Source organism: Streptomyces sp. VTCC 41912 (assembly GCF_045799175.1).
In the GTDB taxonomy this organism is placed as follows: domain Bacteria; phylum Actinomycetota; class Actinomycetes; order Streptomycetales; family Streptomycetaceae; genus Streptomyces; species Streptomyces albulus_C.
The window spans coordinates 1-46,595 of record NZ_JBJMAB010000055.1 but is presented as its reverse complement, the minus strand read 5'-3'; the positions used below and the strand labels follow the sequence as shown (position 1 = coordinate 46,595).

Here is a 46,595-nt window from a genome sequence, read left to right as displayed (position 1 = left end):
TCCGCTTGCCCACACCCAAGCAACCGACACATCCGTCCGGAGGACACGGCTACCAGTGTTGCGTTAGGAGCTCTAAGTGGTGCCTGGCACTCGCGATGCTCGACAAGCTCGCAGGAATTGGCCTGCGGCCAGCCATACTGGTCGCAGAAACCCGATACGACGCGAACGCCGACTTCCGTCACGATCTGGAAGCCTGCGGGCTTGGCTACGTACTGCAGGTCAAGGCGAGATGAATGCCCATGTCCAGGGTGTCGAACCGCATCAGTCCGCTTACGGCGCGCTCGAACCCAGGCTGCTACCGCGTTACCGCACCCGCCCGCTATCCCTCCATGAACATGCGTTGGCAGCCGACCGTTCTCGGGGCGGGGTCTGTCCTGAAGTCGGAGCTCCAGGCCGCAATGAGATCGCGCTTCGGACAACGTGGCCAACGTATTTTTCGCTATGCTCCGTGAACGGCACCTCCACGAACCCCAACCTGCCCCCACCGGCTGACGAAACCTATGGGCTATCGCCTTTGATGGCCAACATCGTCCTGACTATGTTGGACGAGTACGTGACCAATTGGCCGCATGGGGCGAACACCACTCCGGATCAACCCAGTGGGCGACTGTGGCGAGGCATTGGCGCAGTCGGTGAGTTACACGCTCTCGCCTATTACGCCATGCCCTTGCCTCGACGCTGCCAGGATAGGATAGGGGCTGGGTGTGAGGGCAATGAACTTGAGGCCTTCCCCCCCACGCTCCGGCTTGAAGCTGCAATCTGCACCGGAAACCAGGGGGGGAAGATAGGGAAACCCAGTTAACCGGCCGCACATCTTTGGGGAAGACAGTGCTGTCCGACTCAATATCCCCGGGGTTTGCGGAGCTCAGCGACCTCTCTCGAGAGTTCCGTCACGCGCTTCTCCAAAGCCTGGATCGCGACCAGAGCCACGCCGTTGGCGTCAACGCAATGGATGGCTTTGTCAGTCTCCCCCAGCCCGAAGGCTGCTGCCCAGTCTTGGGACATGGGGCCCAGATGACGTACTCCTTCCGGCTGCCCATGGTAGCGCCAAGTGCTGATGGGAAGTTCGGCGACCTTGCGGAGAATATCGAATCCGTTGACCGGTTCGGCTGGGCACCCTGGAATGTAGGCGGGAGCCGAAACACTCGACGAGCTGGAAGATGTCATCTTATTGCCACACTACAGGAGTGACATTGGACTTAATGTTCCGGTCGCTAGGGTTGTTCCCTCCAGGCCTAAGACGGCACATGGCGTCGAGTTCTCTCGAAATGCGATCCGTGCCGTCGAATACCTGATTATCGCACGTTCCCTTGCGTTTCGTGGGAAGTTCCGACATCACTTGCTGTATGTCCCAGAGGTGTGTTCCTGGTTCACGTTCTGCGGAACGGGGAATCGTGATTAGCTCTGCACCATCTCCAGCACTATTGCTAGGGACCGCAAGGGACTCGTTTGTGGCTGCGTTTTTAATTTGGAAGGCTCCCACCTCCTGCTTATAGGTTATATTCCATGCCTGCTCGAGCTTCGTGCTGCAGGATTCGCCCTTTACGGGGAGCCCACTCGTGCCCCGTGACACAGAAAGGCACTGGTTGTGCTCCACGTTCCTGATTTTCGCGAGACCGCCGCCAAACGACTCGATTTTCCAATCTTGCCACTTCCCTGAGTGCTCGCTCCACTGTACGATATTTCTATCGCTACCCTGCGTGGCATCTGCCGCCTTGCCAGTTCCCTGATTGAGCAACTTGACAGTGCTCCCGATGGGCGAGTCGGGGCTGTATTCATATGTGCTCGGGTCGGCTCCATTCCGGGCGATTTCGTTCTTGCAGCGGAGCCCACCAAAGTCGGTGAAGAGCGCTAGAGACTTCGGGCTCTTCTTTCCGTCCGGGGTTTCGAAGTGGACCGTATACTCAATAGACGAAGTAAAGGCAGGGCCGTTGCGATCCTTCCGCCATCCGCCCCCCGAATCCGTCCCGCCTGTGTAGGCGTCATGCTTGACTTGCTCCCCTCCCTTGGTTTGATCAAGGGCTCCGTCAGGGATTCGGCCGCCGGGCAACGCTGGAATGTCGAGTGGCCTATTTCCTGAAGTAATGACTACCTTCGTTCCGTCAGGAAGTCCCTTGGGGGCTTTCCAGGAGATTTCCCTCCACTTCGTGGCAGCAGCCCTGCCGAAGTCCCCTGAGTAGCAATTGTTCTGAATGTGCGGCTGCGGGAGAAAAGGAATTGAAGACTTGGGGGCTGCCTGTGCTGTTCCGGCAATCAAGGGGAGTGTCAGCGAGATCATTCCCGTGGTAATGAACGTTCCCCTGGCTAGGCTCTGCATTTTCTGTCCTTTGGTTGACATGGAGTTACCCTTCGGTACGTCTCTTCCTTCTCTTCGGGCACCTCTGCTGCGTGTGAGTCTTCTGTCGGATCGGCCCCGCCTAATGGAGTCATGATCAACGAGGCGCTCTCTGCCGCCTGGGGTGCCCTTGCGAGAGACCAACCCTCTATTTGCTGACTTTAACATCAGTTTCGCTGTGCGGCAAACCGGGCGAGAGCGGTCGCCTGCTCGCCCAGCAGTGCGAGGGGGCAATGGAAGCTTCTGCTCTCAAGGGGTACGGCCCTGAGGGCCCTCGCCACCTTCAGGCTCCATGCGTTCCGCCTACCTGCCGAACCGAGTTGACCGAACGCTGCGTCATCTGGAGCAGCGTCAACTCGCAAGTGGTGATGTGGGGTTGTCTCAGCGAGTGCGAGGGAAGTCGGTGCATCGGTGGGGGCTGTTGGAGGTCCCGTCGTGGGTGAGGGTGACTGGGGCACGTGTCGAAGCGGTGCACACGAGTTGGCCGAGGCCCAGGCGGGGCAGGCCGGCGGGGTTGAAGGGCAAGCGCACGATGAGGTCGTCGCCGCGGCGCTGGACGGTGACGAACTTCATGGGGTCCGTGGCGCCGCTGAGTGTGGCGTGGGGGAGCAGGGAGGTCAGGCCGCTTTGGCGTTCCCTGGGCGCGGGGCCGAGCAAGAGCAGACGGAGGGCCTCGGCGGCGGCACGGGTGGGCTCGGTTTCAGCGCTGGTGTCACGGCGGACGGGGTGGAGGCGCCCTTCGCGGACAAGGTAAATGGTGGCGCGGGGGTGGACGCCGTGAGCGGCCTCTCCCGCGTCCTGGGGACCAGTTGGCCCAAGGCCGGGGCCGGTGCCGCAGCCGGTGGCCAGAGTGAGGAGCATGAGGATGAGGAGTGCGAGCGGGGGAGTGGCCGGTGTCCCCTTCACTGGGGGCCTCCCGTTGTGTGAGGCAGTTCGATGGTGAAGACAGCGCCGCCTTGTGGGCTGTTGCCGGCGGTGAGGCTACCGCCGTGCAGTCGGACGTTCTCCAGGGCGATGGCGAGGCCGAGGCCGCTGCCGGCGGTGCTGGAGCGGGCGGGGTTGCCTTTGGCGAACCGTTCGAAGAGTTGATCGGGGTCGGGGCCAAGGCCGGGGCCCTGGTCGACGACCTGGATACGGAGGCGGTTGCTGGGAGGGCTCTCCGGCTCAGTGCTCGTGGGCGTAGCGGTGACGGTAACGGTGACGGGCGGGGCGCCGTGGCGCAGGGCGTTGCCGACGAGGTTCGTGATGATGACATCGAGGCGGCGAGGGTCGAGGACGGTGTGCATGTTTGCAGGGCATTCCAGGTGTACTTCGTCGTGCCAGCCGCGAGCGTCAAGGGAGGCCTGTAGCGCCGCGGCGAGGTCGATCTCATAGACGACCAGGGTGTTGGCGCCGGCGTCGAATCGGGAGATCTCCATGAGGTCCTCGACGAGTCGGGCGAGTCGGTCGGCTTCGGTGGAGACCAACTGGGCGGCTGTGCCCAGGTCTTCGTCGAGTCGGTCTGCGCCGTCAGCGAGCAGGTCGCTGACGGCGCTCATGGTGGCGACGGGGGTGCGTAGTTCGTGGGAGACGTCTGCGGCGAAGCGCCGGGCTGCGGCTTCCATACGGCGCAATTCAGTGACAGACACTTCCAGAGCGGCAGCGGATTCGTTGAAAGTGCGTGTCAGATCGGCGAGTTCGTCTGTGCCGGTGACCGGTAGGCGGTTGGTGAAGTCGCCGTGGGCGAGTTGGCGGGCACCGCGCTGCAGTCGCCGGACCGGGCGCAGCACGCTGCGCGCGGCCAGCAGCGCGGGCGGCACTGCAAGGACCAGGGCCGGAATAGAGCCGCGCTGGGCGGCCTGCCAGACGGCGCTGACTTCCCCTTGGACAGCGGCGAGCGGGGTAAGGCCATAGACCTCGAGGCCTGAGAGGCGCCGCATGTCGCGATCAGCGGCCGTGATTGGGGTGCCGGCGGCCAACCACGGCTCATCGTCGACGGAGATGCGTTGGACGATGAGCCTTTCGTGGTGAGCGACAGCTCGGCGCAGCGGCCCTGGGATGGGCACATCACCGGGGGACCGGCCGTCGGGTGCTGCGGAGGCCGATAGGTCCCCGTAGTGGATTGTGAGGTGAGCGAATCGTGTGACGTTGGCCAACTGCTGCGCGTAGGCGTTCAGGTCGTGGCTGGTGGGCGGGTAGGGCAGGTCTGCAGCGAGTGTGCCGGCATGACCGCGCAGGCTCTGTGCGAGAGATTCCTGGCCGCGCTCGATCAGGGAGGAGCGGGCCTGCTGATAGGTGAGGCCAGCGGTCGCCAGTGCGCTCACGGTAGCGACGAGCACGTAGCCGGCGACCAGACGGCTGCGCAGGGTGAGCCAGGGGCGTGCGCTCCACCGGGCGCGGATAGCTGTCATGTGGCGCTTCACAGTGGGCCGAACCGATAGCCGAACCCGCGTACGGTCTGGATGTACAGGGGCCGGGTGGGGTCGTCCTCGATCTTCGTTCGGAGCCGGGTGACGCAGTAGTCGACGAGCCGCGGGTCAGCCGTCGCTGCGTGTCCCCAGACCTGTTGGAGTAGGTCTGCGCGGGAGTGGACGTGGCCGGGTGCAGCTGAGAGTTGGAGAAGCAGCCGCAGCTCCAGGGGCGTGAGCGTGAGGGCCTGCCCGTGCTTGACGACGGTGAGGGCCGAGCGGTCCAGCGTGAGGCCGGCATGGGTCTCGGCCAGACGCTCGGTGCGGGGCGTTGCGCGTACGCCACGCAGCACGGCGCGGATGCGCGCGTCCAGGACACGCGCCCGCACCGGCTTTACCACGTAGTCGTCCGCTCCCATCGCTAGTCCGCGCACGATGTCGTCGTCGGCTCCGCACGCCGTCAGCATGATCACGGGCACCGGGCAGCCGTTGCGGATCCGGCGGCACACCTCCAGCCCATCCAGATCGGGGAGCATCAGATCGAGGATGACCGCGTCAGTGCTGCGGTCCCATAGCAGGTCAAGGCCGGCTTGCCCGGTGGCGGCCGGGAGCACTTCGTGTCCCTGTGCAGCCAGGCCGAGTCTCAGGCCGTTCCGCAGGGAGTCGTCATCCTCAATCAGGAGAATCCGGGGCATAAGGAAAGTATGCCGATGTGGCGACGATGATGCGGCCGGCCCAGACCAAGGTTGCCAGCCTTCGGTGATTTGTTGCCGTTCTGCCACATCCGTACCACTGGACGGGAAGACACGCAGGGCACTGTGTCGGTGTGGCCAGTCAGCGAAGGACCGAAACCTCACGTTCCCGGCTCTTGCCGCGGACCCATGTACCACGGTGCATGCATTGCCGTGGGTGGTCAGACGCTGTCCCGGGTGCTCGGCGCCGGCGCAGTTGATACGCCAGGTCCGCATGCGCATCTCGATGGCGATGACCTCGACTGCCCGCGGCGTAGCGCCTAAACCGACCCGCCATGCCCAACCGACTGCTTACCGACAGCTCACACCTTCGGCAGAGGAATCTCCCTGGCCAGAGAGAGCAGCGAGTGGGGGATGCAGCCAGAACGATACGGAGCACAAGCAGTGAAGCACGACAGTACGCAGCCCTTTTCCCAGCAGGCGAGCCAGGGCGGCCCGCCCGAGATGCCGGGGAAGCGCGAGGACGAAGCGCCGCGTGGTTCTCGCCGCCGGGCGGTGTTGGTGGGGTCGTGCGTGGTCCTCGTCCTGGCGGGGACAGCGGGGGCAGTGGCCTACACCTGGCTGCCGAAGCAGGCAGCTACACACCAGGCCGAGGCCCCAGCGGCGGCGAAGTCAGCAGAGGTGATCAAGACAGACCTCGCAGAGCGCAAGACCTTTGCCGGGACCCTGGGGTACGGCAAGGAGCGGCCGGTGATCGGCGCCCGGGAGGGGACGGTGACGTGGGTGCCCAAACCCGGGACCGTGATCGACCGGGGGGACCAGGTGTTGGAGATCAATGTCCGGCCGGTGCACGCCTTCTTCGGAGAAACACCACTGTTCCGCACGCTTGGTCCCAAATCGCCGACGCCCGCCAAGGGCGATGCAGCCCCCGGTACGGACGGGCGAGCCACGCCATCGCCGGGTTCCAAGGACGCGCCGAAGGATGCCCAGGACGGCCCGCCCGAGCGGGCTTCGGGTGCACAGGCAGAGGAGGGTGAGGTTGCGGGGCCGGGCACGGTGGGGCGGGATGTTCGGGTGCTGGAAGAGAACCTGTATGCCCTGGGCTACCGGGATTTCGGGCGGCCCGATGACCGGTTCACCCAAGCCACCGTCGAGGCGGTGAAGAAGTGGCAGCGGGCCACCGGGTTGAAGCCGACCGGCACGGTGAGCCCCGGTGACGTCACGGTGGTCCCAGGCGCCTCCCGCATCGCCCAGGTTCAAGCCCAGCTCGGGGGCAAGGCCGAGGTCGGGGCCGAATTGCTGACTGTTTCCGGCACCAGCCGCACAGTGTCCGTCCCGATGAGTGTGACGGACAAGGCGCTGGCCAAGAAGGGAGCCAAGGTCACCGTGTCGCTGCCGGGCGGCAAGAAGGAGGAGCTCGGCAAGGTGACCGAGGTCGGCACAGCAGCCCGTCCTGCCGAGGAGGCCAAGGAAGACGCGAGCGGCGGAGGTCGTCCATCCGGTACGAGTGGTGAGGCAAAGGTCACTGTCACCGTCACTCTCGATACTCCCCAGGCAGCAGGTGACCTGGATGGCGCGCCCGTGAGTGTGCATTTCGCGAGTGAAACCAGACGAGGGGTACTGGCTGTTCCGGTCGGGGCCCTGGTGGCGCTGCGCGAAGGCGGCTATGCGGTACGCGTCCTCGAAGCCGGCGCGTCCCGGCTCATCCCAGTGAAGACCGGCATGTTCGCCAAGGGCCTGGTTGAGGTCTCCTCCGATCAGCTCTCCGCTGGCCAGCAGGTGGTGACGACCGCATGACTTCGCCCTCTTCCGTGCCCGTGCTGGAACTTGAAGACGTCACTCGCAGCTACCCCGGGGGCGTGCAGGCACTGCGCCATGTTTCACTGACCCTCCACGAGGGCGAACTGGTGGGCATTGTGGGCCCGTCCGGCTCGGGGAAGTCGACCCTGCTGCATCTGATGGGCACGCTGGACCGGCCGACCGCCGGACGGATCACCATCAGTGGGCACGATGTCGCGAAGCTCTCCGACCGCCAGTTGTCCGCTCTCCGCGGCCGCGCCATCGGATTCGTCTTCCAGCACTTCCACCTGGCCGAGGGGCTCACCGCCACAGAGAACGTTGCCACCGGCCTGCTGTATGCAGGGCTTCCCCGACATCGGCGACGCGTGGCGGCCCGGGAGGCTTTGGACCGCGTCGGCCTGGCTGACCGAGCTGAACATCTGCCACACCAGCTGTCCGGTGGGCAGAAGCAGCGCGTGGCCATCGCCCGCGCCTTGGTCAACAACCCCGCACTCGTCCTGGCCGACGAACCGACCGGCGCCCTGGACAGCTTCACCGGCCACTCAGTCATCTCCCTCCTCGAGGACCTTCACGCCCAGGGAACCACCATCGCGATCATCACCCACGATCAAGAGGTAGCCGCCCGGCTTCCCCGCCGCATCGAGATCCTCGACGGTGCCGTCTGGAATGACACCGGAACCCCGCAGGGGTGGGCCCAGTGACACTACGCCAGATCCGTCCCGTCCGGCTGCCCCCCCGCGACCTGGTCTCCCTCGGCCTGCTGCGGCTGCGTACCCGGCCCCTGCGCGCAATGCTCTCCGCCTTGGGCATCTGCATCGGAGTGGCCACGATGGTCATCGTGGTCGGCATCCCCTCCTCGAGCAAGCAGGCCCTGGAGGAGGACATGGCCCGCCTAGGAACCAACCTGCTCCGGGTACAGAAAGACGAGAACGCCAGCGGGGGCCAGGCAACCCCACTACCGGAAAAGGCAGACGCCCTGGCCGCAGGCATCGGCCCAGTCACCTCCACCGCCGCCGTCGGCACACTGCCTGGCGTCACCGTGCGGCGCTCGGACAAGGTCCCGGAACTTGAGAACCTTGGCCTGTCCGTAACAGCTGTGCGCGGCCAGCTGCTGCAGACATTGGACGGCCAGCTGCATGCCGGCCAACTCCCCGACACCACCGGGCCCCACCCCACCGTGCTCCTTGGCGTCACCGCAGCCGAACGCCTTGGCATCACCAGCCTCACCCCCGAAGACGGCCAGACAGGCCCCCAGGTATGGATCGGCGACCGCTGGTTCACCGTCACCGGAATCCTCAAATCCAGCCCCCTCCTGCCGGAGATCAACCACTCGGCCCTCGTCGGCTGGCAAACCGCGAAGCAACACCTTGACTTTGACGGCCACCCCACCACCGTCTACCTACGCGCCGCCGAACACACCTTGGACGATGTCCGCACAGTCCTCCCCGCGACCGTCAACCCGCAGCACCCAGGCGCCGTCGCCGTCAGCCGCCCCTCCGACGCCCTGCAGGCCAAGGAGCTGACCGAGACTGCTTTCTCCTCGCTCTTCCTCGGGCTGGCCGCCGTCGCTCTCCTGGTCGGCGGAGTCGGCGTCGCCAACACCATGATCATCTCTGTACTGGAGCGCCGCAAGGAAATCGGCCTGCGTCGGGCATTGGGCGCCAACCAGCGGCAAATCCGCACCCAGTTCCTCACCGAGTCGGTAGTGCTCTGCCTCCTGGGTGGCCTCGCCGGCGTCCTCCTAGGCGCAGCCGGAACCGCCGGATACGCCGCAACCCAACAATGGCCGACCGTCCTACCCCCTGCGGCAATCCTCGGCGGGCTCGGCGCAGCCGTTCTGGTCGGCATCCTCGCTGGCCTCTACCCCGCCCACCGCGCCTCCCGGCTTCCCCCATCTCAGGCCCTGGCCGCCGACTGACCCCGTTAACCCCCTGCTCTCACACCCCGAACGAACGGAGAACACCACACCATGACCAGCACGTCCACGACGCTGCGCCGCCTTCGTCTAGCACTGGGGGCGACTGCGGCCGCCGTCGTACTGACCGCCTGCACCAGCGGCCCGACCACCTCGGCATCCGGCACCGACAAGGCCTCGGACGAGATCGCCTCCCTGGCCTCCTCCAGCGCGGAAGGCGGCGCCGACGGCTCCAACAAGAAGCTCAAGCCAGGCACCAAGGAATACGACGACGCCAACAGCAACCATCACCGCAAGCGTTACGACTGCCAGCGCAACAAGGCTGAGAGTCTGGGCATCGAACTCGTCGACGATGGCAACGGCGGCCTCACCCCGAAAACTGACGAACACTTCGGGATGAAATCTGACGGAACGTATCTCAATGATTTCTCAAAGCGATACATCGAGGGTGTAATTCAAGCCTGCGACAAGGAATTCCCCATCCCCAAGGAACTGGAGGACTCTTCGCAAGAGAAGGAGGAACAGTTGAAGAAGAGCCAGAAGATTGCCGCCTGCATGCGGAAGGAGGGTATTGACGTCAAGGATCCCACCCTCAATGACCCAACAGTGGCCCTCGACCCCGACGACCCCCGAAGTGAAGCCGCCCACGCGAAGTGTGAAAAGGGATAAGAATGCCGCGCGAAATACCCTGTCACTGCGCCCAGTACGGCCTCCAGCAGGCCGCTGCCAGACATTGTCCGAGGTCAGACCGACATGACCGGCCTGCACATCCAAACCCCGTGAGGCAAAGTCGAGTCAACCTGCATAGCCACTCCGACAGCAGACCTGCGCCTGCGGGCCACTCCGCAGCCAGCGCTGGAGCCCGCCGAGCTGCTATAGAACGAAATTTGAGCTGAAGTCATCCCAAGTACCGTGGCTGAACGAGCTCCAGTACGAGAAGCCTTGCGACTCGGAACCGCGGAACCGGACCCGAAAAGACACGGGCTCGACTACCGCACCGGCCTGACCGCAGAGCTGCCTCCGCGAAGCCTGAATCCAGTGATCACTTGCTCCTTGATGCATTCTTCCCCTCGCGCGATGGTCAAGTCAGGCCGCTCCACCAAATATAGGTTTGCCTGCAGAGGAGGCTCATGCACCCCATGTCAGATTCCGGCACGCCTGAGAAGCGCGGCCCCACGGGAGGTAGCCGCCGCATATACCCCGCCCTGCTCGCCGCAGGTGCTGTAGCCCTCGGTGCGGGTGGACTCTATCTCGCCGGAGTGTTGGCGGGGAGCGAGGAAATATCCTCTGGAACTCGGGTGCAAGGCATCAATATCGGAGGACTGAGCAAGCCTGAGGCGCAAAAAGCACTGGAAGTGAAACTCGCCAAGGTCGCATCCGCACCACTGGCAGTGAAGATCGGCGACCAAGAGAAGAAGCTCGACCCGAGTGCGATCGGGCTCTCCCTGGACGTCGCCGGCACCACCGCACGTGCGGCTCAGACGGGTTGGGACCCAGTGACCGTAATTAGCCGGCTGTTCTCCTCCGGCGGCGGCGATGTCGATCCGGTGATCCGCATGGACGAAGACAAGGCGCGCGCGGCCCTGCAGAAGCTAGCCGACACCACGGATCGGAAGGTGCGCGAAGCCTCGATCACCTTTGAGAAGGGAAAGCCGAAGAACACACCGTCGCACTCGGGGAAATCGCTCGATGTTGATGAGGCACTCGGCGCGCTGCGAAGTGGCTATCTGGCATCCGCGGAAGGTCCAATCAAGCTTCCCGTCACAGTGACCCAGCCTCAGATCGACCTGAACGAGATCGAGCGGGCCATGAAGGAGTTCGCGCACCCAGCCATGTCCGCTCCTATCACGCTCACCACAGGAGATAAGCACGTTCAGATCAGCCCTTCTGTATTCGGTAAGCACCTGACACTCAAGGCAGGCGATGGCAAACGGCTAGCGCCGAGACTGAACGGCGCGGCCCTGCTGAACGATCCCGCTGTGGCCCGCCCCCTGGGTGAAGCCGTCGACGGCGCCACCGAGGCCAAACTGCGCCTGGACGGCAACCGCGTCGCCGTGGCAGCAGACGGCAAGGCAGGCCGCGGCGTCACGGAGAAGACCCTCACCGAGGCCGCGCTGCCCCTACTGACCATGCCGAAAAACGAGCGCAGCGCCGAAGTTGCCACCGAGACGATCGAACCCAAGGTCACCAGCAAGAACCTCGAAAAGCTAGGTATCACGGAGCAAGTGTCCAGCTTCACGGTGAACTTCGAGCCCGCCGCCTACCGCAAGACAAATATCGGCCGGGCCGTGGAACTGATCAACGGGTCGGTCGTCCTCCCGGACGAGACGTGGAGCTTCAACCGCACTGTCGGGGAACGCACCAAGGAGAACGGGTTTGTTGACGGAACGATCATCAACAACGGTCAATATCAGAAGGCGTCTGGTGGCGGCGTCTCTGCCGTGGCGACCACGGTGTTCAACGCGGTCTTCTTCGCTGGCCTGAAACCAGTCGAACATGGTGCCCACTCCTTCTACATCGAACGCTACCCTGAGGGCCGGGAAGCGACAGTCGCCTGGGACAGCCTCGACCTGAAGTTCCTCAACGACTCCGGAAAAGCCCTTTACATCCAGGCCAAGGCCACGGACACATCCGTCACCGTCACGTTTCTTGGCACGAAGAAGTACGACAACATCAGCGCCGAGGCTGGGCCGCGTACCAATGTGAAGCCGCCAGGGAGCCGCCCGGGGTCCGGCGCCTCGTGCGAGCCGCAGTCTCCGATGGAAGGGTTCGATATCAAGGTAGACCGCGTATTCCATCAGGACGGCAAGGTAGTCAAGCGGGAAACCTTCACCACCCGATACAGTCCCCGTGACACCGTAACCTGCAGCTGATGCGCCCCAACGGGCCTCGTTTGGCGCTGGGCATCGGATTTCGAGACGAGTACTCGGCACAGCCCAACCAGCACGACGATCGGGGTGCGTGAGGAGTTCTCCCGCTCTGATCGTTTGGTGAATGCACGCACAGTTGACATCGCAGCGTCGTCGTAAGGGAATGGCGTGTTCTTGGCGGAGAACATTGCATACAAAGTTTGTCGTTTATCAGGCGAGATCGAAACGTGCCTCGAACGAGGTCGCTCACCTGGGCATTCGCCGGACGCGCGGGCGGCCTCGGCTTGATCATGTGCTCCGACCAAGGACGCACCTGACCAAACCGAGGCCGTGGAGAAGAGTGTGTTGCAACAAGGGGACCGGCAGGAGGCGTTCGCGACGCTGTCACGCTTCCGGGGTGATTTCTACGACTGCCTGAACGGACGCGGAGATGCTCTGTTCGAGCTCGCCGATGCTCTGCTGTGTACGGACGGGCCAGTCAAGACGCTGGTGGACCTGGCACTCGCGCCGGAACACCGCCGTGGCCACGGCGGCTTGAACAAAGGCCGTGTGGACGTCGCCCGGCTCCGGCGGGCGATCGCCGGGCTGCCGCTGCCGAAGGCGGCCGACGGCCGTCTGGTCCTGGCGGTCGACGTCTCGCCGTGGCTGCGCCCGGATGCCGCGACCTGCCCGGACCGCTCGTTCTGCCACACCTATGGCCGGGGCGAGGCCAAGCACCAGATGATCCCGGGCTGGCCGTACTCGGTCGTTGCCGCACTGGAAACCGGCCGCACCTCCTGGACGGCGGTGCTGGACGCGATCCGCCTTCAGCCCGGCGCCGACCTCGCTGCCGTGACCACCGCCCAGGTGCGCGAGGTCGTCGCGCGGCTCATCGCTGCCGGCCAGTGGCACGAGGGCGACCCGCAGATCTTGCTGGTCCTCGACTCCGGGTTCGACGTCCCGCGCATCGCCCACCTGCTGGCCGGCCTGCCCGTCGAGATCCTGGGCCGTCTGCGTTCGGACCGGGTGATGCGCCGGCCAACACCGCCGAGCGTCTACAACCCCAAGGGCGGCCGACCAGCCAAGCACGGCGGCGAGTTCGTCTTCGGTCAGCCCGACCCCTGGGGCACCGAGCATGCAGTGACAGCCACCGACACCCGGCTCTACGGGAAGGCGACCGCGCAGGCGTGAGACCGGCTGCACCCGCAGTTGACCCGCCGGGCGGCCTGGACCGACCACGAGGGAACGCTGCCGATCATCGAGGGCACAGTCATCCGCCTGACCGTCGAGAAGCTGCCTTCCGGCGGGGTGAACAAGCCGGTGTGGTTGTGGTGGTCTGGCACCGGCGCCACCGAGGCGGACGTCGACCGCTGCTGGCAGTTGTTCCTGCGGAGATTCGACATCGAGCACACCTTCCGGATGCTGAAGCAGACGCTTGGATGGACGAAGCCGCGGCTTCGCAGCCCCCCGAGGCGGCCGACCGCTGGACGTGGCTGGTGATCGCCGCCCACACTCAGCTCAGGCTCGCCCGTCCGCTCGCCGTTGACTTGCGCAGACCGTGGTAGAGGGAGGCCGAGCCGAACAGGCTCACCCCGGCCCGAGTCCGCCGGGGGGTCCGGAACCTCCGCGCGAAGACACTGTCTCGTGTGCACCGCAACCTGCCCGCCCCGGCCCTGGGCACCCTCCCGGCTCGAAGAACCACCGCACCGCATCGCGTTACGACGTGGGCCGTGTCCTCGCCACCGGCGAGGCATGCACACGACCCGCCCACCACAAGAAAGGCACAAAACCCCGCCGCACCGGATAAACGACAAGCTAAGGGCTTGCAGATCATCAAGGTGTTGCTTCCCGTCCCAAGGTTCGTTGATGTGGTATGCGCATCCCGAACGAGATCAGTACCCAACTCAGTGTGAAGTTCACGGTGTTGTTCCCGCACCTGGATGAGCGGCAGCGACGGCTACTGATGGCTGCAGAGGCCCGTGTCCTGGGACACGGTGGTGTTCGGACCGTCGCGCGGTCGGCCTCGGTGAGTGAGACCACGGTCCGAAAGGGCGTGTTCGAGTTGGAGGCCGGTGAGGAGCCTCTGGGGCGGGTGCGGCGACCGGGCGGAGGCCGCAAGAGAGCCGCAGATCTCGATCCGGGGCTGCGGCCGGCGCTGCTGGCGTTGGTCGAGCCGGACGAGCGTGGTGATCCGATGTCGCCACTGCGGTGGACGGTCAAGTCGACCCGCACCCTCGCGCGGGAACTGACCCGGACCGGGCACAAAGTCAGTGCGGGCACCGTCGCCGACCTGTTGCGGGAAGAAGGCTTCAGCCTGCAGGCCAACGCCAAGACCATCGAGGGCAGTCAGCATCCGGACCGGGATGCCCAGTTCCGCTATCTCAACGAGCGGGCCCGCGATCACCGGGACGCCGGACAGCCGGTGATCAGCGTGGACACCAAGAAGAAGGAGCTCGTCGGCGAGTTCAAGAACAACGGCCGCCAGTGGCGGCCTGCGGCTGATCCGGTGCCGGTGAACGTCCATGACTTCGCCGACCCGCAGCTGGGCAAGGCTGTCCCGTACGGGATCTACGATCTCGCGGCGGACACCGGCTGGGTCAACGTGGGCACCGATCACGACACCGCCGCGTTCGCAGTGGAATCGATCCGTCGCTGGTGGTCCGGCCAGGGTCGGGCCGCCTACCCGCAGGCGACACGACTGCTCATCACCGCGGATGCGGGCGGCTCGAACGGCTACCGGACCCGGGCCTGGAAGCTCGAACTCGCCCGGCTCGCTGCCGAAACAGGACTGACGATCACCGTTTGCCACCTGCCGCCGGGCACACAATGCCGTTGTTTGAGTTAGTGAAGCATCACCGGGTTCAAGGTGATGACCTTGGCCGGGACCCGGCGGGTTGGTCCGTGCTGCTGTTTCTTGACCGACGGCGAGTACTTCGAATCCGGGCGCTTGAGGACCCGCGGTGCACAGCGGCTGCGACGGGGACCGCTGTCGAGCTTGCGCCGGACCTTCGCCTCCAGCATCGCCAGGAACGAACTGATGGCCAACACCGCGTCCTTGGCCTGCTTGACCACACTGCGCCGGACATGCTTGAGGATCTTCACAAAGGAGATCCGGTCCGGATCGATCCGTTCGCCGCCGGCAACCCTCATCATGATCCGGTTCAGACAGTGGTGGACCACGAGATGCGCCCAGACCTCCTGGCGCACCAGGGCCGGGGCCGTCGAGCGCAGCACCTGCGTGGGGCCGCGTTGGAACGTCTTGAGCTGGCGGTATGCCGACTCCGCCTCCCAGCGCTCGTGATAGAGGGCCGCCAACTCCGCGGCGGGGTAGGCCTCGACATCGATCAGATCGGTCAGCAGTCTGATCACCTCGCCGCCGTCGACCTGGTACTTGATCACCCGGACCGTCACCCCGCCCGGGTGCGAGGCCCGCTGACCGGCCAGGCTCATTCGCCCCAGGTAGCTCCCGTCCGGCAGCACCTCGACCGGCCGGGACGCGACCGTCGACCGGGCCCGGAGCAACAGATGCGCCCCGGCGGATGTGAACGCCTTCCACAGCTCCACTCCCGGGAAGCCCCGGTCCATGATGACCAGCATGCCTGCCGCCGAACCGGCCATCTGTACCGCCAGCTCCCGCTCGCGGCCGTTGAAGCCACCGATGCGGGCATCGATCGAGGCGTGCGTGCCGGTCTCCGCCAGTGTCACCACCCGGACCTGCGGAAACCCCGCCGCGGCTTTGCGGGCGTCGGTCGGGCCACCGAATCAGACAACCCCACCCACGGATGCATGGCCTGGCCAACGAGCACAGTGGCGACCGGTCACCGATCAGCGAGCACTACTTGACCACGCAAACAACGGCATTGGCCGGGCACATTGAAGTGGAACAAGATCGAGCATCGGCTCTTCTCGCACATCACCATGAACTGGCGCGGCCGCCCGCTGACCAGCCACGAAGTCATCGTCCAGTCCATCGCCGCGACCACCACCCGCACCGGACTGCGCGTCATGGCCGAGCTGGACACCAACACCTACCCCACCGGAGTCCAGATCTGCGACGCGGAGATGGCGGCCCTGTCAACGACCCGACACCCCTTCCACGGCGACTGGAACTATGCCGTGCACCCCCACCCGTGCCCCGCCATCCCCGCACCCCGGGCTCCGCAGAAGCCGGCTCCGGAATGGGACCATGCTCTACTGTCCGATCCCTCCCTGACCGGCATGTCCCGGCAGCAACTGAGCGACCTCACAGGCGCTTTGGCTGTCGATCGCGACGTCAAGCGTGGACGCCGGCCCCGACTCACCTTTCCCGACCAGGTCCTGGCGACCGTCATTCACCTGCGGGTCGCCCTGGCCGCGGAACCCCTCGCCGTGCTGTTCGGCAGCAGTCGCACCGCTATGCACCGCACCCTGCTGAAGATCAGGACACTCCTCAAGACGCACAGCATCGTCATCTCGCCGGCAGCCACTCCGCCCAAGTCTCTCTTAGGTCAGTATATCTCGACAAATCGATAGATTGCAATTTAGGTATTCCTCCACACGTTGCGGACTGGATGGCTAAACAGAGGAAGCTGATGTTAAGGTCAGTGCATGAGCTTAAGGGATTACCGTTAAGCCCTCTGATTTGCAGTGTGATTCGAGAAGGAAAATTCGATGGCGTATCATGAGCGTGATCTGCGGGAAGTAATGAAAAACTTGCGTCTCGGACGACGGGGCGGTGTGCCTATTAAGTCTGGTGCGGCGACTGTGCTGCTAGTAATCGGTTCACTGCTCTCGTCCATTTCTCCGGCTGCGGCTACCACTTCGAAAACAAAGGATGGGATCTGGCTCCCGTATGAGATGCCAGATAAGACTGTGGTTGACGGGCTTCCCTACAGTGTTAAATGGACTGGCACACGCTCGGAAGTGAATAGCGTATTCCCTGAAACGGAGGTGAATGAGATCCTCCGCAAGGAATATCCGGAGCTGAAGCAAAAGGAAAAGGATAAGGGGCTATCTCCGGTCGATCAAATGTATTTGCATGGCAAGTCAGGGGCCTGGCTGATGAAGGAGGAGACACGTGACTGGTTCGGAACGGGTATGCAGAGAATGTGTGCCGAATATGGTAATTGCAAGTTCATAGGAAAGCTGGCGGAGGCGGGTCCGGTAGCCTGGGAGTCTCCTCCCACTAACGCGGATGTGACCTCGACTTACAAGTTCTCCGCGCAATCCACGCGAACCAATACAACAACATCTGGCTGGTCAATCGGAGGAGAGATCGGGGCCACTATTGGAGATAGTAAAAAGGGGGGAAGTGGGAAGGCCAGTTTTACATATTCAACTTCGACCACGGATAGCGTGGCGAACATGACAGGATACGAGCAAAGCCATACGGTTAAATATGAAGCAGGTTCCTACAAGAGCCTTCAAATGCGGGCGCACGGCGGCAAGTATGTCGGATATCTGGCCTATCGGATCCCAGACACGACTCGTGGAGGAGCCTACGCGCTCATGCCTGTTAGCGTATTCATCAAGTCACCGGACTCGCCCGCCGCGGTGACGATCAACGAGAAGAAGATTAATCTTTCGGGACTTTCCGGGAAGCTGAGGGAGCTGGCTGACGGCATTGCGAGTCGCGAATCCGAAATCCGCAACCTGAATGCGCAACTGGGCCGACCTGGCTCGGCTCCCGTATCGGGCAAGTTGTTCACAAATGGTGCGGGCGGGAAGCGGTTGGAAACTCGCCTCGCTCATCTGAAGAAGCAGGTGGAGCGAGATGAGAAGAAGCTCTTCGCTGCGGCTCCGGCTACTTTCACGCAAATCGAAACGAAAAGTCCAGCGCTCGAAAAATAATTCAACAGGAGTAATTGCTGCGAAGTGATTACTTCATTCGAAATCGCCCCCTTGGTGTAACGTGTCAATCATCGATATGGCACACGCGAGGGGGCGATGCGTTCTTTCTATCCATTTGGTTCGGGCTAGAATTCATGGACGGCGCGACTGGGGGCGCTCGTGACGACGCTGAAGAGCTGGGCGAGCAGTTCGCGAATGCCGACCTTGCGGAGGCGGAGTGCGGTGGCCAGGATCCGGTCGCTCTCGGGGAATTTCAGCAAGGAATCCAGGTTTCTTAAGGGGGTATCTGATCTGTGTGAGAGGTCCGGATGCAAGCAAGTCGCACAGTTGCGCTATCAACAGCCCTGCCGGGCCTGGCATCCGACTGAAGCCACCGTCTAAGTCAAGGCGGGGTCACGGCAAAGACCCAGGGGTGGCCTTTCCGGCCGCTGAGAGATGGCAGTTGATGGGACATCGATAGCTGCCGCCCAGGATTTTCTCCAACTGAGGCTTGTTCGGGGCCCGTTGTCGAGAGCGAGGGCGACGCTCTGAAGTTCGTCGATGCCCCATCGCGACAGGTCAGTGCTCTTCGGGAAGTACCGGTGGAGCAGTCCGTTCCTCCATTGTGTGATCGAGGCCCGGGAGCTGCGGTGCGCGCTGCGTGTGGCGGCGTTGCGCCGCAGTTCCTGCGAGGAAGTCGTCGGCTACTGCTCAGCGGGCCGGCAATCTCGCGTACTCCCACTTTCTGGGCTTGAGCAGCGCGATCTCCTCACGTTCGGCGAAGGAGGAAATCTGCCCGGCGGCGAGCTGAGTTGGATTGGTCGCATGCCGCCACGTTCACGGACGCACCGTGGGCCAACCGGCGCCGACGCGATCACGGCTCCTCGCCGGTCACGCTCTCGGCGACCTTCACCGAGAAGTCCCGTTCACGTCCCAACGGATCGGAAGCCTGCCCGGCGAACGCATCGCTGGACGCCACATCAGCATCGTCATCCAAGCCGGTGGTCTTCCCTCGCAACACTTCGCCATCAGGTGCCGCGACGACCACTTGGATCCACCGGGCCCTCGATCGGCCCCTCACCGACGCCGAGAAGGACTGCAACCGGGTCCACTTCCCGGGCTGGTTCCGCGGTCGAGCGCTGCATCACGGCCACCTCAAGCACTGGAAGGCGCCCTCCGGGAACTCTCACGGTCCCCTCGCCTTCTTCACCGGGCCCCTCGACACCGCAGTCCAGCTCGATGCCTGCGCTGATGCCCTTGTGGGTGATTTGGTCACTTCTGAGGTAGACATCCCTCACGGCCTGACGTTAAAGTCAGCCGTGAGGGTGGTCTTCCACCCTCCGGCCCAGGAGCAGCAGGCAAACCTGCTGTGACAACGCCCCCCATCCGCTGGCGGCCGGAACCTTCGCACAACTGCGTGGGATTGCCGCTGGGGGCAGGCGCCACAGCAGAGCAAAAGACGAGCAACCATCAGCACTCAGAGAAGTGCCGCATCGGACCACGCATCCACGAGACGTCCAGGGAGTTGCCCATGCCCGAGCTTTCTTCGATAGAGATCGACGTTTCCTTCAACAACCAGCAAATCGCGTTCATCGACACCTTCGTCAAGAAGAATCACGCCCACTTCCTTGAGGGCGATGGTTGTCCTGAAGCCTGGCAGGCACTTCTTGCGCACGCTCTCACCGGTGACGTACTGCCGATCGGCGCCCCCACTTTCCGCGACCCTAAACCGACAGAGACCTCGTCGGATGATGCAGTGCGGACACTGGTGGCCGAGCATGTCATTCAGCCAGGCCACGGAAAGGCGATTGAAGTTCCGGTTGGCCACATCCTGCGGATCGAGCAAATGGTTGGCGCTCAGTGCGTGGACTTCAACTGTTTCAATCTGCACGACTACAAGGAACGTCTGCATGTAGGACGGACCCGATCCATCCATGGATTCCACCCGACCCGAGGACACTTCTTGTGGTCCTCGGTGCCGCGGGAGCGCCCCATGCTCTACTTCCTCACTGACACAGCGAACTGCCACGACACGCTGTATCCCTACTGCAGCGCGGGGCTGTACCGGAACTTCTTCGGCATCGAGAAACACACCAACTGCCACGAGATCCAGGCAGAGGCACAGCGCGAGTACGGGCTGACCCCCGATGACGTCCACGAGTCGTTCAACCTGTTCATGCCCACCGACATCGACACGAACGGCAATCCCTACATCAAGCGGGGTACCGCGGTCGCCGGCGACCACGTCGAGTTCTACGCGCTGTTCGACGTTCTAGCGGTACCCAACGTCTGCGGCGACGACCTGGCGCACTACAACAACTTCTCGCTCAAGCCCGTCAAGGCATCAGTCCTGGCGCCAGGGGGCGCAGAAGCGGCACACCTGCGCTCCCTGGAAGGCGAAGCCCGGACCTACAGCTCCCCCCACCTGGTCGGCCAGCCCCTCAAGTCCGATCGAGCCCTCAGCAAGGACCCCGATTACCAGCCGGGCTTCCCCCACCTCCCGCTGACGCACACCACGGTGACCTTCACCCTCAGCCCGACGCAGTACGACCGATACCTGCGCCAACGGCAGGTCACCTTCGGTAACAACCACAGTGCTGCCCTGCGGTACTTCCTCATGGACTGGATCTCCCGGCACCTGTCCTGGTAACAACGCCGCCTTGAAACGTGAGTGCGCGCCCAGCACCGGCTCTGGGGCAGTCCACGACGACATCGAGGTTTGTGTAGGGCGAAGCTCCTTGCCGGCGCGGATGTCGAGTCGCGTGCGAAGCAAGGAGCTTCGTCAACCCCTTGTGTGTATGGTCTCGTCATTGAGGGGGAACTGCGTTCCAGCAGCCAAGTCACGGCCTGATGGCCGAGGCGCGGCCCGAGCACGCGTTCCAGGCTGGGGTGGAATTGGGTGAGCAGGCCGCGTATCCGGTTGGAGGTGCGGGTGGCCTCGGCTGCGAGGTCCTGGTCGACCCCGACCAGAACGGTCAGTCCGGCGGTGATCTCATGCGCAGGAGGGTATGCGGCATCGTCCGGGCGGCGTCTGCGACGACCGCGGTGTCCTTCGCGTCGGTCTTGGCCTCGCCCGGATATAGGTCTGCGATCCGCCACATGGCAAGTCCCGGCAGGTAGGCGACCTTGCAGCCCGCGTCCCGGGCGACGGTGAGGGGGAGGGCGCCGCTGGAGGCGGGCTGGTCCAGGATCACCAGGACGGTGCTGAACTTCGCCGCGAGTTTGTCGATTACGGCCCGCAGCTTCGGTTTGCTGTTGGGCAGCTGCTTGTAGAAGACCTTTTTGCCGGCCGGCGTCAGTGCGTGCCCGTGATGGGCGCTCTTGCCGACGTCCAGGCCGAGGAAGACGTCCACGTCGTCGATGTCGTACAACCCGTCCTCCTGAACGAGGTTCGTGCGGTGCTGGCCAGGGCGATGGCGCCGTATGCGCGCATCCACGTTATGCAGACCTGCCGCCCGCGCGGTGCCGGGCATCGCGCCAGGCCGGGCGGTAGTCGGACCCCTCATCAGCGTCTCCCGCGGCACTCACGGGCCCGGTGACACCACCTCCCAGGTCATCCCTTCGACAGGGGACACAGTCATACCGGGCCTGAAGGCGGCCAACGGCCCTCTTTGCAGGACCACGAAGAACATAACGGGGCACCGTCTGGTGCGGGTGGGCGGATTCATCTGCCTGTTCCACGACGATGAAGTCCAAGCCCCGGTCGGACAGTGATTGCCGGAAGGCAGTGTTCTGTCCATACCCGGCATCGGCCACGATCACCTAGGGACAAGGGCCTCGAGAGATGCCCTTGTTGATCAGCTCCAGTACCACTTTTCCCGGTGACCGGCCCGGCCGGGCATGCCGGCCTTGGCTCGCCGCTCGACGTCGTGATCCCACTGGGTCGGTACGAACGACCGCCAGGAGTTCGGCACCGACGCAGCATCACGGTCGGCGTGCAAACTGACCGCCCCCTGGCAGATGAACTGGGGAAGTTGGTGTACACGTGGCACCCCAAGGAGGCGGAGAACACCGCAGGAACTATTCAGATATGCGCAAAGACCTCGAGAAGTTCTTACACGGGACTCGCTGATCCCCTCCGGGCGCAGCTCGGAGATATCCGTCGCTCACCAGGTCCGTCTGTGCGCGAAAATATGCGCATCCGCCTACGTCGATCCAAAGAAGAAGAGGGGGGCTATCACCAAGAGGGCAAGAAGTGCTCCTATGGCAGCAGCTGCCACTATGCAACACGACGATTCTTGTTTCTGCATTTGCATTCTCGATCCGTGGATGAACTTTAACTAAATATTCCGGCACTCGCGACGCTTGGTCGGCGGGAGAGATGCCTCGGTCGCGGATCAGGGCGGGCGTCGGAAGCAGGCACAGGCGGAGGTGGATTGGTCTTGGGCTTCCTTGACACTGGAGATCCTGCCTCTGGACAGTTCGTCCGGCTGTGGGCGTCGATACAGGTTCGTAAGCCGTCGGCTCCGACTCGCCCCACCGGCGCCTGCCTGTAGCCCGACGCTACGCGCGCGGACACCCTGGGTTCGCGCCTGGCGCGTGGCGACAAAGGCTGATCCTGATGTTAACATCAGTTTAGGGAGTGGCTACCTAGGTTGTCTCGGATGAGGTTCCTCCCGGTGTCCGCCTGATGGCATGTTGGCCATTCGACTGAGGCGTCGACATCTCGCATGAAGTGCTCGCGCGCCAAAAGGTGTTACATGTCTTCCGCCAACATCAATCACGACTCTTGCCAAATCCAAGCGCAGCGGCTGGATCCCCGACGCTGGATCGTTCTCGCGATTCTTTCGGGAAGCCTGCTGCTGATCGCGATGGACACGACAATTCTCAACGTCGCGTTCCCCTCCCTCGTCTCGGACCTCCAGCCAGGCGCGGTTGAGCAGTTGTGGATCATTGACGTCTATCCCCTTGCTCTCTCCGGTCTCCTCGTCACGGCCGGCGCGATGGGCGACCGGCTGGGGCGCAAGCGCATGCTTCTCATCGGCTTCGGGATCTTCGCCGTAGCCTCACTGCTGGCCGTTTTCTCTGCGGCGGCGTGGCACGTGATTGCGGCTCGCACTCTGCTTGGCATCGGCGGCGCGGCGATCATGCCGTCAACGCTATCGATCCTGCGGCACGTCTTCATCGATGCTCGCGAGCGGGCCTTCGCCTTCGCAGTGTGGGCGGGTGTATTTGGCGGTGGCATGGCTCTGGGCCCTGTCGTCGGGGGACTGCTGGTCCAAAACTTCGGATGGCAGTCGGCCTTTCTTGTCAACATACCTGTCGCTGCGCTGGTGGTGGCTTTCGGTGCCTGGTTTCTCCCTGAGTCCTCCTCGCCACGCAGCGGTCGCTGGGACTGGTGGGGTGTGGCGCTGTCCATCGTCGGAATGCTCGCGCTGGCAGGCGGTATCAAGCAGCTCGGTAAGAGTGGCGTTGCCACGCCTCTGCCATGGGTTCTCTTGCTGGTGGCCGTTGTCACGCTGACGGTGTTCGTGCGGCGCCAGCTCGCGCTGGAGAGTCCGTTGCTCCAGGTCCGTCTGTTCGCGAACCGGTCGTTCAGCATCGCCGCCGCAGCCATTCTTCTCTGTATGGTCGGCATGGGCGCGGTGCTGTTCCTGGCCACGCAGTGGTTCCAGTACGGCCAGGGCTACTCCCCGTTGGAGGCAGGCATCCGGCTGCTTCCCGCCTCGCTCGGTCTGATCGTCACCTCGATGATCGCTCCCTCGCTGATGCAGCGTTTCCCGATCCGGCACGTCCTTGGCCTCGGCCTGGTCGTCGTGGCGTCCGGGCTCGCCCTGCCGTGGATCACCCAGCAGTTCACGGAGATCGGCTATCTGACAGTGGCTGTGGCCCTCGCCATCCTGGGACTAGGGGTCGGCATCTCCACCACGGTGGCGTCGGTGACGCTGATGGCCGCTTCTCCCGCCCACGAGGTGGGCGGTGCCGCAGCCATCGAGGAGACCTGTTACGAACTGGGCGCCGCGCTCGGCGTCGCCATCCTGGGCAGTCTCGCCACCGCGCTCTACCGGGCCAACCTTCCTGCTCTTGGCCTCGACGCCACGGCCTTGCGCGCCGTACGGAACTCAGTTGGCGAAGCCGCGGAGGTGGCCCATGGCATCGGCGGGAGTGCTGGCCATACCTTGTTGAATGCGATCTCGGGGGCTTACACGGCAGCCATCACTCCAGCGTTCCTCATCGGAGCCGTACTGGTTGTGTCGGCAGCGGTCATGACGTGGGCGTGGATCCCTCGAGACCTGTCTCCCACAAAGAACGCACATTGACGCCGGGCCCCACATGGTCGGTAGATGGTTGGGCTGGCCATGGGGATGGCGTCGGGCCGGACGAGTTGCGCGTCGACCATATCGACGATGCCGGCGATGAACCTCTCGGCAGTGCGAGGCGCCCGGGCGCGCAGCACCGATACCGATGACCGCCAGGCGGTGTTCCTTAACTGGGCTGATGAACCGGGCGTTCGTTCCCCCAACTGGCCGACCAACATCTCCACTCTGGCCGCTCTGCGGGCAGAGTGGTACTCCACCGCGCCCGAACCACAGCCCAGGTCACGACCAAGCCCGCGGTCCCGCCCTAGATGTCGGCAAGCACAGAGCACTCCACAGGGAAGGATGAAGGTGATGTCTGCCCAGACTCCGGCGGATTTGGGGTTCCGCATGCCCGCCGAATGGGACCCGCACGAGCGGACCTGGATGGTCTTCCCCGGGACACGTAGCATCGGCCCGAACCCGAAGGACCAGCAGGACCCCGAGCTGCGGCGCTGCCGGGAGATTTGGGTAAGGATCGCGAACACGATCGCCCGCTATGAGCCGGTGACCATGCTGGCGGACCCCGTCGACGCATCACTGGCCCGATCACTTCTCTCGGAGCGGGTCTCCATCGAGGAGCGGCCCGTCGACGACGCATGGATGCGGGATGTCGGCCCGACCTTCCTGACCGATGGGAACGGGGAGCTGGCAGCCACCGGTTGGACGTTCAACGGTTGGGGGCAGCGTCCTTGGGCGTCTGCGCACCACAGCCGGCACCACGCCCAGCAGGTCGCCGAACTGGCGCGGGCGCATTTCTTCACCTCACCCCTCGTGAACGAGGGAGGTGCCATCCATGTGGACGGAGAGGGCACGGTGCTGCTCACCACCACCGTGCAGCTGGACCCGCACCGCAATCCTGGCTGGACGAAGGAACTGGTCGAGCAGGAGGTGCACGCCCATCTGGGCACGCGCAAGGCGATTTGGGTGCCACGGGGGCTGACCGCTGACTATGCGGGGTATTCCACTCGCGGCCATATCGATCTGCTTGCTGCCTTCGTCGCCCCTGGTGTGGTTGTCGTGCACGATCAGGACGACCCCACCCACCCTGACCACACGGTCAGTCAGGAAACCCTCAGGCTGCTGCAGGCAGCAACAGATGCCCAAGGCCGCCCCCTGCGTGTCATCCCGTTGCCGGCACCCCATGTGCAGTATCACAGCGATGGGGAACTGGCTGACTTCACCTACCTCAACCACTACCTGGCCAACGGTGCGGTCATTCTCTGCGCCTTCGACGACCCTCGCGACGAGGAAGCCGCACAGGTCTTCCAGGATCTATTCCCCGAGCGGACCGTGGAACTGGTCGACTGCCGGGGTATCTTCCCCTACGGTGGCGCCATCCACTGCATCACCCAACAGCAACCCACCCCCTGAGCCCGCCCGCGGCACTGCTGCTCGAGCACTCTGGAGGAAGTGCTGCCGCGGGTCGGTCTGCGGCGCAGGTTGCATGACGATGTGCGGGGCCTGCTGGGACTGGCGTGACGTCCGGGACCCGCTGGAAACCGTATCCGGTGCGAACAGGTCTGAAGTGGCCCCTGTGGGCAGACTCGGCGCTTCGGGACCGACACAGCTCTCCCAGCGGGATGGGCATACCGGTCATACCTGAGAGCTATCCCTCAGCTGGGCTCTGCGGCGTGATGCCGACTACAACGCGTGATCCGTAACTTTCTCTTCACCAGGCCGGTGAGATCCACCGACCTGGTGCGAGCGGAAGGGCACGGCGTCATGCGGAGCAGAGGAATGAGTGGGCGACTGCGGCGTGGGCTATTGGCCCTGCTGGTGGCCGGGTCGGTGGTCGTGCCTGTCTCGGCCGTTGCGCCCGCGAGCACCCCGGCGCCCGCTCCTGCCGCCGTGCCTGCTCTCTCACTCGCATCGCTGGATGCGCGCTATACGACCCAGCGTCGCGCTATCGGCGAGGCCGCTGAACTGGCGGGACAGTATGGAGATGGTCGACGGGCGGCGAAACTCAAGGCGTTGGGCACCCCAGAGCGACAGTTCCTGTCGTTCGACGGGCGGGGCTCCGGTCGCGCTGTGGAGGTGCTGGGGGATCTGCGGACCGCCGACCGGGTCGCGGTACTGGTTCCCGGCTCCGATACGAGCCTGGACACCTTCGGCCCAAGCGGCACCGCGTACAAGACGCTCCGCGGCTCGGCCCAGGCGGTGCACGAGGAGATGCGGCGGAGCGCGCCGCGCGGGCACAGCGCCGTGGTGGCCTGGCTCGGCTACCAGCCTCCGCGGACAGTAAGCACCGACGTGCTGACCACCGGCCGCGCCGACGAGGGCGCAACCGAACTGCGACGCCTCGTCAGCGAGTTGCGCGCCGCTACCCCCTCCGCCCAGGTCTCACTGCTGTGCCATTCGTACGGCTCTGTGGTGTGCGGGCGGGCAGCGAACCAAGCCGGCGGGCTACAGGTCGCGAACATCGTCCTGTACGGCAGCCCGGGCACCAGCGTGGACAGCGCCGCCCAGCTGCACACCACGGCCCGCATATGGGCGGCCCGCGGAGCGCAAGACTGGATCAAGAACGTCCCCAACATGCTGCTGGGTGTCCTCGGGACGACGGTGGGGTTCGGCCCCGACCCGGTCTCGCGCGGCTTCGGGGCCCAGACCTTCGACGCGGGCGACGCCCGGCACAGCGATTACCACCGCCCCGGCTCCCGATCCCTGCACAACCTCGCGCTCATCGCGCTCGGCCGTACCCCAAAGGTGCCCCATGGCTAACCTCAACCGACTCCGAGCCCTGACACGACAGATCGACGCCGCGACCCCGGCCGGACGGGACCGGGCCGTCGACGCGCTCCGGGCCTGCGCCATCCTGGGAGTAGTACTCGGCCACTGGCTGGTCACCGCCCTGGTGGCCAAGCCCGGCGGGGCCGGAGCAGTCGGGACACTCACAGGCGACAGCCCCCTTCGGCACATCCCGTGGCTCGCGCCCATCTCCTGGATCTTCCAAACCCTGGCCGTCTTCTTCCTGGTCGGCGGCCATGTCGCCGCCAAGAGCTACGCCTCGGCGGCTAAACGCGGCATGGGATACGGCGCCTGGGTGCGGCAGCGGCTGATCCGGCTGGCCAGGCCCGTCGCCGCGGTGCTGGGACTATGGACGGTGATCGGCGGCACGTTGCTGATCTTCGGGGCACCGCCGGAAACCGTGCGCGCCCTGACCAAACTGGTGCTCTCGCCGCTGTGGTTCCTTTTGGTGTTCGCCGGGCTCACCGTCGTGACACCGCTGGTAGCCCGTCTCCACTGGCTGTGGCCGCTCGCTGCGGTGATGCAGGTGGACCTGATCCGCTTCGGGTTCGGCGGGCCAGCCTGGACCGGCTGGATCAACGTAATAGCAGGCTGGCTGGTGCCGTACTGCCTCGGCACCGCCTGGACACGCGGGGAATACGCCCGGCCAACCTCCGGACTGGGCCTGCTGATCGGCGGAGCAGCTGCCACCACCGGGCTCGTCCAGTGGGGCGGATACCCCGCCAGCATGGTCGGCGTCCCGGGCGCCGAGATATCGAACCTCAACCCGCCCACCCTGGCCGCCGTCACCTTCGGCCTGGCCCAAGCCGGACTGGCGCTGCTACTACGAGAACCGCTGCGCCGGGCCATGCGACGCCCCTGCGCCTGGACCGCGATACTGCTGGCGAATCTCTCCGCCATGACGATCTTCCTGTGGCACCAGACCGCAATGATGGCTGTGACCAGCATTTTCCTTCCGCTCGGCACAGTCCCGGGGCTGCACACCGCACCCGACAGCCTGGGCTGGGCGCTAGCCCGTCTGGCCTGGGTACCCGTGTTCGCCGGCGCGCTGGCCATGTGCTGGGCCGCGTTCCGAATGGCCGAGCAGCCCGCGCGGGCAGGCCTGGCTCGCGGACGCCCTGCGCCAAAGGAGAAAGCGGCACTCGGGGCATCCGCGGCTGCGCCGAGGGGCGAAATGTCTAAGGTTGATCCTATGAGCACGGCAGGTGAAGCGGGATGAAGGCCGAACGCAAGAACTTCGCGGAACGCATCGTCTGGACCGCACGGTCCGCCCTGCGCACCCTCAGCGAGGACCTGTTCTCCCTTGCCCCGCAGCCCCTGCCACCGCTGTCCCGGCCCCGCTGGCTGCGCCGACTGCCGCACGTCGCCCTCTGCATCGCCGCCGTGGTCCTCACCGGCCTTGGCTGGGAACTCGCCCACACCTACCCCTCCGGGGTCTCCACCGAATTCATCTGGCTCCTCGCCGCCGGCCACGCCGCAGCCCTCGTCGTCGCCCTGAGCCGCCCGATGGCGGGCTGGTGGATCTCCGTCACCGCCGCAGTGGTGACCGCCCAGACGGTGTTCCCGCCCGAAAACAGCCATGGGCTCTGGCCGTGGACGTATCCCGGCGTGGTGATCCACTCACTCGTGCTGTTCCTGGTGGTACTGCGTTCCCGGCCCCGGGTCTCGGCCGAAGTGCTGCTGCTGTCCGTGCTGGTCACCGTGGCGCAGACTGCCGGGACGTCTGATTACGCCCAGTACATGCCGGGCGCGGGGCAGGCGGTGCTGCTCTTCACCATGGTCGTGATGGTCGCTGCCGCGCTGCGCGGGCGCCGAGTGGCTCGAGCACAACTCGCCGAACAGGAGACGCTCACGGCCGAGGAACGGGCTCGGCGCACGCTGCTGGAGGAGCGCAGCCGAATTGCCCGTGAACTGCACGATGTGGTGGCCCACCACATGTCCGTGATCTCCATCCAGGCAGACGCCGCACCACACCGCGTCCCAGACCCGCCCCAGGAACTCACCGCCTCCTTCGCCGTCATCCGCGAGAACGCCCTGGAAGCCCTGACCGAACTCCGGCGCATCCTGGGCGTGCTGAGATCCGAAGACCCCGAGGCAAAGGCGCCTCAAGCCCCCCAACCCACCCTCGCCCGACTGGAGGACTTGTTGAACAACGTCCGCACAGCAGGGCTGACCGTGGCCTCCAAGGTGACCGGCCCAGCCCGCCAGCTCCCACCCGGCGTCGCGTTGACCGGATACCGCATCGTGCAGGAGGCCCTGAGCAACGCGATACGTTACGCACCCGGATCCGACGTACGCGTGGAAGTGCACTACACACCGCAGGGCGCGTACGTCCGGGTCGTCAACAGCCCGCCGGACGGCGAGCCGCGACCCTCCGCGGGCGCTGGGCATGGCCTGTTGGGCATGCACGAGCGGACGACGATGCTCGGCGGCGACCTGGCCGCCGGCCCCACCCCCGAGGGCGGCTACGAAGTGGCCGCCTTCCTCCCGGCCCCAGCCGCCATCGGCGCCGCCGCCGGTATGAGCGAGAGCACTCCGACATGACCAGCACGACCATCCGCGTACTGATCGCCGACGACCAGGCCCTGGTCCGCGAGGGATTCACGGTTCTGCTCAACACCCAGCCGGACATCGAAGTGGTCGGCACCGCTGTGGACGGCCGGGACGCCGTCACCAAGACCGCAGCACTACACCCCGACGTCGTACTGATGGACGTCCGGATGCCTGAGCTCAACGGCATCGAGGCAACCCGGAGCATCACCGAGAATCCGTCCACCCCCAGCAAGATCCTCATCCTGACCACCTTCGACTTGGACGAATACGTCTACGAGGCGCTCCGCTCAGGCGCCAGCGGCTTCCTCCTCAAGGACACCTCGGGCTCCCAACTCGCCGAGGCCGTCAGGGTGGTGGCGGCCGGCGACGCATTGCTGGCACCCAACGTCACCAAGCGACTGATCGGCGAATTCTCACGCATGGGCGCCCCGCGGTCGCCGAAGCGGGACCACATCGACGAGCTGAGCAAACGGGAGACGGAAGTGCTCGCCCTGATCGCCCAGGGGTTGTCCAATGCGGAGATCGGCGCCCATCTAGTCGTCGCCGAACAGACGGTGAAGACCCATGTCGGCCGCATCCTTGGCAAGCTTGGGTTGCGGGACCGTACCCAGGCAGCAGTATTCGCGTACGAGTCGGGGCTGGTGACGCCACGGACATGAGGGCGCGGCGGCACGATGGCCTGCGGGGGCCAAGATCAGCTGCCCTCGGCCGCCGGTGGCGACCAGCGTACTTCTGCGGTTGAAGTGGCTGGGACTGCAAGCGGTGCATCCGTTGCACCAATCCCAGACGTTACTTGACATTGACTCACCCGAACTGTCAGGGAGGCCAGTTCGAACGCTACGCGGACGTTGCAGCAGTGCACTGTGCCAGCCGACGCCGGCCTTCTTGTCCGGCGCTCGATCGGCAGGTGGTCAACAAGAAGGTTTGGGTCGTTGGCGAGAGGAACGGCTCGTCTACGCGGTTTAGGCGATGATCTCGTCCTGTTTGTCGAGATAACGTACTGATGTTAAAGTCAGTCCGTGAAGGTGATTCTTCCCCTTTCGGTCACCCCAGCCGCCAGACGGAGACGGTTTGGCCCCGTCCCATGCAAGGCAGTGGGGTACAAGAAGGAGCGTCGGATAGCCGGGTACATCACACGACAGGGAAGAGACACTGCAACTCCCTCTAGGACGGCACGAGATGGCAGCATCAGCGATGCGTACAGCGGCCCCCGCCGCACTGCGCGGTGTGCTGCTGCTTCTCATGCTGGTTGTGGGAGTGCTGTGCCTGGCGGGGCCCATTGACCATCCCCGGGCTGTCGCAAACAACGATCGCACCGTCGTCGCGACAGGGACGACGGCATCAGTCAGCCACCAGGACGGTACGAAGCCGTGCGGCCACAAGGCGGTGGCGGACTCAACCGCGTACCGGGCTGAGAGCCGGCACTGCTCACCGTCCCCCGACGTGTCCGCCCCAGCCTGCCCCCACGTCGAGTTCACTACGTGGCTCTCCCACGCCTCATCAGGACGTGGAGGGCCCACGCCACCACCCATACCCCCTTCACCCCCTGAGACGCTCCACTCCGTTCTGCGGATCTAGACCGATCCCCTGCGTGATCGTGTCCCTTCCCTACCGGAACCGGAGCTCTTCAGCATGCCCAACTCCCGGCGCTCTCTGAGCCGGGCGATCACGGCGTTGCGCTCGTGGCAGAGCCGTCAGCGGATCGTTGCCGCCGGCGGCGCCCTGACCACCACGCTCGCAGTCGGCGTGCCCACCGCCGTCGTGCCCACCCCGCTGTTCGCTCGCACGGTGCCCGTGCAGTGGTGGAACTACCCCACCCTCGCTGTGACGGCGGTACTCGCCGGCATCGTCCTGAGTACCTATGTGCGTCTTGGCACAGCAGAATCACAGCCGCGTAAAGACCGCGAGAAGCGACTCGGAGCCATCGGCGGAGTACTCTCCTTCCTCGCCGTCGGCTGCCCCATCTGCAACAAGCTCGTGCTCATCCTCCTGGGCACCTCAGGGGCCCTCAGCTACTGGGCCCCCCTGCAACCGTTGCTTGCGTTGGTCTCCATCGGGCTGCTCATGGAAGCGGCCCTGAGCCGCTTGTCCATGCAGACGCAGTGCCCTCTCCAGGCCCGGCGTTGACCCAACTCACCTTTCCTTTACCAGCCATCTTCTTCCGCTCAAGACCAAAGGCTTCCCATGACCAAGTCGACTTCTCCTGCTCGCCGCACCCGCATACGGGCCGCCGCGGCCATCGCAGTCCTGGCGGCTGCCGCCACCACTGCGGTGTTCGCCCTCACGATGAACGACTCCGCCGACCACAACAGCGCAACTGAACGCGTCCAATCCGGCCCCTCTGCTCCACCCAACCAAGAACTGCTGGCCCTGGCTCGCCGCGACGGCGCCGACCCCATGGCACTCGGCCGCGCCGATGCCCCGGTAGTCATGATCGAGTACTCCGACTTCCAGTGCCCGTTCTGCGGGAAGTTCGCCAGGGACACCAAGCCTGAGCTCCTGCGCTCGTACGTGGACAAGGGCGTCCTGCGCATCGAGTGGCGCAGCTTCCCCATCTTCGGCAAGGAGTCGGAGCGGGCTGCACTGGCCAGCTGGGCAGCCGGTCAGCAGAAGAAATTCTGGGAGTTCCACGACGTTGCCTACAGCAAGGAACGCAAGCGCAACACCGGTGAGTTCAGCGACGAGAAACTCGTTGACATGGCGCGCAAGGCCGGCGTCAAAGACCTGGAACGCTTCAAAGCGGACTTGAACTCCAACAAGGCCCGAGAAGCCCTGCGCACCGACAAGAACGAGGCGCACGACCTTGGGGTAACAAGTACCCCCGCCTTTTTGATCAACGGCCAGCCGATCCTAGGGGCCCAGCCGACGTCTACCTTCAAGGACGTCATCGAGGCAGCGGCGAAGGAGGCCGCCAAGTGAATGACGTCAGCTTGGTCATGGCGTTCTTGGGCGGGCTGCTGGCTTTGCTCAGTCCGTGCAGCGCACTCCTCCTGCCCGCCTTCTTCGCGTACTCCTTCACCAATTACACCAAGCTCGTCGCCCGCACCGGCCTCTTCTACGCGGGTCTTTGCGTCACTCTTGTTCCACTTGGCGTGGCCGGATCATTCGCGAGCAAGCTGTTCTACGGCCACCGAGACACACTCATCACCGTCGGCGGCTGGACGGTCATCGCCCTCGGCATCGCACAGATCGCAGGGCTCGGTTTCGGCTCCCGCAGGATGGCAGAAGCGGCGGGACGTCGCCGCACAGGGTCGTCGCTGTCGGTATTCGCCCTCGGCGCGGTGTACGGACTTGCCGGATTCTGCGCGGGGCCGATCCTCGGCGCCATCCTCACGGTCGCAGCCATGGGAGGCGACCCTGCTTACGGCGGAGTCCTCTTGGCCGTGTACGCCCTCGGGATGGCGGTACCCATGTTCGTCTTGGCCCTGCTCTGGGACCGCTTCGACTTGGGCCGCAGGCGCTGGCTACGCGGAAGAGCCTTCCAGATAGGCCCCCTGCCCCTGCACAGCACTTCACTGATCAGCGGCTTGCTGTTCATCACACTCGGCACAGTCTTCCTGCTATTCGAAGGGACCTCGGCACTGCCGGCCTTGATTGGCACGGACACGGAATTCGCCTTGGAGGAGTGGCTCACCAGCATCGGTAGTGCTGTGTCCAACAAGCTGGTGTTGCTCTCTTTCGCTGCCCTGGCCGGGACCCTTTCGGTCGTTGCCTTGGCGCGAAGCCTCCGACGTGGCAAGACTCTCGCTAAGCCAACGGTCGACGACCAAGAGCCCTGAAATTCCGGCCAGAGTCATGATCACTACTTCGGCGGACGCTGGTGGGGAGTCGAGGTGTGATGTGAGCTGGGCTGTCGCGGATCGGCCCACAACTGGTATCCGTGGTGCGGGGGTGCCTCAACGGCGTTGGCCCGGCCGACCAGCAGGCCCTCGTCACCGCTCTCAGGCCCGTCGACCAGTTCAGCCGAACACCCTGGACGACCTCGTACAGGTACGTCACCAGTTCACATCAGAGCCCAGAGGCAAGGCTGCCCCGAGCGCTCGGCGCAAGCACAGCGACAGCGCCAGCACCCTCCTCTGCTCAGACGACGCTGACGGCGGTGATTAGAAGGCGGCTCTGTGCGCCGGTTCGCGGTCCTGAACAGCCAGCACGCGGGCAGGGCAGCCACCGTCATGACCGGCTCGAGGAGTAGCGACGACGAACGCGAGAAGCTGACCGACCGGCCCGCCGGCGTACGAGGCGCTGGTCCCGGACCCTGGTACGCGGGCCAGCAGCGCGACGTGCTGGATGCGGATTAGCTGCGCGCCGCCACCGACGAGGAACGGGTGCTGGGTGAGGTTCCCCCGGCGTTCGGCAGGTGCTGGTCAGCTGCTCAGGGCGGGTTGACGGAGTTTCAGGTCCGTTCGCTCGGCCGTTGCCTGCTTGGTGTAGTGCTTCTCTTCGAACTCGATCGGGCTGAGCCAGCCGAGTCGCTCCTGGATGCGCCGACTGTTATAGAAGCCGTCGATGTACTCGAAGAGTGCGAGGTTCCCCTCGGCCCGCGTGGCGAAGGCTCGCCTGAGCAGGCCCTCGGTCTTGATCAGCATCCACAGGTTCTCGGCGAGGGCGTTATCGTAGGAGTCCCCGACCGACCCCATGGACGCCTCAATTCCCGCTCGCATCAAGCGGGTTGTGAGCTTGATGGATGTGTATTGACAGCCGTGGTCGGCGTGATGAATGAGCGTTCCGGGTTCGATCTCTCGGCTGGCGAGCGCGTACTCCAGCGTGGTCAGCACCAGGCCGGCGTCCGCGTGGGCGGAGGTCTCCCAGGCTACGACGCGGCGGGAGAACGCGTCGCAGATCGCGGAGAGCCACAACGCCCTCGCCGGTGGAGATCATCGTCAGGTCGGTGACCCACAGCCGGTTCGGGCCCTCGGCTGTGAAGTCCCGTTGCACCAGGTCCGGGGCGAGGGTGGCCTTCGGGGCACGGCGCGTGAAACCGCTCTTGCGACGCGGGCTGATACCTGCCAGGCCGTCCTCGCGCATCAGCCGTTCGACCCGCTTGCGCCCGACGTGAACACCCTCGCGCTTGAGCGCGGCGTGCACCCACGGCGAGCCGTAGATCCCGCGGAATTCGGCGTGGATCTCCTTGCTCCGCTCGGTCAGCTCGACGTCGCGGCGCCGCCGTTGGCACGGTTCGCGCACGGCCTGGCGCCAGCGGTAGTAGGTGGAGGAGGCGATGTGCAGTTCCCGGAGTACGGGCTCGACCCCCAGGTTGGGGTGCTCGTCGAGGAGCGCGGTCACCTGGGCCGGGTCGGGTCGAACTCGGCCGCGAAAAAGTGGAGGCCGTCCGCAGCACCTCGTTCGCCCGCTTGAGCTGGGCGTTCTCCTTGCGTAGCTCGGCGAGCTCGGCGAGCTCGCCGCGCTCGTCGGTGGTGAGCCGGTCGTCACGCTCGCCGGCATCCGCCTCGGCCTGTCGGATCCAGCCGCGCAGGGCCTCAGGGTGCACTCCGAGGTCGACGGCGAGCTTCTTGATCTGGGGCTTCGGATCGGCGGTGAGATACATCCGTACCGCACGCTCACGCAACTCCAGCGAGTACTTTCTGGGGGCGGCCATGGTCGATGTTCTCCTCATAAATCCCATCTGACTCTCTGTCAACACCCTCCGCATCTCGGGGGAACCTCAGGGACACACGTAGTCGATGGGCATTTAGGCCACCTTCGACTCTCCATGGCAGGCGTGTGAGCGCTGGGGCGTCACGATGGTGTGGTGGCACCGGCAGGAGCGGCAACGTAAGGACCACTGAAGACATCGGACTCATTCATCTAGTAGTGCTTCGTTAGGTTGGGTTGGTCGTGTGGCGGCCTATTCGGGGTCGGTCCGGTAGATCGCGATGGCAGGTGGGGCATGCGCCGGCCCAGCACAGCAGCAGGTCCTGCATGGTCTGGAGGACTTGGTAGAAGGTCAGGCCGGCGCTTGAGCTTTTGGGTCCAGGCGCCGGAGGGTGAGAAAGGCGTGGGCGGCGGTGACGAGGGTGACGTGGTGGTGCCAGCCGCGCCAGGTGCGGCCCTCGAAGTGGTCCAGGCCCAGCCCGTGCTTCATCTCTCGGTAGTCGTGCTCGATCCGCCAACGGACATTCGCCATCCGCACCAGGTGCCGCAGTGCGGTGTCGACGGGCAGGCTGGTCAACCAGTAGTCAGTGGGTTCGTCGTGGTGGGGCGGCCATTCGGCGATCAGGGTCTCGACTGGGAGGACGCCGTCCCAGCTGGCGCGCCCGCCTGCCTTACCCAGCGCGGCCTTCTTCGCCGCGACGCCTGCCGGGCGGACCTCCATTGCCATGAATCGGCTGGTCATCGCGCCTGTGCTGCCCTGCCGCCAGGTGCAGTGTCGCAGCCGACGTCGACCAGCCTGCGTGACCAGGTTTTTGAGCGATCGCACCGGATCGCGGTACCGGGGCAGCCGCGGGGCTCCCATCCGCCCGATGCGTTCCGGCACTGTTGGCACCGCCTCGCCGGGATGGGCGCTGGTGTCCGGGCGGACGGCGACCACGTAGTCCAGCCCGCGCTCGGCCAGACCGGTTCGGAAGGCGTGCATCTGGCCGTATCCAGCGTCGGCCACGACAACCTGGCCAGCTAGCCCCCACCCCAGTGCCTCATCGATCGCGTCCAGTGCCAGCCGCCACTTCTCCCGGTGCCTCACCTCTTCGGGTATCCCGGCCTTCGTTCGGCGTTCATCATCGGGGTCCGCCCACTCCTCGGGCAGGAACAACCGCCACGTCAGCGGCACCGATGCCGCATCGGTGACCGCATGCAGACTCATGCCCACCTGGCACAGCGACTTCTTGCCCAGGGCCCCACACCACTGTCGGGCTGCTCCGGCCGACTGATCTCCCGCCTTGGGGAAGGAGGTGTCGTCGATCACCCACGCTTCGGGAACGACGGCTTCACACAACTTCGTCGCGATGGCCCGCAGCACCGGGGTGTGGTCCCACGGCGACTGGCTGACGAACTGCTGCAATGCCTGCATGTTGCCGTCCGGAAGTCGCTCGGCCATCGGCTGGATGGACTTGCGTCGCCCGTCCAGCATCAGCCCGCGCAGGTAGCAGTTCCCCCATCCGCGCTGGTCCTTGCGCTTGAGCGGCGAGAACACCTCAGCCACGAACTCGCCGATAGAGTCCCCGCAGTTGCTCGACCTCCCCGAGATCCACGAGCGGCAGCATGCACCACCATGGACCGTGCGATCAAATCAACCTAACGAAGCACTACTAGGCCGTGCGGGGCACGCTCGCACTGGGCGAAGTGAAATTCCACTGCACCCCGTTGGGGTAGCCAACTCGCGCTATGCCCATGGCCGTTACAGGGTCGTGTCCAGGCGAGTCATGCCGCCCAGCAGGACCAGGGTAGGCAGGCGAAATACGCCATGGAGGTCGGCGTCGAAAAGGGCACGAACCGCCAGGCCCTCACCGGCAGCCGCCGCGTCCGGTGCCGATGGGCTCAACCGCATTCCGGTGGGGCACATTGGCACCGGGCCCCCGCGGGAGTTGGAGTGGCCAAGGCTTGGGCGGTCTTGTGGTCTTCGAGGCGCTGGACGGTCTCCCCGGTGCCCAGGATCGCGGCGACTAGGGCGAGGATGATTTCGCTGGGTAGCCCGGGTACGTAGTGGGCGAGTAGGGCGATGGCGGCGGTGACGATGGAGTATAGACGGGCGTTGTGGGTGCGGATGAAGGTGGACATGTGGATTCCAGTGTTGGTCGGGGGCTTGGTGCGGGGGCATGACCGAACGAAGGGCAGCGAGCGAGCGAGCGAGGGAGCCGGTGCCACCGGTCACGGGCTGCCGCCGTCGATGGGGGAGCGGCGTGACGAGTTTCTGTATGCCAGAGATGATGAAACGGCAGTAACGCGTGTCCGCACGGATGTCCGGAGGCGCGTCGATTCCCCCGATGTGGTTTGGAAGTCAGTTAGCGTATGCGCCTGGCACCCTTGACGGTGTACTCCGTCGCGTGCCACTCGGCGAATTCCCGGATCAGGCACTGCGAAAGGGAGTTCGGGCGAGTCTGCAGCAGCCGCGTCAGGTCGGGGCTGATCGCTTCCATGCAATGCCGGACGGTCCCGTAAGAGTGTCCTGCAGTGCTGGCGGGCCACTCGCGCTGCCACTTGCCGACGAAGGTGCGGAAGGCAACTTGCCCTTGAGGGTCAAAGTGCAGCTGTCGTCATCCGGACTGCGGATGATGGGCGCGGCCAAGGCATCGAACTCCCAGCCCCGATGGAAAGTCTTCCGTGTCGTACGTATACGCGAACTCTAGGACTCGACACCGAGGCAAGCGCGTACAGGAGCCTTCTTTCGGCACGGCAAGTGCTGTCGCAGTCGATCGACGGACCATTGCGACGGAGGGGATCGAGCCCCTCACGCTGGAGCGTACGGAACATCCTGATCTCATGCAAGGCATCTTTTTCCCAGTCGAGTTGGCCAGGGCTCGCCAAGAGAGTCGTCATCGCTCTCGCGAGGAGATGCGAGGCCACAAGAAGACCCCAACGCCAATTGGCGGGCCAGGGTGTTCAACGAGCCGCTGCCGGCGCAGAACTCCACGAGACGATGTGGGCTTCGCCATAGGCCCGAACCTGGCTTAAAAGTCAGTCATATGCCAGCATCGATCACATGGCGCCGAGGGGCATTCCGGTGCACCTCTTGAGCTGATGAGGCGTCAGTTCGCCTCGTTCGCTCACCTCTTTCCCGCTTTTCCTCATCTACCCTCAGCAGCCTTCTTGGGGGAAGTCCGTGAAACTTGTTACTCGCCCTACATGGGGTGCACGCACCCGTATGCAGCACCCCGGAACTCTCACAACGGCCCGGGGGGTGAAGGTCCATTACCTAGGTACCTTTCACAGTTCCCGCCCGCACGATAAATGCGCGTCCGCGGTCCGCGGTATTCAGAATCACCATATGGACAGCAATGGTTGGTCCGACATTGCCTACAACTATCTGGTATGTGAACACGGTTATGCCTTCGAAGGGCGCGGCGCGGGCACACGATCCGCCGCCAATGGCAACACCGCCCTGAACGCTGGCCACTACGCGGTGTGCGCCCTGCTCGGCTCGTCCGGGCTCACCCGGCCGTCACCGGAGATGCTGCACGGCCTGCGGGATGCCATCGAGTACCTGCGTGCCCGGGGCGCCGGCAGCGAGATCAGGGGGCACCGAGACGGCTATGCCACTGCCTGTCCTGGCCAGTCCCTGTACGACTGGGTACAACGCGGTGCTCCGCGCCCCGGCAGCGAGAAGCCCACGGGAAAGCCCACGGCTCCAGCGGGTGGCGGGGGAGCGTACTCCCCGCCAGCCTTCCCCGCCGGGATCGCGCCGAACAGGACTCGCCCCTCCGCCCGAGGACTGCAGCGCGCCCTTAAGGCTGCCGGGTACATGTCCTCCGATCTTCCCGAGGTGGACAACTACGGGCCGCGTACCCAGGATGCTGTCGCCCAGTTCCACTGGGTCAACCCCATCTACCGGTCCCGAGGTGCCACCCGCGATGCCGCCATCGGCCCCAAGGGCTGGGCCCACCTGCACCGCCTCGCCTACGGCTAATGACCCGCCTCAACGCCCCCACGCAGATTCTCTTCTCCTTGCCTACACGGCGCATTGGCTGTCCGACCCTAGTGCGCGGCCGCAGCGCCTACGCGCCGAGCCGGTCGCCGCCCATCCACGCTACGCCCGGCTATCGCAACGAGGGAGCCCGGTGCAGCTGCCGCTCCCCGGCAGAACTAATTGACATCACCTGTTTCATGAGAAAGGGAAAACCATGCTGTACCTCCTCGCGGATACCGCAAACCCGGCGTTTGGCCCCGGTGACGAGATGATGGAGAGCGGAAAGCTACTGGCTGCGTCCAGGGCCCAGGTCGACGCGTACACCGCTGCCGTCCTGAGGCAGGGAGAGATCAAGCTTGACAAGATCCAGAACCTCGAGAGGTACCAGATGGAGGCCCGCGAGCATGCTCAGAGCTGGCAGGCAGATGTCTCGACAGGTCTCATAGCAGCCAACACCGAACTGATTAGTTTTGCCAACACCTTTGATAGTTACTATGCCCCGCTCTACTCGCTCGCTGGCGGCATCACAACTGGCAATAATCGTGCCGAGTTCATCAGCGGGCTAGAGACGCTCGTCCGGCAGGTCAGGCGTCAACAGGACCACACGGCACAAGCCAGCAAGAAGCTCACGTCGTTCACCCGCAACATTCACAACGACTACGGCAATTTCCAGGATCTGGTCCAGCAGGCACGCTCCGTGTACGAGGGCGATAAGGGAGAGCTCGCACGCCTTGAGGAGCTCGCGAAGACGCTGACCGACGGGATGAAGAAAGATCAGACGATCATTGCTGTCGGCTGGACCGTCGTAGCAGTAGGCTCCATCACGATCTTGGTGGGCCTGCTTCTCCTGCCAACTGGCTACGGGGTGCCGATCCTCGTTGGCGGCATGGTTGCCACCGGTGGTGGAGCTGTAACAGCCGCCATCGCTACCGAATCCTACAAGGCCAAGGCGAAGGAGCTACGTGAGACCTTGGTTCAAATCAGCACGATCCACGGGGAACTTGCTGTACTCCATGCGATCGAAACACAGTTCAGTAGTCTTTCCACCGCGAATGAGCAGGCATCGCAACATCTGCGGGCGATGGAGAACACGTGGGCCGAGCTCGGAACCCGATTCAAAACTGTCATCGACAGTTTGAAGGACGGCGCTAACCCCGACGCCGGAATCTTCCTCCGCGCCCAGTTGGATGCCGCTAAGCGGAATTGGGTCGGCACGCGGGAGAGCGCCGATCTCATCAGCAGGCAGCTCACGAACCTCCCCGTGAATGTGCAGCTGGACCAGGCGGCCTGAGAATGACCTCCGCCATCATCTCGGATGTAACAAAGGCTGCCCAGGCCGTTCGCGACATCCGCATTGACGCTGACGACATCTCATCCGCGGTGGCAGCGCACCTGGTAACGGCCCAACAGCATGCAGAAACCTGGCTGACTACCACACAGTGCCAGATCAAGGAATCCCTGCACAATACCCAGAAATTCATCAGAATTTACTTGTCCAGGACCGCACCACAGCTCCGCGACGCCTACACGGGTGTGGAGCGCGGGGACGATGACGCGCGGAGCTTCTTCGGTCACGCTCTACAGGACGCGATGATGTCGTTTGAGCAACTCCAAAGAGAGCTCAGCCGCAGCACGAAAAGCACCAATGCCATCTTCAACTCGCTAAGTTCGGACGCTTCGAAGTTCGTCGGAGATCTGGCTGAGGTCCGTGCGCAAGCCAACGCTAGCTTGGAGCTGCTCACGGAGCTCCGGCGAAAGATCTCGTCCCTGGTTGACATCATCGGCCTTGTCGAGGAAACCCGTAAGTATCCGTTCTACCCTGCTCTCATCGACCTAGACGGCGCGAAAAAGCACCTAGCTGAGCTGACGAAGGAATCCGAACGGAGCTACAAGCTGGCCAGTGCTTTCGCTGCCCTGTCCAACTGTCTCGCCCAGCTCGTGGAATCCGTCGGACTCGCCGTTGCAACCCTGACCGCGCTCAGCAACGCCATGAAGGATGTATCTGGTCGAGCCGGCAACGTCCTGTCCGCCATATCGGATACCTCCCTGTGCCTCAAGGGGTTCGTCGTGGCGCAACTCACCTTGATCGAGCGGGAGTTCGAGGGCCTCGCCCGACAGTTGAACGCCCTGCTTGACGAATCCTGATAAGCCCTTTCGCCCTTCACTAAGAGGACTACGCATGAACCTGAATATATCAGTACCCAGCCTGTCCGAATCAGCTGTTGAGGCGCTGTTCGCCAGCCACCAGCTCGTGACTGTTGCGGCCACCGGGGTCGCCCGTCAGCCGGAGCTGAGCCTGGACCTCGTGCCCACTCTGGCCCGTGGTCAGGCCGTTGCCCGTGAACATGCCTTCAGCTGGCGGGCCAGCTACCATCAGGCGCTGCTGCAGCCTTTGACTGATATTCAGAGCTACGCCAACACCTACGACGCCTACCTGCCTTATCTGACCAAGCTTGCCGCTCAGCCAGACGATGCCGAGGCCCTAAATCAGTTCCGCAATGGGGTGCGCGTTCTCCAAGGGCAGGCATCGAGGCTTCAAGGCTCACTGCCCAACAGTAAGGCTTTCCTCGGAATCTTCCGCCAGGGTGTTGACGACGACGACGCGGGTTTTGCCTCTGACGCGAAGCATGTGGAGGCGAACTACCAAGGGCCGCAGGGAGACGTAGCGAGGATCCGGGCTGCGCTGGAAGAAATCGACGGACGACTGGCGCAGAGCAACCAGGTCATTGCCGAGATGACGGCCAACGCATTCCGGGGAGCCCTGGTCTCGGCAATTGACTTCGCCGTCGAGATTCAAAACTTTGCCACCTACAAGACCGTTGTCCAGGCGGGTCTTACCTTCGCCCGGTCCGCCGTAGCCAAGGACGCGTCCGCCCTCACTCGAGATGCCGTTGCGTTCTTCCAGGAAGCGGGGAAGGTTCCCTACGTCTTCTCTGGAGTGCAGAAGCGTTTCGGCGAGCTGATCAGGCCTAAGGCTCTGGACGAGGCCCAAGATGCAGCAGAACAAGCGCGCAAGGACATCGCACGGTATGGCGACGAGATGCGAAAGCTGACCTCCAGCCAGCTCCAGCTCGGTGTCTTCACCACCGTGCACAGCAACGTCAAACGCATGTCGGGTGCCGCTCATCAAGCGTCTTCCTCCCTGGATGACGCGTACGAGTTGTGGGAGGAAGAATTGTGGCGCCTTAAGCATTGGGATGCCCTGGCCCAGGGCTCCTCTGCCGCGGAGCTGCCGAATCACCTTAATGTCGCGGCGGCAGAGTGGGTTGTCCGTGCGGACGCCTCCCGGCGCTACATGGCTCTCCTGACCAGTGTCCCGGCTGAGATCGACCAGACGACGTGATCCTGTAGCAACCTCTACGCCTCCTCACATTCGTGGCCCGGGACGCCTCCATGTTCCGGACCACGGCAGTCCGCCAAGAGCTGCCGCGCTTCTTCCAGGCTGCCCTCTACTTGACCTTCGACTGTCACCGAGGGGCGTTTTGCCGCAAATCCAAGTGATGCTGAGGACGTGCCAGGTCCCTGCTCCGACTCCCTGCCAGAGCGTAGAGAGGATGAGCCGCGCGACTTTGCGATTCGCCAGCTGACTGGATGCCTTCCTGGGCTCCGAGGAGTAGGCCGAAGATGGCGAAGTTGAGTCAGGCAGGAGAGACGACGGGCCTGGCGACAGAGGTGTCCCTGGGTGCGCAGTGCATCATCAGTTCGTTCTAAGCCGCACCACAACCGAACGACGCCGGGGCCCGCTGACAGCGGGCCCCGGCGTCATGCATGCAGCGATCTACGAGGGCAGTTCCCACAGCTTCCTGAGCGCACGGAATGGGCTGGCCCCGTCAAACTGCGCCCGGACATGAATCTGCCATGCAGCGTGAGCCGCGTCGTCCAGCCAACGGCACCCCAAAAAGGGCGCCGGTGAGCACATCCCGCTCGACCCGGGCCCCATGGCCCGCACTTCCACGCCGGCCAGGACGGCGAGGAATCCCACGTGCACACCCACGCGCACGGCCAGGACCCGGCGCATGCAGGGCACAGCGCGTGAGCGGACCGACCCGCCTGAGCGTCGTCCGCACGGGTAGCCGCAGCCGGGTCCCCGGCACGACCGGGCATCTGACGGCGCGGACCATGGAGCAGGACGCCCACGGCGCCCGGGGTGCTGGGGGAACCGGCTTCCCCGCGCTCGCCGAGATCCGGTCTCGGGGAACAGCCGACCGGCGGATGGCGGCAGCGCCGATTGCGACCCGGGCTTCGCGTAAACGACCCCTTCCGGGAGCAAGGTCGGCAACGGACGCCAGGGCCGATCCGGGTGCCCGATCAGTTCTCAGAACTCGTTCTCACTTAAGTGGCGCCGCGCCATGCGGCGAGCCGGTGAGGCATCGAGGATGACCTCCCCAGTGGAAGGTTGCAGGTAGGCGACGTGATATCAACCACGTGAAGATCTCTTACCAGTTGGCAACCGGGCCCGCCCGGGCCGCGTGGATCCCACGTAAGAGATCACAGAGAACTGATGTTGCGTCAACCTGGGAGAATCCCTTGCGAACCCACAAGTCCGCCGCCATCGCCGTCGTCGCCGTCGCGGCCGGCCTGTCGCTCACCGCCTGCAACAGCGACGGCTCGACCTCGGGCAGCGCGAGCGCCAGCGGCGGCGCCTCGGCGAGCGCCACCGCGGCCGCCGGTACGAACGGCGGGGCGACCGGTGGGTCTCCCCAGGCCGAGGCCGACGGCTCGGGCTCCGATTCGGGCGGCGGCAGCGCGCAGGCCGCCGGCGGCAGCGGCGGCGGCTCGATATGCCACGCGTCCGACCTCAGCGGCGTCCGCGCGAGCAGCAAGACGACCGGCGGCGCCGAGGTGCTCACCACCGTCCGACTGACCAACAACGGTTCCAGCAGCTGCAGTATGCACGGCTTCCCGGGGGTCGACCTGAACTTCCAGGGCGGCGGCTCGGACAGCGCCACGCGGAGCGACACCTCCCCGGTCTCGGTCACCCTCTCGCCCGGCCAGTCGACCACCTTCCAGCTGATGACCCCCTACAACAACAGCGGCGGCACCGGCGTCAACGTGACCAGCCTGACGGTCACCCCGCCGAACGACACCCACCAACTGACCGTGCGCCAACCGCAGATCAACCTCGCCGTGACGGACGGCTCCAACAGCAGCCCCAAGAACATCCAGGTCGGCCCGGTCGGCGGCAACGTCGACTGACCCCCGGTCAGACGTGGCCCCCCGCCAGCACGTCGTCCGCGTCCACGGTGCGGTAGGCGTAGCCCCACTCGGCCAGAAAGCGCGGGCGGGGGGCGGCGAAGTCCTGGTCCACGGTGTCCCGGGCGACGACCTACGTGATCAAATCGCCGGCGCCCGGGGCGTCAGCGTCGTGAGGCCATACGAGCCCAGGCGGCCGAGTTGTTCGCGCGATGCGTCCCGGCTCCCGGACCCGGCTGCGCCACTGCCTGCGCGCCCACCCCGCGGGCAAGGGGCAGCGCCGCAGCATGGTTGAGCGGGACTTCGTCGCGCTGATCGATGGCGCCCACCAGCTCGTGAAGGCGCCGCTCGTGCTGGTGCGGGACCGTCTCAACACCCATGTTTCCCTCAAGATGCGGAAGGTGATCGCCGAGCGCGACTGGCTCAAGGTGTTCCTGCTGCCCGCCTACTCGCCCGACCTCAACCCGGCCGAAGGTGTGTGGGGACACGCCAAACGCAGCCTGGCCAACCTCGCCGTCATGGCCTCCAGAGCACAGCGCCGCCTCGGAGGTCAGCCGCTGCGGGTCGCCCAGACCTCGACGTACGGGCCCCGGTCTACACCGTCGACCACGAAGCCCGTACTGGCCACCACGGCGGCGAACTCATCCGGGTCCCAGCCCGATAAGTCCCGGTCGCGCATGGAGCCGTCGTCCACCCGCGGCACCGGTAAGGCGCCGACCCACAGGGCCCGGTAGTTCAAGTTGGCGGCCTCGGCGGTGTCATCGTCGGCCAGGCCCCGGTCGATGAAGTCGAGCAGCGGTTGCGAGGCGCCCAGTCGGACGAGCGCCGTGGCGGGTGAGGTCCTGGACGCCGACGTGTCAGCGCACCCAGTCCTTCAAGGCTTCGGTGTCCAGACAGAACCCGACGGGTGCGGGCAGTGCGATGGTCTTGCCGAAGGGGCGTCGGGTGAGTTGTGCGTACGCGTGGCCGTCCGGTTCGCTGTAGACGAGGGTTTCGCAGGACTCTCGGTCGATGAGGAGGTAGATCGGGATGCCCGTCTGCGCGTACGCGCTGGGCTTCTCCTCGCGGTCGCGTTTGTCGGTGTCGGTGTCGTACGCCGTGACCTCGACGACCATCAGCACCTGGTCGGGGTCGGCCCACTCCCCTTGGCCGGCGAAGGAGCCCTTCACCGCGAGGGTCCCGTCGGGCTTGGCGTGGCCTTTGCGGTCGGTCTCGATCTTCAGGCCGCGTTCGGGGTAGAGCCACAGGTCGGGGCGGTGTTGCATACAGCGTTCCATGAGCCACCGGATGATCTCGTCGTGGTCGCCGTCCGGCGCCGCCTTGACCCCCAGCTTTCCGTGGATGAACTCCATCCGGACGCCCTCACGCTCAGCGGCGGCAGCGATGCGCTCGAACTCCTCGGCCAGCATCTGCGGCCGGTTCTCCATGACCGTCACCACACACCTCCCGGCTTTCAGCCGAGGGCGGCCGGCGACAGCACGGAGGGTTACCCTCGACGCCGGTGTCGGAGGCGAGGTGGGCGACGTCGGTACTCTCCTGGGGCGGTCGCGCATGACCACGGTGTAGATGCCGACCCGCAGGCCCAGCTCGGAGCCCCGCTCGCTCAGCAGGACGCAGATTCGGTCCAGGGCCTCGCGGTGGCCGACTGGCCCGGACGGGGACGGCCACAGCGGGTCGTTGGGGGGGGCTGCGTCCGCGCTGTCGGGAGACTCCGTCGACGTCGAGCTGGACGAGCCGCCGGGTGATGCCGGGGCGGGGGAGAGACACGCTGTTGGTCGCGGTGGCGGGCGGGCCCCCACCTGGCCACAGCTCCGTACGAGGCGGGTGGAGCCGTCTCACCCCGTCTCACACATCTCTCACAAACGAGAGCGCACGGGAGCAGGCGGGAACCTCTGACCTGGACCTTCGCTGTCGCCACGGACCACGGTGGACCACGTGGACGTTACGTAGGCCACGTGCAAAGCGGTGGCCAGCACGACGCCGCCCTGGAAGCCGTCGCCCGGCGAGAGCTGGCCGTGCGCGACGATGTACACGCCCACCACCAGGGTGATCGGCAGCAGCAGAGCGCCGAACAGCAGCGTGGTCGGCATCACCTGCTCCAGCTCGTCGTGGCGGTGGCGTTCGTCGCGGGCCTGGCGCAGCAGGACGGTCGCCCCCCCCAACACGGTGCCGAAGAGGATCATCTCCTCGCCCAGGGTGTCGAAGGCCCGAACATCGAAGTTGATCGAGGAGACGACGTTGGCGGTGCGGTGGCCCAGAGCCGCCGTCATCGCCCGCTGTCGGTAGGAATGGTCGGATGTTCCGAACGAAGGCAGGTGGACGCACGCGGCCGTGAAGAAGGCAGCGACCGCCAGGGCCGCGACCAGGAACATGACCAGCCTGGCGCGCGTCGTCACCCGCGCTCCTGCTGCTCGGCGCCGCCACGCCCGTCCGGGGCGCGGCCGTTCGCGCCGGTGGGGC

General features: G+C 65.0%; 34 protein-coding genes and 10 pseudogenes. 26 read left to right on the top strand and 18 right to left on the bottom strand.

What is annotated here, in order from left to right; translation table 11 throughout:
• Positions 1-233: pseudogene (locus ACJ6WD_RS38405) on the top strand (hypothetical protein); the annotation flags it as partial.
• Between the two features lie 607 nt (positions 234-840).
• Here ACJ6WD_RS38405 and ACJ6WD_RS38400 read toward each other — a convergent pair.
• The 4 genes from ACJ6WD_RS38400 to ACJ6WD_RS38385 form a co-directional block, all read right to left on the bottom strand.
• A complete protein-coding gene (locus tag ACJ6WD_RS38400) occupies positions 841-1,167 on the bottom strand; it encodes a tail fiber domain-containing protein (RefSeq protein ID WP_376555057.1) in 327 nt (108 codons plus the stop codon).
• A gap of 1 nt (position 1,168) precedes the next feature.
• Positions 1,169-2,338: an RICIN domain-containing protein gene (locus ACJ6WD_RS38395; protein WP_407617577.1), complete on the bottom strand. Its 1,170-nt coding sequence runs from the start codon at positions 2,336-2,338 to the stop codon at positions 1,169-1,171.
• A gap of 899 nt (positions 2,339-3,237) precedes the next feature.
• On the bottom strand, positions 3,238-4,725 hold the full coding sequence (locus ACJ6WD_RS38390) for an ATP-binding protein (protein WP_376555051.1): 1,488 nt from the start codon (positions 4,723-4,725) through the stop codon (positions 3,238-3,240).
• A gap of 8 nt (positions 4,726-4,733) precedes the next feature.
• The gene (locus tag ACJ6WD_RS38385) at positions 4,734-5,417 is read right to left on the bottom strand and encodes a response regulator transcription factor (protein WP_376555048.1); all 684 of its coding nucleotides are present in this window, start codon (positions 5,415-5,417) and stop codon (positions 4,734-4,736) included.
• 441 nt (positions 5,418-5,858) lie between these two features.
• Between ACJ6WD_RS38385 and ACJ6WD_RS38380 the strand changes: the two genes are divergently transcribed.
• The 7 genes and pseudogenes from ACJ6WD_RS38380 to ACJ6WD_RS38350 form a co-directional block, all read left to right on the top strand.
• Positions 5,859-7,211 carry a peptidoglycan-binding protein gene (locus tag ACJ6WD_RS38380; RefSeq protein ID WP_407617576.1) on the top strand — a complete coding sequence of 451 codons (1,353 nt, stop codon included), beginning with the start codon at positions 5,859-5,861 and terminating at the stop codon, positions 7,209-7,211.
• Positions 7,208-7,915, top strand: coding sequence for an ABC transporter ATP-binding protein (locus tag ACJ6WD_RS38375; RefSeq protein ID WP_407617575.1), 708 nt, complete (start codon positions 7,208-7,210; stop codon positions 7,913-7,915). The genes ACJ6WD_RS38380 and ACJ6WD_RS38375 overlap by 4 nt, the downstream gene beginning before the upstream one ends.
• Positions 7,912-9,132, top strand: coding sequence for an ABC transporter permease (locus ACJ6WD_RS38370; protein ID WP_407617574.1), 1,221 nt, complete (start codon positions 7,912-7,914; stop codon positions 9,130-9,132). Before ACJ6WD_RS38375 ends, ACJ6WD_RS38370 begins: the two co-directional genes overlap by 4 nt.
• A 51-nt stretch (positions 9,133-9,183) precedes the next feature.
• Entirely contained in the window at positions 9,184-9,798 is a 615-nt protein-coding gene (locus tag ACJ6WD_RS38365; RefSeq protein ID WP_407617573.1) for a hypothetical protein, read from the top strand.
• Positions 9,799-10,268: 470 nt separating this feature from the next.
• Positions 10,269-12,002 carry a VanW family protein gene (locus ACJ6WD_RS38360; protein WP_407617572.1) on the top strand — a complete coding sequence of 578 codons (1,734 nt, stop codon included), beginning with the start codon at positions 10,269-10,271 and terminating at the stop codon, positions 12,000-12,002.
• Positions 12,003-12,344: 342 nt separating this feature from the next.
• Positions 12,345-13,785 (top strand): annotated as a pseudogene (locus ACJ6WD_RS38355) (NF041680 family putative transposase).
• A 66-nt stretch (positions 13,786-13,851) separates the two neighbouring features.
• Positions 13,852-14,802, top strand: a pseudogene (locus ACJ6WD_RS38350) (ISAzo13 family transposase); the annotation flags it as partial.
• Between the two features lie 17 nt (positions 14,803-14,819).
• Here ACJ6WD_RS38350 and ACJ6WD_RS38345 read toward each other — a convergent pair.
• Positions 14,820-15,704: pseudogene (locus tag ACJ6WD_RS38345) on the bottom strand (IS4 family transposase); the annotation flags it as partial.
• A gap of 138 nt (positions 15,705-15,842) precedes the next feature.
• Between ACJ6WD_RS38345 and ACJ6WD_RS38340 the strand changes: the two are divergent.
• Positions 15,843-16,490, top strand: a pseudogene (locus tag ACJ6WD_RS38340) (ISAzo13-like element transposase-related protein); the annotation flags it as partial.
• Between the two features lie 138 nt (positions 16,491-16,628).
• Positions 16,629-17,807, top strand: coding sequence for a hypothetical protein (locus tag ACJ6WD_RS38335; protein WP_407617571.1), 1,179 nt, complete (start codon positions 16,629-16,631; stop codon positions 17,805-17,807).
• Between the two features lie 125 nt (positions 17,808-17,932).
• Here the strand turns inward: ACJ6WD_RS38335 and ACJ6WD_RS38330 are convergent, their stop codons facing one another.
• The 3 genes from ACJ6WD_RS38330 to ACJ6WD_RS38320 form a co-directional block, all read right to left on the bottom strand.
• On the bottom strand, positions 17,933-18,067 hold the full coding sequence (locus tag ACJ6WD_RS38330; protein ID WP_407617570.1) for a hypothetical protein: 135 nt from the start codon (positions 18,065-18,067) through the stop codon (positions 17,933-17,935).
• 593 nt (positions 18,068-18,660) lie between these two features.
• Positions 18,661-18,834 carry a hypothetical protein gene (locus ACJ6WD_RS38325; protein ID WP_407617569.1) on the bottom strand — a complete coding sequence of 58 codons (174 nt, stop codon included), beginning with the start codon at positions 18,832-18,834 and terminating at the stop codon, positions 18,661-18,663.
• 429 nt (positions 18,835-19,263) lie between these two features.
• On the bottom strand, positions 19,264-19,677 hold the full coding sequence (locus ACJ6WD_RS38320; RefSeq protein WP_407617580.1) for a hypothetical protein: 414 nt from the start codon (positions 19,675-19,677) through the stop codon (positions 19,264-19,266).
• Between ACJ6WD_RS38320 and ACJ6WD_RS38315 the strand changes: the two genes are divergently transcribed.
• Positions 19,570-20,436, top strand: a complete 867-nt coding sequence (locus tag ACJ6WD_RS38315) for a DUF1989 domain-containing protein (RefSeq protein WP_407617579.1) — start codon at positions 19,570-19,572, stop codon at positions 20,434-20,436. The two genes, ACJ6WD_RS38320 and ACJ6WD_RS38315, sit on opposite strands and share 108 nt — an antisense overlap.
• Positions 20,437-20,588: 152 nt before the next feature.
• Here the strand turns inward: ACJ6WD_RS38315 and ACJ6WD_RS38310 are convergent.
• From ACJ6WD_RS38310 to ACJ6WD_RS38300, 3 genes and pseudogenes are all read right to left on the bottom strand, one after another.
• Positions 20,589-21,157, bottom strand: a pseudogene (locus tag ACJ6WD_RS38310) (IS110 family transposase); the annotation flags it as partial.
• Positions 21,158-21,224: 67 nt separating this feature from the next.
• On the bottom strand, positions 21,225-21,542 hold the full coding sequence (locus tag ACJ6WD_RS38305; RefSeq protein WP_407617578.1) for a transposase: 318 nt from the start codon (positions 21,540-21,542) through the stop codon (positions 21,225-21,227).
• Between the two features lie 41 nt (positions 21,543-21,583).
• The gene (locus ACJ6WD_RS38300) at positions 21,584-21,778 is read right to left on the bottom strand and encodes a transposase (RefSeq protein WP_407617568.1); all 195 of its coding nucleotides are present in this window, start codon (positions 21,776-21,778) and stop codon (positions 21,584-21,586) included.
• Positions 21,779-22,486: 708 nt separating this feature from the next.
• Here ACJ6WD_RS38300 and ACJ6WD_RS38295 point away from each other — a divergent pair.
• The 9 genes from ACJ6WD_RS38295 (at position 22,487) to ACJ6WD_RS38255 (ending at position 33,162) form a co-directional block, all read left to right on the top strand.
• Complete coding sequence (locus ACJ6WD_RS38295) at positions 22,487-24,046, top strand: MFS transporter (protein WP_407617567.1); 1,560 nt, start codon at positions 22,487-22,489, stop codon at positions 24,044-24,046.
• Positions 24,047-24,397: 351 nt separating this feature from the next.
• On the top strand, positions 24,398-25,456 hold the full coding sequence (locus ACJ6WD_RS38290) for an agmatine/peptidylarginine deiminase (RefSeq protein ID WP_407617566.1): 1,059 nt from the start codon (positions 24,398-24,400) through the stop codon (positions 25,454-25,456).
• Positions 25,457-26,056: 600 nt separating this feature from the next.
• Positions 26,057-26,803, top strand: a complete 747-nt coding sequence (locus ACJ6WD_RS38285; RefSeq protein WP_407617565.1) for an alpha/beta hydrolase — start codon at positions 26,057-26,059, stop codon at positions 26,801-26,803.
• Positions 26,796-28,049: an acyltransferase gene (locus ACJ6WD_RS38280; RefSeq protein ID WP_376555018.1), complete on the top strand. Its 1,254-nt coding sequence runs from the start codon at positions 26,796-26,798 to the stop codon at positions 28,047-28,049. The genes ACJ6WD_RS38285 and ACJ6WD_RS38280 overlap by 8 nt, the downstream gene beginning before the upstream one ends.
• Positions 28,046-29,374 (top strand): sensor histidine kinase, encoded by a 1,329-nt coding sequence (locus ACJ6WD_RS38275; protein ID WP_376555016.1) that lies wholly within the window; start codon positions 28,046-28,048, stop codon positions 29,372-29,374. The genes ACJ6WD_RS38280 and ACJ6WD_RS38275 overlap by 4 nt, the downstream gene beginning before the upstream one ends.
• The gene (locus ACJ6WD_RS38270) at positions 29,371-30,042 is read left to right on the top strand and encodes a response regulator (RefSeq protein WP_407617564.1); all 672 of its coding nucleotides are present in this window, start codon (positions 29,371-29,373) and stop codon (positions 30,040-30,042) included. The genes ACJ6WD_RS38275 and ACJ6WD_RS38270 overlap by 4 nt, the downstream gene beginning before the upstream one ends.
• 973 nt (positions 30,043-31,015) lie before the next feature.
• On the top strand, positions 31,016-31,510 hold the full coding sequence (locus ACJ6WD_RS38265) for a hypothetical protein (protein WP_376555010.1): 495 nt from the start codon (positions 31,016-31,018) through the stop codon (positions 31,508-31,510).
• Between the two features lie 57 nt (positions 31,511-31,567).
• Entirely contained in the window at positions 31,568-32,302 is a 735-nt protein-coding gene (locus ACJ6WD_RS38260; protein ID WP_376555007.1) for a DsbA family protein, read from the top strand.
• Between the two features lie 17 nt (positions 32,303-32,319).
• Positions 32,320-33,162: a cytochrome c biogenesis CcdA family protein gene (locus tag ACJ6WD_RS38255; protein WP_376555131.1), complete on the top strand. Its 843-nt coding sequence runs from the start codon at positions 32,320-32,322 to the stop codon at positions 33,160-33,162.
• 585 nt (positions 33,163-33,747) lie between these two features.
• On the opposite strand, the gene ACJ6WD_RS38250 is transcribed toward ACJ6WD_RS38255, so the two are convergent.
• The 5 genes and pseudogenes from ACJ6WD_RS38250 to ACJ6WD_RS38230 all read right to left on the bottom strand — a co-directional run bounded on the left by ACJ6WD_RS38250 (position 33,748) and on the right by ACJ6WD_RS38230 (position 36,570).
• The gene (locus ACJ6WD_RS38250) at positions 33,748-34,044 is read right to left on the bottom strand and encodes an IS3 family transposase (protein WP_376555128.1); all 297 of its coding nucleotides are present in this window, start codon (positions 34,042-34,044) and stop codon (positions 33,748-33,750) included.
• A gap of 18 nt (positions 34,045-34,062) precedes the next feature.
• A pseudogene (locus tag ACJ6WD_RS38245) lies at positions 34,063-34,239 on the bottom strand (DDE-type integrase/transposase/recombinase); the annotation flags it as partial.
• 139 nt (positions 34,240-34,378) lie between these two features.
• A pseudogene (locus tag ACJ6WD_RS38240) lies at positions 34,379-34,825 on the bottom strand (IS3 family transposase); the annotation flags it as partial.
• A pseudogene (locus ACJ6WD_RS38235) lies at positions 34,785-34,928 on the bottom strand (transposase); the annotation flags it as partial. The pseudogenes ACJ6WD_RS38240 and ACJ6WD_RS38235, both read right to left, overlap by 41 nt.
• A gap of 399 nt (positions 34,929-35,327) precedes the next feature.
• Positions 35,328-36,570, bottom strand: a pseudogene (locus ACJ6WD_RS38230) (IS701 family transposase).
• A gap of 1,733 nt (positions 36,571-38,303) precedes the next feature.
• Between ACJ6WD_RS38230 and ACJ6WD_RS38225 the strand changes: the two are divergent.
• From ACJ6WD_RS38225 to ACJ6WD_RS38200, 6 genes are all read left to right on the top strand, one after another.
• Positions 38,304-38,942 (top strand): N-acetylmuramoyl-L-alanine amidase, encoded by a 639-nt coding sequence (locus ACJ6WD_RS38225; RefSeq protein ID WP_407617563.1) that lies wholly within the window; start codon positions 38,304-38,306, stop codon positions 38,940-38,942.
• Between the two features lie 214 nt (positions 38,943-39,156).
• Entirely contained in the window at positions 39,157-40,233 is a 1,077-nt protein-coding gene (locus ACJ6WD_RS38220) for an HBL/NHE enterotoxin family protein (protein ID WP_376555002.1), read from the top strand.
• A gap of 2 nt (positions 40,234-40,235) precedes the next feature.
• Positions 40,236-41,087 carry an HBL/NHE enterotoxin family protein gene (locus ACJ6WD_RS38215; RefSeq protein WP_407617562.1) on the top strand — a complete coding sequence of 284 codons (852 nt, stop codon included), beginning with the start codon at positions 40,236-40,238 and terminating at the stop codon, positions 41,085-41,087.
• Positions 41,088-41,121: 34 nt separating this feature from the next.
• Entirely contained in the window at positions 41,122-42,285 is a 1,164-nt protein-coding gene (locus tag ACJ6WD_RS38210; protein ID WP_376554997.1) for an HBL/NHE enterotoxin family protein, read from the top strand.
• 1,184 nt (positions 42,286-43,469) lie between these two features.
• Positions 43,470-44,138, top strand: a complete 669-nt coding sequence (locus tag ACJ6WD_RS38205) for a DUF4232 domain-containing protein (RefSeq protein WP_407617561.1) — start codon at positions 43,470-43,472, stop codon at positions 44,136-44,138.
• Positions 44,139-44,347: 209 nt separating this feature from the next.
• Positions 44,348-44,869: a transposase gene (locus ACJ6WD_RS38200; RefSeq protein ID WP_376554991.1), complete on the top strand. Its 522-nt coding sequence runs from the start codon at positions 44,348-44,350 to the stop codon at positions 44,867-44,869.
• Between the two features lie 123 nt (positions 44,870-44,992).
• Here ACJ6WD_RS38200 and ACJ6WD_RS38195 read toward each other — a convergent pair whose 3' ends face one another.
• Together ACJ6WD_RS38195 and ACJ6WD_RS38190 are read right to left on the bottom strand one after the other, a co-directional pair.
• On the bottom strand, positions 44,993-45,562 hold the full coding sequence (locus tag ACJ6WD_RS38195; RefSeq protein WP_376554988.1) for a Uma2 family endonuclease: 570 nt from the start codon (positions 45,560-45,562) through the stop codon (positions 44,993-44,995).
• A gap of 429 nt (positions 45,563-45,991) precedes the next feature.
• Complete coding sequence (locus ACJ6WD_RS38190; protein ID WP_407617560.1) at positions 45,992-46,531, bottom strand: MnhB domain-containing protein; 540 nt, start codon at positions 46,529-46,531, stop codon at positions 45,992-45,994.
• Positions 46,532-46,595: the final 64 nt, after the last annotated feature.

What these genes read in the sequence shown, in the direction of transcription:
- ACJ6WD_RS38400 (WP_376555057.1), bottom strand. Translation starts at nt 1,167, where the DNA reads ATGACATCTTCCAGCTCGTCGAGTGTTTCGGCTCCCGCCTACATTCCA.
- ACJ6WD_RS38280 (WP_376555018.1), top strand. Translation starts at nt 26,796, where the DNA reads ATGGCTAACCTCAACCGACTCCGAGCCCTGACACGACAGATCGACGCC.
- ACJ6WD_RS38215 (WP_407617562.1), top strand. Translation starts at nt 40,236, where the DNA reads ATGACCTCCGCCATCATCTCGGATGTAACAAAGGCTGCCCAGGCCGTT.
- ACJ6WD_RS38265 (WP_376555010.1), top strand. Translation starts at nt 31,016, where the DNA reads ATGCCCAACTCCCGGCGCTCTCTGAGCCGGGCGATCACGGCGTTGCGC.
- ACJ6WD_RS38195 (WP_376554988.1), bottom strand. Translation starts at nt 45,562, where the DNA reads ATGGAGAACCGGCCGCAGATGCTGGCCGAGGAGTTCGAGCGCATCGCT.
- ACJ6WD_RS38225 (WP_407617563.1), top strand. Translation starts at nt 38,304, where the DNA reads ATGGACAGCAATGGTTGGTCCGACATTGCCTACAACTATCTGGTATGT.
- ACJ6WD_RS38395 (WP_407617577.1), bottom strand. Translation starts at nt 2,338, where the DNA reads ATGTCAACCAAAGGACAGAAAATGCAGAGCCTAGCCAGGGGAACGTTC.
- ACJ6WD_RS38290 (WP_407617566.1), top strand. Translation starts at nt 24,398, where the DNA reads ATGTCTGCCCAGACTCCGGCGGATTTGGGGTTCCGCATGCCCGCCGAA.
- ACJ6WD_RS38335 (WP_407617571.1), top strand. Translation starts at nt 16,629, where the DNA reads ATGGCGTATCATGAGCGTGATCTGCGGGAAGTAATGAAAAACTTGCGT.
- ACJ6WD_RS38275 (WP_376555016.1), top strand. Translation starts at nt 28,046, where the DNA reads ATGAAGGCCGAACGCAAGAACTTCGCGGAACGCATCGTCTGGACCGCA.
- ACJ6WD_RS38390 (WP_376555051.1), bottom strand. Translation starts at nt 4,725, where the DNA reads ATGACAGCTATCCGCGCCCGGTGGAGCGCACGCCCCTGGCTCACCCTG.
- ACJ6WD_RS38260 (WP_376555007.1), top strand. Translation starts at nt 31,568, where the DNA reads ATGACCAAGTCGACTTCTCCTGCTCGCCGCACCCGCATACGGGCCGCC.
- ACJ6WD_RS38255 (WP_376555131.1), top strand. Translation starts at nt 32,320, where the DNA reads ATGGCGTTCTTGGGCGGGCTGCTGGCTTTGCTCAGTCCGTGCAGCGCA.
- ACJ6WD_RS38250 (WP_376555128.1), bottom strand. Translation starts at nt 34,044, where the DNA reads ATGCGAGCGGGAATTGAGGCGTCCATGGGGTCGGTCGGGGACTCCTAC.
- ACJ6WD_RS38365 (WP_407617573.1), top strand. Translation starts at nt 9,184, where the DNA reads ATGACCAGCACGTCCACGACGCTGCGCCGCCTTCGTCTAGCACTGGGG.
- ACJ6WD_RS38270 (WP_407617564.1), top strand. Translation starts at nt 29,371, where the DNA reads ATGACCAGCACGACCATCCGCGTACTGATCGCCGACGACCAGGCCCTG.
- ACJ6WD_RS38385 (WP_376555048.1), bottom strand. Translation starts at nt 5,417, where the DNA reads ATGCCCCGGATTCTCCTGATTGAGGATGACGACTCCCTGCGGAACGGC.
- ACJ6WD_RS38375 (WP_407617575.1), top strand. Translation starts at nt 7,208, where the DNA reads ATGACTTCGCCCTCTTCCGTGCCCGTGCTGGAACTTGAAGACGTCACT.
- ACJ6WD_RS38295 (WP_407617567.1), top strand. Translation starts at nt 22,487, where the DNA reads ATGTCTTCCGCCAACATCAATCACGACTCTTGCCAAATCCAAGCGCAG.
- ACJ6WD_RS38200 (WP_376554991.1), top strand. Translation starts at nt 44,348, where the DNA reads ATGCGTCCCGGCTCCCGGACCCGGCTGCGCCACTGCCTGCGCGCCCAC.
- ACJ6WD_RS38210 (WP_376554997.1), top strand. Translation starts at nt 41,122, where the DNA reads ATGAACCTGAATATATCAGTACCCAGCCTGTCCGAATCAGCTGTTGAG.
- ACJ6WD_RS38220 (WP_376555002.1), top strand. Translation starts at nt 39,157, where the DNA reads ATGCTGTACCTCCTCGCGGATACCGCAAACCCGGCGTTTGGCCCCGGT.
- ACJ6WD_RS38360 (WP_407617572.1), top strand. Translation starts at nt 10,269, where the DNA reads ATGTCAGATTCCGGCACGCCTGAGAAGCGCGGCCCCACGGGAGGTAGC.